This is a genomic window from Fundidesulfovibrio putealis DSM 16056 (genome assembly GCF_000429325.1).
Lineage (GTDB): Bacteria > Desulfobacterota > Desulfovibrionia > Desulfovibrionales > Desulfovibrionaceae > Fundidesulfovibrio > Fundidesulfovibrio putealis.
The window spans coordinates 114,700-172,370 of the sequence record NZ_AUBQ01000014.1 but is presented as its reverse complement, the minus strand read 5'-3'; the positions used below and the strand labels follow the sequence as shown (position 1 = coordinate 172,370).

50 protein-coding genes and 1 tRNA gene (2 of these 51 only partly in view) are annotated in these 57,671 nt (G+C 64.7%); 32 read left to right on the top strand and 19 right to left on the bottom strand.

Annotation, left to right across the window (positions count from 1 at the left end):
* From G453_RS0112165 to G453_RS0112145, 5 genes are all read left to right on the top strand, one after another.
* Positions 1 to 590, top strand: the end of a protein-coding gene (locus G453_RS0112165; protein WP_027191297.1) for a class II fumarate hydratase. It extends 814 nt beyond the left edge of the window; the window shows 590 of its 1,404 coding nt (coding positions 815–1,404); its start codon lies off the left edge, out of view; it ends in the stop codon at positions 588 to 590.
* A gap of 47 nt (positions 591 to 637) precedes the next feature.
* Entirely contained in the window at positions 638 to 2,266 is a 1,629-nt protein-coding gene (locus G453_RS0112160) for an NAD-dependent malic enzyme (protein WP_027191296.1), read from the top strand.
* A 308-nt stretch (positions 2,267 to 2,574) separates the two neighbouring features.
* A complete protein-coding gene (locus tag G453_RS0112155) occupies positions 2,575 to 4,263 on the top strand; it encodes a methyl-accepting chemotaxis protein (protein WP_051272364.1) in 1,689 nt (562 codons plus the stop codon).
* 162 nt (positions 4,264 to 4,425) lie between these two features.
* Positions 4,426 to 4,728, top strand: a complete 303-nt coding sequence (locus G453_RS0112150; RefSeq protein ID WP_051272363.1) for a BrnT family toxin — start codon at positions 4,426 to 4,428, stop codon at positions 4,726 to 4,728.
* Positions 4,706 to 4,987, top strand: coding sequence for a BrnA antitoxin family protein (locus G453_RS0112145; protein ID WP_027191293.1), 282 nt, complete (start codon positions 4,706 to 4,708; stop codon positions 4,985 to 4,987). Before G453_RS0112150 ends, G453_RS0112145 begins: the two co-directional genes overlap by 23 nt.
* Before the next feature lie 257 nt (positions 4,988 to 5,244).
* Here the strand turns inward: G453_RS0112145 and gcvPB are convergent, their stop codons facing one another.
* Genes gcvPB through gcvH form a run of 3 tightly spaced genes read right to left on the bottom strand, consistent with a single transcriptional unit; the run spans position 5,245 to position 8,409 of the window.
* Positions 5,245 to 6,690 (bottom strand): aminomethyl-transferring glycine dehydrogenase subunit GcvPB, encoded by a 1,446-nt coding sequence (gcvPB, locus tag G453_RS0112140; protein WP_027191292.1) that lies wholly within the window; start codon positions 6,688 to 6,690, stop codon positions 5,245 to 5,247.
* Entirely contained in the window at positions 6,687 to 8,018 is a 1,332-nt protein-coding gene (gene gcvPA, locus G453_RS0112135; RefSeq protein WP_027191291.1) for an aminomethyl-transferring glycine dehydrogenase subunit GcvPA, read from the bottom strand. Before gcvPA ends, gcvPB begins: the two co-directional genes overlap by 4 nt.
* A 13-nt stretch (positions 8,019 to 8,031) precedes the next feature.
* Positions 8,032 to 8,409: a glycine cleavage system protein GcvH gene (gcvH, locus tag G453_RS0112130; protein WP_027191290.1), complete on the bottom strand. Its 378-nt coding sequence runs from the start codon at positions 8,407 to 8,409 to the stop codon at positions 8,032 to 8,034.
* A gap of 151 nt (positions 8,410 to 8,560) precedes the next feature.
* Here gcvH and G453_RS0112125 point away from each other — a divergent pair, with 151 nt between their 5' ends.
* From G453_RS0112125 to folE2, 4 genes are all read left to right on the top strand, one after another.
* Positions 8,561 to 9,280 carry a class I SAM-dependent methyltransferase gene (locus G453_RS0112125; RefSeq protein WP_084502281.1) on the top strand — a complete coding sequence of 240 codons (720 nt, stop codon included), beginning with the start codon at positions 8,561 to 8,563 and terminating at the stop codon, positions 9,278 to 9,280.
* 75 nt (positions 9,281 to 9,355) lie between these two features.
* Complete coding sequence (gene nikR / locus G453_RS0112120; protein ID WP_027191288.1) at positions 9,356 to 9,775, top strand: nickel-responsive transcriptional regulator NikR; 420 nt, start codon at positions 9,356 to 9,358, stop codon at positions 9,773 to 9,775.
* A gap of 75 nt (positions 9,776 to 9,850) precedes the next feature.
* Complete coding sequence (locus G453_RS0112115) at positions 9,851 to 10,630, top strand: 4Fe-4S binding protein (protein ID WP_027191287.1); 780 nt, start codon at positions 9,851 to 9,853, stop codon at positions 10,628 to 10,630.
* Between the two features lie 30 nt (positions 10,631 to 10,660).
* Positions 10,661 to 11,434 carry a GTP cyclohydrolase FolE2 gene (gene folE2 / locus G453_RS0112110; RefSeq protein WP_027191286.1) on the top strand — a complete coding sequence of 258 codons (774 nt, stop codon included), beginning with the start codon at positions 10,661 to 10,663 and terminating at the stop codon, positions 11,432 to 11,434.
* Here the strand turns inward: folE2 and G453_RS26330 are convergent.
* A complete protein-coding gene (locus G453_RS26330) occupies positions 11,431 to 11,991 on the bottom strand; it encodes a hypothetical protein (RefSeq protein WP_051272362.1) in 561 nt (186 codons plus the stop codon). The two genes, folE2 and G453_RS26330, sit on opposite strands and share 4 nt — an antisense overlap.
* A gap of 100 nt (positions 11,992 to 12,091) precedes the next feature.
* On the opposite strand from G453_RS26330, the gene G453_RS0112100 reads away from it, so the two are divergent.
* From G453_RS0112100 to G453_RS0112070, 7 genes are all read left to right on the top strand, one after another.
* On the top strand, positions 12,092 to 12,472 hold the full coding sequence (locus G453_RS0112100) for a hypothetical protein (protein WP_027191285.1): 381 nt from the start codon (positions 12,092 to 12,094) through the stop codon (positions 12,470 to 12,472).
* A gap of 132 nt (positions 12,473 to 12,604) precedes the next feature.
* Positions 12,605 to 13,621, top strand: a complete 1,017-nt coding sequence (locus G453_RS0112095; RefSeq protein ID WP_027191284.1) for a sigma-54 interaction domain-containing protein — start codon at positions 12,605 to 12,607, stop codon at positions 13,619 to 13,621.
* 10 nt (positions 13,622 to 13,631) lie between these two features.
* Positions 13,632 to 16,979: a tetratricopeptide repeat protein gene (locus G453_RS23730; protein WP_051272361.1), complete on the top strand. Its 3,348-nt coding sequence runs from the start codon at positions 13,632 to 13,634 to the stop codon at positions 16,977 to 16,979.
* Between the two features lie 266 nt (positions 16,980 to 17,245).
* On the top strand, positions 17,246 to 18,055 hold the full coding sequence (gene amrB, locus G453_RS0112085; protein ID WP_027191283.1) for an AmmeMemoRadiSam system protein B: 810 nt from the start codon (positions 17,246 to 17,248) through the stop codon (positions 18,053 to 18,055).
* A 124-nt stretch (positions 18,056 to 18,179) separates the two neighbouring features.
* Positions 18,180 to 18,854, top strand: a complete 675-nt coding sequence (locus G453_RS0112080; protein ID WP_027191282.1) for a TVP38/TMEM64 family protein — start codon at positions 18,180 to 18,182, stop codon at positions 18,852 to 18,854.
* 61 nt (positions 18,855 to 18,915) lie between these two features.
* Positions 18,916 to 19,545, top strand: coding sequence for a hypothetical protein (locus G453_RS0112075; RefSeq protein ID WP_027191281.1), 630 nt, complete (start codon positions 18,916 to 18,918; stop codon positions 19,543 to 19,545).
* A 184-nt stretch (positions 19,546 to 19,729) separates the two neighbouring features.
* Positions 19,730 to 20,494 carry a hypothetical protein gene (locus tag G453_RS0112070; RefSeq protein WP_156920898.1) on the top strand — a complete coding sequence of 255 codons (765 nt, stop codon included), beginning with the start codon at positions 19,730 to 19,732 and terminating at the stop codon, positions 20,492 to 20,494.
* An 86-nt stretch (positions 20,495 to 20,580) separates the two neighbouring features.
* Here the strand turns inward: G453_RS0112070 and G453_RS0112065 are convergent, their stop codons facing one another.
* The 12 genes from G453_RS0112065 to G453_RS0112015 all read right to left on the bottom strand — a co-directional run bounded on the left by G453_RS0112065 (position 20,581) and on the right by G453_RS0112015 (position 32,443).
* Entirely contained in the window at positions 20,581 to 21,330 is a 750-nt protein-coding gene (locus G453_RS0112065) for an SDR family NAD(P)-dependent oxidoreductase (RefSeq protein ID WP_027191279.1), read from the bottom strand.
* Between the two features lie 70 nt (positions 21,331 to 21,400).
* Complete coding sequence (pnp, locus tag G453_RS0112060) at positions 21,401 to 23,641, bottom strand: polyribonucleotide nucleotidyltransferase (protein WP_027191278.1); 2,241 nt, start codon at positions 23,639 to 23,641, stop codon at positions 21,401 to 21,403.
* A gap of 215 nt (positions 23,642 to 23,856) precedes the next feature.
* Positions 23,857 to 24,126, bottom strand: coding sequence for a 30S ribosomal protein S15 (gene rpsO, locus G453_RS0112055; RefSeq protein ID WP_027191277.1), 270 nt, complete (start codon positions 24,124 to 24,126; stop codon positions 23,857 to 23,859).
* Positions 24,127 to 24,174: 48 nt separating this feature from the next.
* The gene (truB, locus tag G453_RS0112050) at positions 24,175 to 25,191 is read right to left on the bottom strand and encodes a tRNA pseudouridine(55) synthase TruB (protein WP_235731753.1); all 1,017 of its coding nucleotides are present in this window, start codon (positions 25,189 to 25,191) and stop codon (positions 24,175 to 24,177) included.
* Positions 25,181 to 26,149, bottom strand: coding sequence for a DHH family phosphoesterase (locus tag G453_RS0112045; protein WP_027191275.1), 969 nt, complete (start codon positions 26,147 to 26,149; stop codon positions 25,181 to 25,183). Before G453_RS0112045 ends, truB begins: the two co-directional genes overlap by 11 nt.
* Positions 26,130 to 26,474: a 30S ribosome-binding factor RbfA gene (rbfA, locus tag G453_RS0112040; protein ID WP_027191274.1), complete on the bottom strand. Its 345-nt coding sequence runs from the start codon at positions 26,472 to 26,474 to the stop codon at positions 26,130 to 26,132. The genes G453_RS0112045 and rbfA overlap by 20 nt, the downstream gene beginning before the upstream one ends.
* 209 nt (positions 26,475 to 26,683) lie before the next feature.
* Positions 26,684 to 26,971, bottom strand: coding sequence for a DUF503 domain-containing protein (locus tag G453_RS0112035; RefSeq protein WP_027191273.1), 288 nt, complete (start codon positions 26,969 to 26,971; stop codon positions 26,684 to 26,686).
* Between the two features lie 68 nt (positions 26,972 to 27,039).
* Entirely contained in the window at positions 27,040 to 30,093 is a 3,054-nt protein-coding gene (gene infB, locus G453_RS0112030; protein WP_027191272.1) for a translation initiation factor IF-2, read from the bottom strand.
* Positions 30,080 to 30,277 carry a DUF448 domain-containing protein gene (locus G453_RS27215; protein ID WP_235731757.1) on the bottom strand — a complete coding sequence of 66 codons (198 nt, stop codon included), beginning with the start codon at positions 30,275 to 30,277 and terminating at the stop codon, positions 30,080 to 30,082. The genes infB and G453_RS27215 overlap by 14 nt, the downstream gene beginning before the upstream one ends.
* Positions 30,278 to 30,305: 28 nt before the next feature.
* Positions 30,306 to 31,709: a transcription termination factor NusA gene (nusA, locus tag G453_RS0112025; protein WP_027191271.1), complete on the bottom strand. Its 1,404-nt coding sequence runs from the start codon at positions 31,707 to 31,709 to the stop codon at positions 30,306 to 30,308.
* A 22-nt stretch (positions 31,710 to 31,731) separates the two neighbouring features.
* Complete coding sequence (locus G453_RS23725) at positions 31,732 to 32,286, bottom strand: ribosome maturation factor RimP (RefSeq protein ID WP_084502277.1); 555 nt, start codon at positions 32,284 to 32,286, stop codon at positions 31,732 to 31,734.
* Between the two features lie 81 nt (positions 32,287 to 32,367).
* A tRNA-Gly gene (locus tag G453_RS0112015) sits at positions 32,368 to 32,443 on the bottom strand.
* Positions 32,444 to 32,544: 101 nt separating this feature from the next.
* On the opposite strand from G453_RS0112015, the gene G453_RS0112010 reads away from it, so the two are divergent.
* From G453_RS0112010 to G453_RS0111935, 16 genes are all read left to right on the top strand, one after another.
* Positions 32,545 to 34,947, top strand: coding sequence for a glycosyltransferase family 39 protein (locus G453_RS0112010; RefSeq protein WP_027191270.1), 2,403 nt, complete (start codon positions 32,545 to 32,547; stop codon positions 34,945 to 34,947).
* A 149-nt stretch (positions 34,948 to 35,096) separates the two neighbouring features.
* Complete coding sequence (flgF, locus tag G453_RS0112005; RefSeq protein WP_027191269.1) at positions 35,097 to 35,882, top strand: flagellar basal-body rod protein FlgF; 786 nt, start codon at positions 35,097 to 35,099, stop codon at positions 35,880 to 35,882.
* Positions 35,883 to 35,901: 19 nt separating this feature from the next.
* The gene (gene flgG, locus G453_RS0112000; protein WP_027191268.1) at positions 35,902 to 36,687 is read left to right on the top strand and encodes a flagellar basal-body rod protein FlgG; all 786 of its coding nucleotides are present in this window, start codon (positions 35,902 to 35,904) and stop codon (positions 36,685 to 36,687) included.
* Positions 36,688 to 36,702: 15 nt separating this feature from the next.
* Positions 36,703 to 37,707 (top strand): flagellar basal body P-ring formation chaperone FlgA, encoded by a 1,005-nt coding sequence (flgA, locus tag G453_RS0111995; protein WP_169725328.1) that lies wholly within the window; start codon positions 36,703 to 36,705, stop codon positions 37,705 to 37,707.
* A gap of 12 nt (positions 37,708 to 37,719) precedes the next feature.
* A complete protein-coding gene (locus tag G453_RS0111990) occupies positions 37,720 to 38,484 on the top strand; it encodes a flagellar basal body L-ring protein FlgH (RefSeq protein ID WP_027191266.1) in 765 nt (254 codons plus the stop codon).
* Between the two features lie 110 nt (positions 38,485 to 38,594).
* Positions 38,595 to 39,707, top strand: a complete 1,113-nt coding sequence (locus G453_RS0111985) for a flagellar basal body P-ring protein FlgI (RefSeq protein ID WP_027191265.1) — start codon at positions 38,595 to 38,597, stop codon at positions 39,705 to 39,707.
* 3 nt (positions 39,708 to 39,710) lie between these two features.
* Positions 39,711 to 40,991: a peptidoglycan DD-metalloendopeptidase family protein gene (locus G453_RS23720; protein ID WP_051272359.1), complete on the top strand. Its 1,281-nt coding sequence runs from the start codon at positions 39,711 to 39,713 to the stop codon at positions 40,989 to 40,991.
* Between the two features lie 12 nt (positions 40,992 to 41,003).
* Positions 41,004 to 41,477 carry a flagellar export chaperone FlgN gene (flgN, locus tag G453_RS0111975; protein WP_027191264.1) on the top strand — a complete coding sequence of 158 codons (474 nt, stop codon included), beginning with the start codon at positions 41,004 to 41,006 and terminating at the stop codon, positions 41,475 to 41,477.
* Positions 41,478 to 43,601 carry a flagellar hook-associated protein FlgK gene (gene flgK / locus G453_RS0111970; protein WP_027191263.1) on the top strand — a complete coding sequence of 708 codons (2,124 nt, stop codon included), beginning with the start codon at positions 41,478 to 41,480 and terminating at the stop codon, positions 43,599 to 43,601.
* 10 nt (positions 43,602 to 43,611) lie between these two features.
* Positions 43,612 to 45,162 (top strand): flagellar hook-associated protein FlgL, encoded by a 1,551-nt coding sequence (flgL, locus tag G453_RS0111965; protein WP_027191262.1) that lies wholly within the window; start codon positions 43,612 to 43,614, stop codon positions 45,160 to 45,162.
* A gap of 79 nt (positions 45,163 to 45,241) precedes the next feature.
* Entirely contained in the window at positions 45,242 to 45,481 is a 240-nt protein-coding gene (gene csrA / locus G453_RS0111960; RefSeq protein ID WP_027191261.1) for a carbon storage regulator CsrA, read from the top strand.
* Complete coding sequence (gene fliW, locus G453_RS0111955) at positions 45,457 to 45,939, top strand: flagellar assembly protein FliW (RefSeq protein ID WP_027191260.1); 483 nt, start codon at positions 45,457 to 45,459, stop codon at positions 45,937 to 45,939. Before csrA ends, fliW begins: the two co-directional genes overlap by 25 nt.
* A 623-nt stretch (positions 45,940 to 46,562) precedes the next feature.
* Entirely contained in the window at positions 46,563 to 47,945 is a 1,383-nt protein-coding gene (locus G453_RS0111950) for an FAD-binding oxidoreductase (RefSeq protein ID WP_027191259.1), read from the top strand.
* Positions 47,946 to 47,949: 4 nt separating this feature from the next.
* Positions 47,950 to 49,239 (top strand): (Fe-S)-binding protein, encoded by a 1,290-nt coding sequence (locus G453_RS0111945; protein ID WP_027191258.1) that lies wholly within the window; start codon positions 47,950 to 47,952, stop codon positions 49,237 to 49,239.
* Between the two features lie 32 nt (positions 49,240 to 49,271).
* Positions 49,272 to 50,909, top strand: a complete 1,638-nt coding sequence (locus G453_RS0111940; protein WP_043645564.1) for an L-lactate permease — start codon at positions 49,272 to 49,274, stop codon at positions 50,907 to 50,909.
* Between the two features lie 136 nt (positions 50,910 to 51,045).
* Positions 51,046 to 52,920, top strand: a complete 1,875-nt coding sequence (locus G453_RS0111935; protein WP_051272358.1) for a methyl-accepting chemotaxis protein — start codon at positions 51,046 to 51,048, stop codon at positions 52,918 to 52,920.
* Positions 52,921 to 53,033: 113 nt separating this feature from the next.
* Here G453_RS0111935 and G453_RS0111930 read toward each other — a convergent pair whose 3' ends face one another.
* The 3 genes from G453_RS0111930 to G453_RS0111920 all read right to left on the bottom strand — a co-directional run.
* Entirely contained in the window at positions 53,034 to 54,440 is a 1,407-nt protein-coding gene (locus tag G453_RS0111930; protein ID WP_027191255.1) for a sigma-54-dependent transcriptional regulator, read from the bottom strand.
* Complete coding sequence (locus tag G453_RS0111925; protein ID WP_027191254.1) at positions 54,422 to 57,448, bottom strand: hybrid sensor histidine kinase/response regulator; 3,027 nt, start codon at positions 57,446 to 57,448, stop codon at positions 54,422 to 54,424. The genes G453_RS0111930 and G453_RS0111925 overlap by 19 nt, the downstream gene beginning before the upstream one ends.
* Before the next feature lie 101 nt (positions 57,449 to 57,549).
* Positions 57,550 to 57,671 carry the final stretch of an esterase/lipase family protein gene (locus G453_RS0111920; RefSeq protein ID WP_027191253.1) on the bottom strand. Its footprint extends 799 nt past the window's final position, so 122 of the gene's 921 nt are visible here — the last part of the coding sequence; the start codon falls outside the window, past its right edge — the gene reads right to left on this strand; it ends in the stop codon at positions 57,550 to 57,552.

The following is a 57,671-nucleotide window of genomic DNA, read 5'->3' as shown; positions in this document are numbered from 1 at the left end:
CGCTGGTGCACCTCTCGGGTGCGCTCAAGACCCTGGCCGTGTCGCTCTACAAGATCGCCAACGACATCCGCCTGCTCTCCTGCGGGCCGCGCGCCGGATTTTACGAGCTCATCATCCCCTCCAACGAGCCCGGCTCCTCCATCATGCCCGGCAAGGTGAACCCCACCCAGTGCGAGGCCATGGCCATGGCCGCCGCGCAGGTGATGGCCGCCGACGTGGCCGTGGGCCTGGGCGGGGCGGGCGGCTACCTGGAGATGAACGTGTACAAGCCGCTCATCATCTTCAACGTGATGAAGTCCATCCGGGTGATGTCGGACTGCATGAACAACTTCAGGAAGTATCTGGTGGACGGCATGCAGCCCAACGTGAAGCGCATAAGCGAGTTCGTGGGCCGTTCTCTCATGCTGGTCACGGCGCTTTCACCGGTGATCGGCTACGACAAGGCCTCCAGGATAGCGCATCACGCCCTGGAGCACGACCTGACACTGCGCGAGGCGGCGCTGGAACTGAAATTCGTCACCGCCGAAGAGTTCGACAGGATCGTGGTGCCCTCCAAGATGACGCACCCCTACGTGGCGCAGGAGAGTTAGCCTCGCCAAATCACAAGAATGCAACGTACACAAGCCGGAGAGAATACATGCCCATGATCACGAAGCGCGGCAAGGAACTGCTGGGCGATCCCGCACTGAACAAGTCCACGGCCTTCAGCGAACAGGAGAAGCAGACCTACGGCCTGACCGGCCTGGTGCCCGACGTGGTGGAATCCATCGACACGCAGCTTCAGCGCGTTATCATGCAGTTGGGGCACAAGGCCACCGACCTGGACCGCTACATCTACCTGATGAACCTGCTCGACCACAACGAGACGCTCTTCTACAAGACCATCATGTCCGACCCGGCCCGCTTCCTGCCCATCGTGTACGACCCCACCATCGGCGAAGCCTGCCTGAAGTTCGGGCACATCTACCGCCAGCCGCGCGGCATGTACCTGTCCATGGACCGGCGCGGCCACGTGCGCGAGGTGCTGCGCAACTGGCCCGTGAAGGACGTGCGCTTCATCTGCGTCACCGACGGCGGGCGCATCCTGGGGCTTGGCGACCTGGGGGCCAACGGCATGGGCATCCCCATCGGCAAGTTGCAGCTCTACACCGCCGCCGCAGGCGTGCCGCCCGGCGGCATGCTGCCCATGTACCTGGACGCCGGGACCAACAACGAGTCGCTCCTGAACGACCCGCTCTATCTGGGCATGCGCCGCCCCCGCCCCAAAACCGAAGAGCTCTTCTCCTTCGTGGACGAGTTCGTGGAGGCCGTGCAGGAGGTCTTCCCGGACTGCTGCATCCACTTCGAGGACTGGACCGGCGTGGACGCCATGCATCTGCTGGCGCGCTACCGCGAGAAGTGCTGCTGCTACAATGACGACGTGCAGGGCACGGCGGGCATCACCCTGGCGGGCATGATAAACGTCTGCAAGGTCAAGGGAACGAAGCTCAAGGACGAGTCCTATCTGTTCCTGGGGGCTGGCTCTGCCGGAATAGGCCTCAGCAACCTGCTGTGCTCGGCCCTGGTGGAAGAGGGGCTGACGCTCAAGGAAGCCCAGGCGCGCATCCACATGTTCGACGTGAATGGCCTGCTGGAGCCGTCGCGCACCGATCTGGCGGATTTCCAGCTGCCCTACGCGCACCCTCACGCGCCCATGAAGCTCAGCGACTTCGCCAAGGCCGTGGACGACTTCAAGCCCACCACCATCATCGGCGTCAGCACCACGGGCGGGGCCTTCAACAAGCAGGTGGTGGAGGCCATGAGCCGCGTGAACGAGCGGCCCGTGATCCTGGCGCTCTCCAACCCCACCGACAAGGCCGAGTGCACCGCCGAGCAGGCCTACACCTGGAGCGGCGGCAAGGCCCTGTACGCCGCCGGGGTGCAGTTCGCGCCGGTGTCCTACTGCGGCAAGACCCTCCTGCCCGGCCAGGCCAACAACTTCTACATCTTTCCGGCAGTGGGCATGGCCATCTACGCCACCCGGGCCAAACGCGTGACCGACCAGATGTTCATCGAAGCGGCGCGCGGCGTGGCCGATCAGGTGTCGGGGGAGCAACTGGAGCAGGGACTCTTGTACCCGCTCCAGTCCAACATCCTGGAGACGGAACTCAAGACGGCGGCGCGCGTGGCGACCCTGGTGTTCGACTCCGGCCTGGCAGGGGTGGAACGCCCAAAGGACGTGGAAGCGTTTGTGCGCTCGCACGTGTACGTACCGCAGTACGAGTAAGGGGCGTCTGTCCAGACCTTCAGAAAAGAGAGCCCTGCGGTAACCGGGGCGTGTTCTTGCCGTGTGTTCAACGTTCAACTGTATAGAGAGCTCTCGCCTGGTTGTTTGGGAATGATATTCGTCGTTGTTTGCATATGAGATACGTCACACCATGCTCTGGAGGGTTTTGCATGCTTCGCAGGTTGTCCATTTCCACGCGTATTTATCTGTCACTCCTTGGGTTGGCGATCTTTCTGATGGCGACAGTGGGAGGCTTTCTCTTTGGAGCTGACCGCATACGCAGCCTGATATTGTCTGAAGTTGGCGTGATGATGCTTGACGCCCAGAAATCCAAGATCGATGTCGCCACGAGAGCTGCGGCAGAAACATTGGGGCAGCTGTTGCAGGACGTCCCCAAGGACAAGCAACTTGATTTCCTGCGCAAGGCCATCTCGTCATTCCGGTACGAACAGGACCAATCCGGCTATTTCTTGGTGATCGAGGGAACCACGGTCAAGGCGCACCCGATAAACGCAGCTCTGATCGGCAAGGATATGGGCGAAGTGAAAGACAAGCAGGGCGTGTACTTCACCAGGGAGATGGAGCAGAAAGCCAAGCAGGGCGGAGGGTTCATCCAGTACGTCTTCGCCAAGCCGGGGAAAGGGGACCAGCCCAAGCTGTCCTTCGCAGCATATATTCCCGGAACGCCATACTGGATCGCGTCCGGGGTATACATAGACAACATCGACGAGGAAAAAGCCCGTATCGGCGGCATCATAACCAGCGTGATACGCAGCAACACGACAACCGTTCTCGTCAGCGTCGTTGCCGCGCTGCTGCTGATCGTGCTGCCCGCGACGGTGCTGGTGGTGCGCAGCATCACCCGGCCATTCGCCCAGGCCACGGCGGCAGCCGAGCAGGTGGCAGGCGGCGATTACGCCGTGAAGCTTGATGAGTCCGGCCGGGACGAAGCGTCGAAACTCTCCAAGGCCCTGAACAAAATGGCCGCGACCCTGAGCGGCAACATCGAGAAGATCAACGCCAAGACCGATGAGGCGCACCAGAAGGCCGCAGCCGCCGAAGCGGCCAGGCAGGAGGCCGAGGCGGCGATCAGGCTGGCGGAGAAAGCCAAAAGCGAGGGGATGCTGCAAGCATCGGGGCGCCTGGAGAGCATCGTGGAGGTCGTGGGGGCTGCATCGGATCACCTGTCGGGGCAGATAGACCAGTCCAGCCGGGGAGCGGAGGCCCAGGCGCACAGAGTGGCCGAGACAGCCACCGCCATGGAGGAGATGAACGCGACGGTTCTCGAAGTGGCCAGAAGCGCCTCCCACGCGGCCGAGACTGCGGACAAGGCCAGGCGCAAGGCCCAGGACGGGTCCCAGGTCGTCACTCAGGCAGTGAAGGGGATCGGGGAGGTTCAGTCTTCCGCCCTTGAACTCAGGAGCGACATGGCCTCGCTTGGCAAGCAGGCGGAGGGCATCGGGAATGTCCTGAACGTCATTTCCGACATAGCCGACCAGACGAACCTTCTGGCGCTGAACGCCGCCATCGAGGCGGCCCGCGCCGGGGATGCCGGACGCGGCTTTGCCGTTGTTGCGGACGAGGTGCGCAAGCTGGCCGAGAAGACCATGATAGCCACCAAGGAAGTGGGGGACTCCATCGAGGCCATCCAGGCCGGGACACGCAAAAGCATGGAAGGGGTCGACCGGGCGGTGGCCCGTATCGACCAGGCCAACGAGTTGGTCATCAAATCGGGCGACGCGCTTGTTGAAATCGTGTCCCTGGTGGACCTCTCCTCGGACCAGGTCCGGTCCATCGCCACCGCGTCGGAAGAACAGTCCGCAGCGACCGAGGAGATCAGCCGCTCCATCGAACAGGTCAGCGCCATCTCCGCCGAGACGTCGCAGGTCATGAACGAGGCGTCCAAGGCGGTGTCGGAACTAGTCGGACAGGCCCACAGTCTTCAAAACCTCATCGTTGATCTGCAAACGGAAGCAGGAGGCGGCTATCTGCGCTGAGCCGCTTCGTCCACATCCGGCGCGAAGCTGATTGAGGGTCCAGGGGGATCATCCCCCTGGACCCCTGACAGGTTAAGGCACAGCCCTGCCGGTTCCGGGCAGAATCCGGCGGGGCTTGAGCGGAGCCCCCGTCTGCCAGCCTCTTCGCGTGCATTTGACAGTATGGACATTCGTATATACGTCTGCTCCATGCGCATCGACTGGGACGAGGCGCAGAACCGGGCGAATCATGGCAAGCACGGGCTGTGGCTGGATGACGCCTGGGCGGTGTTCGAGCAGCCCATGGTGATAGCCGTGGACGACCGCAGGGACTACGGCGAGACGCGTTACGCCGCCCTCGGCTGCCTGGCGGACACCATCGTATTTCTCGTCTACGTGATGCGAGGCGACGTCATCCGGGTTATCTCGCTTCGGCGGGCGAACCTGAAGGAGCGGAGAGTGTATGAAGCGGAAGCTAAAATCTGACCTGGAGCGCGTGAAGCGCATGAGCGAGGAGGAAGTCCAGCGCAACTTCCTGGACGACCCCGACGCTTTGCCCACGGACGAGGCGTTCTGGCTTCACGCCACCAGGGTCGAACATCCCATGCAAAAGCAGTCCATCAGCATCCGCCTGAACCAGCGGGTCGTCGATTATTTCAAGAAGCAAGGCCCTGGCTACCAGACCCGTATCAACAACGTGCTGGAGCGCTACGTGGAACTTCAGGAACACCGCAACCAGCAGTGATCCTCCTCCTGCCTCGCTCATAGGTGCACGATAAGTCCATATTCGGGCGCAGCTACTTATTTCCCCATACCCCGCGAAGCCCACTGAGGGTCCAGGGGGATCATCCCCCTGGCGGGTCCAGGGCGGAGCCCTGGTGGGGTCTGGGGCGAAGCCCCACTTGCCCTCTCTGCAATTCCCAACAAAAACCGCCGCCCTGCGTCTCTCACGCGGGGCGGCGGCTTTGCGGGGGGCTGGCAGGCCCGTATCCAATCTATCCGTTACATGTCTTCGGTGATGTGCATGTTGCGCGCGGCGGCGGTCTCGTCCAGGCGGGTGACGGGCAGCGTCACCGGCGCGGCCTGCACTGCCGCCGGGTCGGTTTCGGCCAGGGCCAGGATGTCGCGCAGGTCGTCCACGAACTGGTCCAGGGTCTCCTTGGATTCGGTCTCCGTGGGCTCGAACATCAGGCATTCCTTGACGATGAGCGGGAAGTAGACCGTGGGGGCGTGGTAGCCCTTGTCCAGGAGCGCCTTGGCGATGTCCAGGGCGCGCACGCCCTTGTGCGACTGCTTCTCGGCGGAGGCCACGAACTCGTGCATGCAGACGCGGTCGTAGGGGACCTCCAGCACGTCGTCCAGGCGCTTGCGCATGTAGTTGGCGGCGAGCACGGCGTTCTCGCTGACCTTTATAAGGCCCTCGCGGCCCAGGCGCAGCATGTAGGCGTAGGCTTTGAGCACCACGCCGAAGTTGCCGTAGAAGGGGGCCACGTAGCCGATGGACTTGGGGTAGTCGTAGCGCAGGTGGAAGCGCCCCGAGGGGTCCTTCACCACGCGCGAGATGGGCAGGTAGGGCGCGAGTTTCTCGCACACGCCCACGGGGCCGGAGCCGGGACCGCCGCCGCCGTGGGGCGTGGCGAAGGTCTTGTGCAGGTTCAGGTGCACCACGTCGAACCCGGCGTCGCCCACGCGCATCTTGCCCATGACCGCGTTCAGGTTCGCGCCGTCGTAGTAGAGCAGGGCGTCCACGGAGCGCAGCATCTCGACGATTTTTGGCAGGTTCTTCTCGAACAGGCCAAGGGTGTTGGGGCAGGTCATCATCATGCCCGCGACCTCGTCGTCCAGCACTTCGGCCAGGGCGTCGGGGTCCACGATGCCGTCCTTGGAGGCGATGGACACCACCTCGTATCCGGCGATGGCGGCGGAGGCGGGGTTGGTGCCGTGGGCGGAGTCGGGGCAGATGATCTTGGTCTTCTTGTTGCCCTTGTCCGCGTGGTAGGCCGCCATGATGAGAACGCCGGTCAGTTCGCCGTGCGCCCCGGCCATGGGGTGCAGGGTGAAGTCGTGCATGCCGGTGATCTCGGCCAGCCAGCGCTCGGACTCGTACATCACCTCGAGCGCGCCCTGGGTCAGCTCGTCGCCGCGCGGCAACTGGGGCAGCAGGGGGTGCAGGCGGGCAAATCCCGGCAGTCCGGCGATGTCTTCGCAGAACTTGGGGTTGTATTTCATGGTGCAGGAACCCAGCGGGTAGAAGTTGGAGTCCACCCCGAAGTTCTTGCGCGAGAGCAGGCTGAAGTGGCGCACCACGTCCAACTCCGAGAGAGAGGGCAGTCCGGCGGGGACCTCGCGGGTCAGCCCTGCGGGCAGCAGGTCGGAGAGGTCGTGTTCCGGCTGCTTGGGCCAGACGCCCTCGCGGCCGGGCGCGGATTTGGTGAACACGGTGCTCATAGTTCGTCCTCCAGCCATGCGGCCAGTATGTCGATGTCGCGGCGGGAGTGCTTCTCGGTGCAGGTCACCAGCAGGCAGTCCTCCAGGCCGGGGTAGTAGCGTCCCAGCGGGAAGCCCGGCACGTAGCCGCGGCCGATCATGGCCAGGCAGACGTCCTGGGCGGGGCGGGGCAGGCGGATGGCGAACTCGTTGCCCACGGGGCCGTTGTTCAAAACGGTGACGCCAGGGATCTTGGCGAGCTTTCCGGCGGCGTAACGCGCGTTGCCGATGGAGGCGCTGGCCGTGCGGCGAAGCCCTTCCTCGCCCAAAAGGCACAGGTGCGCCAGGCAGCGCAGGGCGCACAGGGCCTGGTTGGAGCAGATGTTGGAGGTGGCCTTCTGGCGGCGGATGTGCTGTTCGCGGGCTTGCAGTGTGAGCACGTAGCCGGTGCGGCCCTGCGAGTCGGTGGTGCGGCCCACGATGCGCCCCGGCATCTGGCGGACCAGGGCCTTGGTGCAGGTCATGATGCCCAGGTACGGCCCGCCGAAGCTCATGGGCAGGCCCAGGCTCTGGCCCTCGGCCACGGCGATGTCCGCGCCCATGGCGCCGGGGGTCTTGATGACGCTGGCCATCACCGGGTAGGCGCTGATGATGTTCACAGCGCCCTGGGCCTTGGCGGCGGCGAACAGCGCGGAGGCGTCCTCCACGCAGCCGAAGAAGTTGGGGCTCTGCACCACCACGCAGGCGGTGTCCTTGTCCACGGCCTTTTCCATGGCCGCGAAGTCGGTCGCGCCGTCCACATGGGGCACGGTGACTAGCTCAAGCTTCAGGTTCACCGTGTAGGTGCCGAGCAGGATGCGGTAGATGGGGTTCACCGTCTCGGAGATGACAACCCTCACGCGCTTGGTCTGGCGAACGGCCATCATGACCGCTTCATAGATGGCGGTGCCGCCGTCGTAGACCGACGCGTTGGAGCAGTCCATGCCCAGAAGGCGCGTGACTGCGGTCTGGTACTCGTAGATGGCCTGGAGCGTGCCCTGGCTGGCCTCGGGCTGGTAGGGCGTGTAGGCGGTGTAGAACTCGCCGCGCATGGTGAGCGCGTCCACCGCCGAGGGCACGTAGTGGTCGTAGAAGCCCGCGCCGAGGAAACTCACCAGGTTGGTGGAGTTGCGCGAGGCCAGGTCCTCGAGCTTGGCGCGGGTGGCCATCTCGGACATGCCGGCGGGCAGGTCGAAGCTCTTGGGACGCAGGCTCTGGGGGATCTCGGCGAACAACTCCTCCACGGAGTCCACGCCGACGACCTCCAGCATGGCCCGCGTGTCCGCCGTGGTGTGGGGAACGTAGGGCATCGGTTCTCCTCGCCTAGTGGCAGGATACGGCGGTTTTTTCGTAGGCGGCGGCGTCCAGCAGGCCCTGGGGCTCGGCGGAGAGCTTCACCTTCATCATCCAGCCACCCTCGAAGGCTTCCTGGTTGACCAGCTCCGGGTTGGCTTCCAGCGCGTCGTTCACCTCGATGACCTCGCCGGTCACGGGGGAGTAGAGCTCGCTTGCGGCCTTGACGGACTCGATGGAGCCGAATTCGCTGCCCTGGGTCACCTGGGAGCCCACGGCGGGCAGGTCCACGAAGGTGATGTCGCCCAGTTGCTCCTGGGCGAAGCTGGTGATGCCCACGGTGGCGGTGTCGCCCTCGATTTTGGCCCATTCGTGGGAGGGGGTGTACTTCAGATCGGTGGGAAACATGTATGGCTCCTTGTCTTGCGCTCGAGTTGTCTGCCTGAAAACGCGGGCACTTTACCCGCCAGGACCGCACGGGGCAAGGCTTTCCTTCATGCGCGAGCTTGCATGCGGGCACGCTTGCGCGTATCAGGAGCGCCTTCGGAGGATATGCCCCATGCGAACCCTGGCGACCGCCCCCCACCAGACATCCCAACAATCCAAGCCCGCAAGCCCGGACTACACCCAGGGACCCAGGCAGTGCCTGCATGTCGAGGAGCTTGGCCGCACCTGGCTTCTGAACCGCACCGGCGACCTGGAAACCATCTGGGAGAACATGAGCCGCGAGGAGTTCGGCGAGGACGAGCGCATGCCCTATTGGGCGGAACTGTGGCCCGCGAGCCTTTTGCTGTGCCGCTGGCTCTCGCGCAATCAGGAGCTGGTGCGCGGGCGCTTCTGCCTGGACGTGGGCTGCGGGCTTGGGCTCACGGGCATCGTGGGCCAGTCGCTGGGGGCGAAGGTGGTGGGCATGGACCATCAGTGGCCTGCCGTGTATTTTTCGCGCGAGAACGCTGCGCTGAACGGTGTTGCGCAGCCCCTGTGGACCCAGATGGACTGGTGCGCCCCGGCCTTCAAGCCGAAGAGCTTCGATTTCATGTGGGGCGGCGACATCGTGTACGAAACGCGCTTCTATCATCCGCTGACGAAATTGTTTAAGGAGTATCTGGCTCCGGGCGGACGCATCTGGCTGGCCGAACCCCGTCGCAGCGTGTCGCGCCCGGTCTGGGAGCGCCTGGCCGAGGACGGCTTCGGGGTGCAAAAGCTCTTCACCGAGCCCGTGCCCGTGGAAGGCTACCACGTCACGGTCAACTTGTGGGAACTCTCGCTGGGCGAGTAAACACTTCAGGCAACGCGCGACGATCCGGCCGCGCAGGGGACGCCGTTTCCTGGCGCTGCAAAAGGGGATAAACGCATGGGCAAGACCATCCGATTCGGCGTGTCGCTCAATTCCGACCTTTTGGACAAGTTCGACGCCCTGTGCGAGGAGCGCAGCTACCCCAACCGCTCCGAGGCCATCCGCGACCTGATCCGGGGCGTGCTGGTGGAGAAGGAGCAGCAGGTCGGCGGGGCGGAGATCGCCGCCGTGCTGACCCTGGTGTACGACCATCACTTTTCCGACCTGTCTCAGCGGCTGGTGGAAATCCAGCACGACGAGCACGACGTGATCCTGACCACGGTCCACGTGCACCTGGACCACCACAACTGCCTGGAAGTGCTGATTCTGAAGGGCGCTGGCGACGCCATCAAGCGCCTGGCCGACCGGCTTATCGCCACCAAGGGCGTGAAGCACGGCAAGCTCACGTTGACCACCACCGGACAGGGACTGGTATAAGGAAGGCCTTGCGGCAATGACCGACGCAGTGCTCATTTCTTTCGGTGTTGCCGATTGCAGGCGCGGACCCCGCGCATGAAACCCCTGCGCATCGCCATGTCTCCACGCCAGCGGCTCAGGCGGGCGATCATATTCGCCTCGTTCCTGCTGTTTCCGCTCACACTCACCTATTTCTCCCCGGTGGTCATCCTTCAGGGAGCCATCAAGGGCGCGGTGACGGCAAGCGCCATCACCTTCGTGGCGCTTTTCCTCTCGGGGCTGTTGTTCGGGCGTGGCTTCTGCGGCTGGGTCTGCCCCGGCGCGGGGCTTCAGGAGCCACTGGCGGCGGTGAACCCCGACGCCGTGACCAGCCAGGTGGCGGGCAAGGTCAAGTGGGTCCTCTGGATTCCCTGGCTCATGGCCATCCTGACCTGCTACGGACTGGCCGTGGCCACCAATCCGGCAGGCCTCCGCCTGGAGCCGGACTTCATGATGAAGGCCTGGGTCGGCATCGACCGGCCCATGATGTTCATCCCGTATTTCACTGTGCTGGCGCTCATCGTCTGGCAGGCGCTGGCCCTTGGCAGGCGCGGCTTCTGCCACAGCCTGTGTTGGATGGCCCCGTTTCTCATTCTGGGGACGCGCGCGGGCGAGCGCCTGGGGCTGCCCCAGCTGCGCCTTGCCGCCGAGAGCGCCTCTTGCGACGCCTGTGCATCCTGCACTCGGGCCTGCCCCATGAGCCTGCCCGTTGCGGACATGGCCGCGCGCGGCGACATGCGCCACCCTGAGTGCGTGCTGTGCGGCGAGTGCGCGGACGTCTGCCCCAAACGCGCCATCTTCCTGGGCTTTCGCGCAAGCAACGCCAACAAACCATAACGCCCGGCCCCACGCCGTGAGCACGAGATCATGAAAGACATCCAATCATCGCCTTCCGACGTTTCCATCGCCATCGACCGCGTGGGCATCAAGTCCCTGCGCCTGCCCCTGACCGTGCGCGACCGCGAGCGGGGCCGCCAGAACACCGTGGCCGAGGTCGATCTGGCCGTGGACCTGCCCGCCGAGTTCAAGGGCACGCACATGTCGCGCTTCGTGGAGGCTTTGGAGAGCTGGAACGGCGAGCTGGATTATCACGGCTTCCGCGAGCTGGTGGCCGGGGTGCGCACGCGCCTGGAGGCCCAGAACGCCCACGTCACGGTGCGGTTCCCCTATTTCGTGCGCCGGGCCTCGCCCGCCAGCGGGGCCATGTCCCAGATGGACTACGCCTGCACCGTGCAGGGCGACCTCACCGGGGACAAGTTCCGCATCACCCTGGGCGTGGAAGTGCCGGTGATGACCGTGTGCCCGTGCTCGCTGGCCATCAGCGACCAGGGCGCGCACAGCCAGCGCACGGTGGTGCGCGCGCGTTGCCGCTTCAAGGGCTTCGTGTGGCTGGAGGAGCTCATCACCATGGCCGAGGGGGCTGGATCGTCGCCGGTGTATGCGCTTTTGAAGCGCGAGGACGAGAAGTTCGTCACCGAGGCGGCCTTCGCCAACCCCTGCTTCGTGGAGGACGTGGTGCGGGGCATGGCCAAGTCGCTTGAGGAACACGCCGGAGTGGTCTGGTACTCCGTGGAGGCCGAGAGCTTCGAGTCCATCCACAACCACTGCGCCTTCGCCGGGATCGAGCGGACCAAAGCCTAACGTATCCTCACGCTCGACATCATGGCGAACAATGCGCCCCGGTTCTGCTCGAACAGGGCCTGGGCGTGCTTGTCGTCGTCGCCGATGGCGCTGGCCGTCACCTGCACCAGCTTCCCTTTGGCCGGAACGAACAGGTGGTTCACGAACTGCACGCGCACCTTGCCGTGCTCGTCCTTGAGGCGTCTGGCGTAGAGGGCGTCGTAGGCGAAGAGGTCCCCGGCCTTGCCGGGGTTGCAGGTGGGGCGGATGCCCTTGAGCGCCTGCTCTATGTACAGCTTCACGTTCTCGCAGGCCACGAAGTCGTTCTGGGTGAGCAGGATCTCCGGGCGCGGCGGGCTGACGCAGATGCGAAAGCGCAGGTCCGACCCCTTGGAGGCCTCCACAGCGAACTGGCAGCCCTCTTCGGTGGTCTCGCGGACCTCGAACCCCACGGCAACGTAAAAGCGGATGCCCGCCTGGGCGTTCTCCCAGGGCTGCGGCCTGGGCGGCGGCTCCTGGGCGCAGGCCGCCAGCAGGCAGGCCGCCAGGGTCAGCAGGATGGCGTTTCGTCCGGACATCGCCGGGAGCTTAGCCTGAAGCACAGGGGCACGGCAACTGCCACGAACGTTGACAGCATGCCCCGAAATGCTCACAGTATGAGGTGAGGAGAGCCAAGCCATGACCGACATCGTGGACGCCAACGTTCAGGCCCTCGGGCTCTACGCCAACACCGGGAACAACCTGGCGGCGGAGCGGCGCGTGGTGGACGGCGTGACCCAGGCCCCGGCGAGCGCTGCCGAGGCCGGGCCTTTCCGGGTGCAGGCCGTGGTGGAGCACACCTACACCTTCGGGCAGAACATGCCCCCCATCCACTACGACATCGCCAACGACCAGAAAGTGCAGGAACGCGCCTGGCAGTACCCCTACCAGGGGGGCAACCTGGAGATCGCCCGCGAGATGCACGGCGTCCAGGCTTTCGAGCGCAACTTCCAGCTGAACCAGCAGCCCGTGCGCACCATCGAGCAGACCACCGGGGCGATCCTCAGCCTGACCACCTGATCCCCCCTGTTCTCAGGCACGTTTTCCCCGGCCCGAAACCGCGCCGATCATCACTATTTGCGCCTCTCCTCTTGACTTCGCGTCATTTCATTGACACCTTCGGTCCAAGCAAGAGGCTACCCCGGAGGCCGAATGGTATTGAACACAGTGGGCATCATCGGCAAAAGCCCAGCCCTGACCAGCGTCTTTTCCGTGCTGTCCAAGGTGGCCCCCACCGATTCCACGGTGTTGGTTACGGGCGAATCGGGAACGGGCAAGGAACTGCTCGTGCGGGCCTTGCACGCCAACAGCCGCCGCCACTCCAAGCCTTTCGTGCCCGTGAACTGCGGGGCCATCCCCCGTGAACTGCTGGAATCGGAGCTGTTCGGGCACGAGAAGGGCGCGTTCACCCACGCCATCCGCAGCCGCGCAGGCCGCTTCGAACTGGCCGACGGCGGCACCATCTTTCTTGACGAAATAGGCGAGATGGACCTGTCCTTACAGGTCAAGATTCTGCGCGTGCTCCAGGAAAAGGAGTTCGAGCGGGTGGGCGGCTCGCGCACCATGAAGGTGGACGTGCGCATCGTGGCCGCCACCAACCGCGACCTGGAGGCCGAAGTGGCCGCCGGCCGCTTCCGCGAAGACCTGTTCTACCGCCTGAACGTCATCCCCATGCATCTGCCGCCGCTGCGCGAACGCGGCGACGACATCCTCATCCTGGCCGACACCTTCCTGCACCGCTTCTGCGAGCACAAGGAACGCCCCGTGCTGGTGGTTCCGCCCTCCACGCGCGACATGTTCCTGCGCTACGGCTGGCCCGGCAACGTGCGTGAGCTGGAAAACCTCATGGAGCGCCTGTCCATCCTGTGCGACCACGACGAGGTGCGCCCGGAGGACCTGCCCAAGAAGGTCTGGGAAGGAGTGGGGCAGGCCCCGCCGCAGCCGGAGATCACCCAGGCGCGCCCGGCCGGGTTCGTGTGGCCTGTGGTCGCCGACCTCAAGGAGCGCAACATGGGCCTCAAGGAATTCCTGGACGAGATCGAGGAGCGCCTGCTCACCGAGGCGCTGGGCATGGCCGACGGGGTGAAGAACCAGGCCGCCGAGATATTGGGTATCAAGCGCACCACGCTCATCGAGAAGCTCAAAAAAAAGAACATGCTGGGAGCCTAAGGCCCGCGTCGTGTGGCCTGGCACGCTTCTTGCTTTCCTCACCGCCGTGAAGCCGCGTCCACCGGCCAAGACGGCTTGGCTCCTTTGCCTGTGCATCCTCCTCGCGCCCCTGGCTCCGGCCTGGGCGCAGACCTATGCCCTGTCCAGCGACTCCTCCGCCGATCTTTTGACCATCACTTTCCCTAAGAACGCTCCGGTTCCCGTGGTGCTGCGCACCGGGGCCAAGCGGGTGGAGGTGCTCTTTCCGGCAGGGACCAACCTGAAGGGCGTGTCCGGCGGCACGGTTCGCGGCAGGCATATTTCAGGCCTGAGCGTGGCGGACAACGTGCTGGTGGTGGACACGGAGTCCGACGCCTTCGGCTTCGTCAGCTCTCCCAAGGGCGGCAAGGCGGTGCAGCTCCAGGTGTTTTACGATCCCTCCGGGACGCGCTGGAAGCCCGCGCCGGGCAAACCGGACGCCTCGGCGTCTGCATCCGCACAGCCGGAACAGGCCCCGATCCAGACTCCCGCGCCCCAGGCCCCGGCTGCACAGTCGGAATCTCTTCCCGGCGGCGGAGTGAAGGTCCGCATGGACCTCTCCGGCACAGCGCCGCAGCAGGCCCCGGCTTCGGGGACCGCTCCCGCGCCAGCTCCCGTCGCATCCCAGCCTTCGGGGGCGGCTTCGGCCTCGTCACCGGTCCAGGCTCCTGCCGGTGGTCCTGTTTCCGATACTGTCACGGCACCGGCACCCGTGACGGGCCAGGTCGCCGGGCAGGCCCTGCCCGTCGCGCAGCCGCAGGCCCCGGAAGCCAAGCCGCAGCCCGCGCCCGCCCAGGGCGTGACCGCGAAAATCGACTTTTCCGCCACCCCGCCGTCCGGCGCGCAGGGAGCAGGGCAGCCTCCCGCCCCAGCAACCGCTCCCGCTCCGGCGCAGCAGGGCGTCACTGGTTCCCCGGTACAGCCTCAGGCGTCACCGCCTACAGGAGCGCAGGCAACCGGAACCATCGGACCCCAGCCCGCCAAGCCTTCCGAGAGCGCGCAACCGGCCCTGGCTTCTCCGGCCCCGGTGAGCCAGCAGATCGCCCAGGCTCCGGCCTCTGCGGCTGCTCCGGCGGCAGGGGCGCAAGCTGTGACGCAACAACCGCCTGCTTCCGCGACTCCGGCATCCCCGGCAACGCCAGCGCCTCCAGCTCCAGCGCAGCCCGCTCCCGGCGAGGTCCGCGCTCCCATCTCCTTCGAGACGGTTCCCGATCCGGCCAAGCCCGCCGCGCAGGGCAAGATCGAAACGCCCCCGGAGGCTCCTGCCGCCGCGCCAGCCCAGACTCCAGCAGCGCCTGGCGAGCAGCCGCCTCCGCCCGCTCCGGAGGCCCCCCTCGCGCCCGGCCAGGAAAAACCGGACACCTTGGAGGACAAGGCATTCCTGATCTCCGGCGAACAGTCCCTGGCGCACGGCGACAACGAAAAGGCCCTGAGCATCGCCAGGACTTTGCTGGAAAAGCAGGGGCTCTCCAAGGAACTCACCGAAGGGGCTCTCTATCTTCAGGCCGAGGCCATGTTCGTCCTCGACAAGGACAAGCTGGCCGAAACCTACCCGGAACTGAGCGGGGCCATCCAGCAGGCGCTCAACTACAACACCACGTCCATGCGGGTGCCGCGTGCGCTCATCAAGCTGGGCTACATCCACCTGCGCCAGGGCAACCTCCCTGAGGCCAGGGCCTATTTCAACCTGCTGCGAAACAAGTACCCCCTGGACCAGGAGGTGCCGCTCATCGACGTGTACTGGGGCGAGTACTACCTGGACCAGGCAAAGCAGCGCGACGCTAAGGGCAACTACGAACGCGCCGCCCAGGCCTTCCGCGAGGTGCTCCAGAAGCATCCCGAGAGCCGCTTCGCCCGCGATGCGGCCCTGGGCCTCTCCAAGGCGCTGCTTGAACTCCAGCAGTACGGAGAGGCCGCCAAAGTGGTGGAGTACGTGGACAAGCGCTGGCCGCGCTACTACGTGGAAAACCCGAGCCTGCGCCGGGTGGCGGCGGACATCGCCTACAAGCTGGGGGACTTCGCCAGGGCCAAGGACGATTATCTCTGGTTCTACAACCTGGTCCCCAAGGACTCGGCCAACGACCTTGTGCTGGCGCGTCTGGGCGACGTGAGCGTGAAGCTCGGAAAGCGCGACGCGGCCCGCGAATTCTACGACATGGCCATCCGCCTGTATCCCGGGCAGGAGGGCGCGCTCATGGCCATGATGCGCATGGCCGAGCAGGGCATCCACGACGCGCCCACTCTCCAGGAGATGTACAAGGCCTTCGCCGATCCCAAGGACATAAAGCCCGAGAAGATTTACGAGATTATCGTCAACGAATATCCCAAGAGCGCCCTGGCCCCGCTGGCGCTCCTCAAGCTGACCATGTGGCGCATGTTCAAGCAGGAGTACCCGGAAACCCTCGAGCTGGCGAACCGCTTCGTCAAGGACTACCACGGCAACGACCTGGAAAAGTCCGCCGTGGAGGTGGGCGCGCAGGCTTTCGGCAAGATGGTCGGGCCGCTCCTGGAGGAGATGAACTACAAGCGCATCCTGGAGCTGTGGCGCAAGTACCCGTTCCTGGCCGAGCGCGGCGACGTCCTCTCCGACCGGGAGCGCCTGGGAGTTGCCCTGGCCCTGTATTACCAGGGCGCGCCCAAGGACGCGCTGGCCATGGCCGAACCCTATCTGGAAAAAGGTCCCACGCCCGACGCCCAGAAGGCCCTGGCCCTGATGCTGACCATCTACCGCGAGAATCAGGACTGGCAGTCCATCCTGGAAACCCTGCGCAAGGTCGCCTCCTGGAAAATGGGCGACAACCCCCGGCGCACCCTGGAGTTCGCCCAGGCCATGGCCCTGGAGCACACCGGCGAGTTCGCCCGCTCGCGCCTGTTGTGGGCGCGGCTTGCCGCAGACAGCCAGCTCGAACCGGGCAAGCGGGCCTACGCCGTGTATTATCAGGCCCGAACCGCCCTGGAGCGCAAGGATTACGACAAGGCCCTGGTCTGGGCCTTGGACTCGCGCACCCTGTTCAAGGAAGCGGCCAAGGACGACGGCAAGGCCCGGGACGCCCTGCAACTCATGGTGGAGGCCAACCAGGGGGCCGGACGCTACCGCGAGGCCCTGGCTCTGTGCGCCCAGCTCGACGCCGAGGCCCCGCCGGACAGCGCGGAGTGGGCCGCCAATCGCCTGCGCATGGCAGGCCTGCACCGGTCGCTGGGCGACATGGCCTCATGGCGCAAGGTCCTGGAGGACATGCGCGACAGTCAGAAAGACTCGCTCTACGGCAAGCTGGCCGCCTCGGAGCTGGCCACGCGCGGGATCGAGGAGCGGGCGGGGCGTCTGTCCGGGCCTCCCTGATCCGGCCTTGCTGACAGTGTTGCGTCCTCAATAGCCGTCCACACGGATTTTCAAGGCAAACAGTCAAAACCATTTATTTAAATTTTGATAAACGTATTCATCTTTTTCATGATCGCGGCACCATGTCTGTCCGGGCGTGCCGTCGGGTCAGTCTGAGCCGGGCATGATCCTTCCGGCGTCTTTGCACCGTGATCCCCTTGCCTGAGTCTTACCGCCGGGTTAGAAGATCAACTGGCACATCATCCTCGTGCCGGGAGGTCAGCGTCATGATCCGCAAACCTGTCGTTGCAGGCCAGTTCTATCCCGGCTCAGCCGCAGCCCTGGACCGCGAGGTCAGGTCCATGCTGGCCAAGGCCGCCCCGCCAGACGCGCAGCCCACCATCCTGGCCATGGTCCCCCACGCCGGATACGTCTATTCCGGCGAAGTTGCGGGCCGCACCCTGGGCCAGGCCAACCTGGCAGGCGACTTCCTGCTGCTCGGCCCCAACCATACCGGCCTGGGGGCTCCCCTGTCGGTCTGGAACAGGGGGCAGTGGCTCACGCCGCTGTGCAGCCTGGAGATCGACGAGGCGCTGGCCGACGCCCTCATCGGGGCCGACGCGCGTCTCGCCGCCGACCAGGACGCCCACCTTCAGGAGCATTCCCTGGAAGTGGTGCTGCCTTTCCTGTGCGCTCTGAAACCGCATCCGCGCGGTGTGCCCATGGCGGTGTCTGCGCAGCGGCTCTCGGATCTGGCTGGGGTGGCGCGCAACATGGCCTCGGTCATCAGGGCGTGGCCGGAACCGGTCAGCATCGTGGTCAGCTCGGACATGAGCCACTACGTCCCAGCTGACCGGGCCAGGGACCTCGACTCCCTGGCGCTCTCGGCCATCCGGGAGATGGACCCCGTGGGCCTGTACTCCACGGTGCGCGAGATGGGCATCAGCATGTGCGGCGTGCTGCCCATGACCCTGGGGCTGATGATCGCCCTGGAGCTTGGCGCGACCAAGGCCGAAGTGGCAGCCTATGCCAACTCTGGCGACGCTTCCGGCGATTTCGACCGGGTGGTGGGCTACGCGGGCGTGCTGGTGAGCTGACGCCAGCGAAGCGGACACGGAAAGCGTCACGCGGACGTCATCCGCGCGGGCTACTTCCTTGCGGCGCAGGCCGGGATGATCTCCCGGCAGATTCAAACCGCCGCGCGCAAAGGAAAATCAACGCATGAAAGCCAAAACGGCCTGGATTCTGGCCCTTGTCGGGCTCGGGGCCGTGTTGTGGCAGTGGGCGGCCCACGCCCAGGAGATACTGGCCTTCGCCCAGGCCTGGGCCGGGGCCTCCAAGGGATTCGTCAGGGAGAACCAGATCGCCTGCTGGCTGGGAATCCTGGCCCTGGGGGCGGTGGCCATCAACTGCCCGCTGCCGCTGGCCGCCCTGGTCAAGGTGCTCTCGGGGTATTTCTTCGGCACGCCCTGGGGCTTCGCGCTTAACGTCGCCTTGTCCTGCGCCGGAGGGCTCATCGGCTTCGTCGCCGTGCGCCACCTCTTCTACCATGCCCTCTATTCCCGCTTCAGCCGCCAGTTGGCCAGGGCCAACCTGGAGATCGCCCGCAACGGCTTCTGGTTCGTGCTCTCGGCCCGGCTCATCATGGCCACGCCCTTCTTCATGGTGAACGTGCTGGCCGGGCTCTCCTGCATCCGCAAGCGCAAGTTCCTGCTGGGCACCTTCCTCGGGGTGCTGCCCAGCTCAGCGATCTACGCCGTGTCCGGCAGCAGGCTGGAGACCTTCCGGTCGCTCTCGGACCTGGCCGACCCGCAGTTCGCCCTGGCTTTGGCTCTTCTTGGCGCAGCGGCCACGCTTCCCGCGCTTGTGCGGCGCACAAAAGCAAAGCGACCCTAGCAATTGTCCTCCCGCGGTGGTAGGTTGGGGCTGCTCCCACAATCCCATCCAGGAGGAATCCATGAGACGCATCCCCATTCTTGCGGCTTTCCTGACGCTGTTTACGTTGGCGTCCGTGCCAGCCTTTGCCCAGTTCGGCCTCATCCAGCAGGGTGTCGACGCGGCCAAGGGCAAGAAGTCAGACGCCCACAACGTGGCCGACGAGAAGACCGCCGGGAAGGGCTACGCCACTGCCCAGACCTTCACCAACGCCGAGCGCAAGTTCTCCTACACCATCCCGGCAGGGTGGCGGCTGGAGAGGGGAGACCCCGCCGGCAAGGACCCCGTTTTCATGAAGCCCGGCACCACCTGGAGCTTCCAGTTCCACTACACGCCCATGAACGCCGACTTCCCGGCGGCTGCGTCCGTGGCCGCGTCGCTCAAGCAGTCCCAGGGCGAGGTCAAGACCGGCAGGCTGATCGAGGCCAAACGCCGCGACATCGGCGATTACAAGAAAAAGTGCGGGGCCATCGGCTGGGAGATCACCGAGAGCCGCACCGGGGGCGGCGGGTCGCACCAGCGGTTGATCTGGCAGGGGTATGACGGCCAGAACTTCTATTACAACTTCAACACGACTGCCCACCCGGACCAGTTCGAGGCAGCGAAATCCGAGTTGCGCTCCATACAGGATTCGATTAAGTTCTGCCCATAGAAAAATCGAATGAGGTGTACGCATGGTACATGTGTGTGGGCGTGTCTGGCGTGTTCGTGGTCGGATGTTCGTTCTAGTACACATGCTGCTGTGCGTATGTCTTGCGCTGGGGGCATGCTCAACCAAACCATACGCGGTAGGGCACGCCAAGCGTGCCCTTGATCCGGGAGGGTTCCCGCAGAGCGTGTCCGGGAAAAACTGGATGGTCGCGGCGGTGCGCACCGGCGAGGGGGCGGGTGGGGTGGATTACTCCTCGACCAGGCTGCTGCCGGTGCTGCTGGTGCTGAAGAACACCGGCCAGACCCAGCCGCAGGTGATTCTGGAGGATGTTCGCGGCCTTGCTGACGGAGCGGAGTATCTGGTGTACACGCCCGAGGAGGGCGTCCGGCTGGCCACGGCCAAGCCGTTCGCCAAGAAGGCCGCCAGCGCCGCGTCGTCCGGGGCCTGGGGCGCTGGCATCGGCGCTGCGCTGGGCGCGGGAGCAGCGACGCTGGTGTACTTCCTGGGCGGCAGCAAGGACCCGAACCTGATCTGGCAGGCTTCCGCCGTGGGAGGCGGGGCAGGGGCCGTCCTGGGCGTGGCCGCCAGCAACGGCGCGATGCCCAGGGAGACTGTGGACGCCGTGCGTGCGGACCTGGACGGCAACGTCTGGAAAGAGGACCCCATCACCCCCGGCACCACCCGCATGGGGTATCTGCTGCTGCCTGAGCGGCAGGGCATCCGGGCGGTGCGCGTGACAGTTCGCGATGAATCCGGCAGCGAGACCCATACGCTCGCCATCGCCCAGGCCTCGGAGTACAGCGCGGAGTTGGCCAAAGCCAAGGCCGCGCAGGCGACACAAGCCGCGTCCAGCGAACCGAAGGCCCCCAAAGTCCCAAGCGCCCCCGTGAAGGATACGGAGCCGGAATTGCCCGAACCCAAACGCGTGCCGCCCACGTTGGAAATCTGAGGCCTGACTGCCTAGGGCCGTCACGAAAAGCCCCCGCCTGGAGATTCCAGGCGGGGGCTTTCTTGTCGGTTCAGAAGGGGAGGAAGTTAGAACTTGTCGCGCACGTCGAAGGTCTTGCCGGAGAGCCCCTCCCCATCCTGCATCAGCAGGCGGATGAGCCCCATGGCGGACTGTTCGGGCATGATGAGGTGGCCGCGCTCCTTCCAGGGGCGAAACAGCGCGCGCAGCGATTCGGCCCCGCCGCCTTCGGCCTTGCGGGCTTCGTCCTGCATGCGGGTATCCACCAGTCCAGGGCGGTAGACGAAAGTGGTCAGCCAGGGCTCCTCGGCGGCAAGCTGGCGGCAGAGGTGCTCCTCGGCGGCCTTGGCCGCGCAGTACGAGCCGATGCCCGGCTGGGCGACCGACGCGGCGGCGGAGCCGATGAACACGGCCAGACCGGAGCCGCGCGGCACGAGGGCGGGGACGCAGTGGCGGATCATCTGCCACGCGCCTTTCAGGTTGGAGGACACGACCTCCTGGAAATCGTGTTCGCTGATTTCTCGCACCAGCGGACCAGGACGAAGCACACCGGCGCAGTGGACGAACCCCGCAAAGTCGCCCAGGTGCAGGGCCTGCTCCACGAGCCTGCCAGCCGTGGCGGTCAGGGAGACGTCCCCGGGAACGGCCACGGCTTGTGCTCCCACCATGTCGCAGGACTGCCAGGCGGCCTCCAGTTCATCCGCGCCGCGCGCGTTCAGAACCAGTCTGGCGCCAAGCACGGCCAGGGCCTCAGCCAGGGCGCGCCCAAGGCCCATGGATGCGCCGGTGATGATGAAGGTCTTGTCTTTAATTTGCATGAACGCTCCCGTAACAGAAAAGGGGGGCGATTGCCCCCCTTTTTCATGTCGATCTCAAACCGGATGCGACCTAGCGGCGTCCGCCGCGATCGCCGCCGCGTCCGCCACGGTCGCCGCCGCGACCACGGTCACGGTCTCCGCCGGGACGGTCGCCGCGCGGGCGCGAGGGGGCCGCGAAGTCGTTCAGGTCGATGGTCTCGCCCTGCTCCTCGAGCAGCACGGCCTTGCGCGACAGGCGCACGCGGCCGTTGGGCTCAACGGCGATGACCTTCACTTCCAGGTCCTGGCCCATGGCCACGGCGTCGGTGACGTTCTCCACGCGGGCGATGTCCAGCTGGGAGACGTGCACCAGGCCTTCCAGGCCGGGCAGAATTTCAACGACCGCGCCGCAGTCGATGATCTTCTTGACCTTGCCCTGGTAGTTGCGGCCCACGTCGGCCTTCTGGTCGTAGAACAGGACCATCTCCTTGGCGCGCTCCATGGCGTCCTGGGTGGGCGCGAAGATGGAGATCTTGCCGGAGTCGTCGATGTCGATGGAGGCTCCGGTGGCGGCGGTGATGGCCTTGATGGTCTTGCCTCCGGGTCCGATCACTTCGCGGATCTTTTCCGGGTTGATTTCCACCACGGTCAGCTGGGGCGCGTAGGGCGACAGCTCGGTGCGGGGGGAGGAGATCACGTCGTTCATCTTGGCCAGGATGCCAAGGCGGGCGTCGCGGGCCTGATGCAGGGCGCGGCGCATGACTTCCTGGGGGATGCCGGTGATCTTGATGTCCATCTGGATGCCGGTGATGCCTTCGGCGGTGCCGGCGACCTTGAAGTCCATGTCGCCCATGGCGTCTTCGTCACCCAGGATGTCGGTGAGCACCAGGTACTCGTCGTTCTCCTTGATGAGGCCCATGGCGATGCCCGCCACGGCGGCCTTGATGGGCGCGCCCGCGTCCATCAGCGCAAGGGAAGCGCCGCAGACCGAGGCCATGGAGGACGAACCGTTGGACTCCATCACTTCCGACACCACGCGCAGGGTGAAGGGGAACTCGCCCGGCTGGGGCAGGACCGGCAGGATGGAGCGCTCGGCCAGCGCGCCGTGGCCGATGTCGCGACGCGACGGGCCGCGCACGGGCTTGACTTCGCCCACGCAGTAGGGGGGGAAGTTGTAGTGCAGCATGAAGCGCTTGGAGGTCTCGCCAGCCAGGGTCTCGATGCGCTGCTCGTCACCGGTGGAGCCCAGGGTGGCCACGCACAGGGCCTTGGTCTCGCCGCGCGCGAACAGGCAGGAGCCGTGGGTGCGGGGCAGCACGCCCACTTCGATCTCGATGGGGCGCACGGTCTTGGTGTCGCGGCAGTCGATGCGGGTGCCGGTTTCCTTGATGTAGGCGCGCATGGTCTTCTTTTCCAGGGCCTCGAAGATCTCGGCGGCCTTGGCGCCGATGGTGGGCTCGTCGGGGTAGGCGGCCTTGGCGGCCTCGACGGCGCGCAGCTTCAGGGCCTTGCGGGCGTCGCGGCGGGGCATCTTCTCGACGATGCACATGGCGCCCTTGATGTCGGCCTCAACGGTGGTCTGAACCAGGGCCTTGAGTTCCACGTTCTCCACGGGCGGGGTGAACACGGACTTGGGCTTGCCGGCCTTCTCGCGCAGCTCTTCCTGCATGTCGATGAGGCCGGAGATCTGCTTGTGGCCCCAATCCAGGGCGTCGGCCAGCATGTCCTCGGAGACGAAGAGGCCGCCGCCTTCAACCATGACCACGGCGTCGCGCGTGGCGGCGAAGGCCAGGTTCAGGGTGGAGACGTCCTTCAGCTCGGTGATGGACGGGTTCAGCACGAACTGTCCGCCGATGTAGCCCACGCGCGCACCGGCGATGGGGCCCATGAAGGGGATGCTGGAAATGTGCAGCGCGGCGGACGCGCCGGTGACGGCCAGGATGTCGGCGTCGTTCACTCCGTCGGAGGAGAGCACGGTGGCGATGATCTGCACCTCGTCGCGGTAGCCCTTGGGGAAGAGCGGGCGGTGGGGGCGGTCGATCAGGCGGCAGGTGAGCACCTCGCGTTCGGAGGGGCGGCCGATTTCGCGGCGGAAGTAGCTGCCGGGGATGCGGCCAGCGGCGTAGGACATCTCACGGTATTCGACGGTGAGGGGGAAGAATCCCTTGTCGAATTCCAGGGCCTGGGAGCAGACGGTGACCAGAACGACGGTGCCGCCGCTCTGTACCCAGACCGCGCCGTCGGCCTGGTTGGCCAGACGTCCGGTCTCCATGATGATGGGATTTGTTCCGATGGTGCGTTCCACGCGGATGGTTTTGTCGAGAAGACCCATGTAGTAACCTCTTTGTTGAATGTGTCGAAGAGGCCTACCCGGAACGTGATGAGCGCGGCGGAGGCCGGGAACCATTGCTCCCGGGCGCTGGCGCGCGGATAACGTTCGGGGTTGGCCGGTTATGGGCCGTGCGGAATATGCGCGACGGCCCGATGAAAGGCGGAATCGACCTGTCCGGCAACGCCAGGCGTTGCCGGACAGGCCGGGGAAGCACGTTACTTGCGGATGCCGAGACGCGCAATCAGCGTGCGGTAACGGTTGACGTCCTTGCCCTTCAAGTAGTTCAGGAGCTTCCTGCGCTGGCCGACCAGCTTGAGCAGGCCGGTGCGGGAGTGGTAGTCCTTCGCGTGGGTCTTGAAGTGTTCGGTCAGGTAGATGATGCGGCTGGTCAGCAGCGCCACCTGGACCTCAGGGGAGCCGGTGTCTCCCTCGTGGGTCTTGTACTCGTCAATCACTTTGAGCTTGTCGCTAGCCATCATGACCACAGCGGTATCCTCCGTTTAAGCTTGTTCAGGCACGATTGCCGGGGGGAGTCATCCGGCGGGGTTCAAGCCGCGCAGAATCACCCAGCGCCTCGCGCCATCCCGGTCCTGGGGTTCGGCCAGGGCCACGGGCAGGCCGTCCGCATTGGCGAGAATGGCTCGCGTCTGCGGTCCGGGGATCTCCGACACGGGAAGGGCCTTTCCGTCCCTGACCATCTTTGCCTGCTCCGGTGTCAGAACAAGCGTGGGCCAATGAGGCAGGGCCTTTTCCAGCGGGATCACTCGTTGGGCCAGCCGTTCGGGTTCTGCCAGAAGCTGATCCAGGGGGATGGCATCGGCGAGTCCGAAGGGATGGCTGTACTCCCGGATGAGTTCAGTCAGGTGAGCCCCGCACCCAAGTCGCGTCCCCAGGCTGTGGACCAGGGAGCGTACATAGGAGCCGGGACTCACTCTCACCCGGAAATGCATGTGCGGCAGCTCCATGGAGAGCACTTCCGCATCGAAAACCGTGAGCGGTTTGGTGATGACCGGGACTTCCTCGCCCCGGCGCGCCTTCTTGTACAGAGGCTGCCCGTTCACCTTCACCGCCGAATAGGGCGGGATGTCCTGGGTGGTCATTTCCGTCCAGGCCATCGCCGCTTCGCGGACCGTCTCGGGAGCCAGATGCTCCCAGGGGGCCTCGGACGTCACCGTGCCTTCGGCGTCGAAGGTGTCGGTGTTCTGTCCCAGGCGCAGGCGGCCCGAATAAATCTTCTGCCCTTCCGTCAGGAACCCGGCCAGCTTGGTGGCTTCGCCCAGGAGCACCACCAGCACGCCGGTGGCCATTGGGTCGAGGGTCCCTGCGTGGCCGATCTTCTTCTGCCCCAGCTGGTACTTTATGTCACGCAGGCAATCGGCGGACGTAGGCCCGTTGGGCTTGTCAAGCACCAGGACGCCATGCATCTGCGGCGGCCGGGCAGGCCTGTCTGCCCTGTCTGCTTTGGCAGGCCGGGCAGGGCGGGAGCCAGCCGGGGTCTCAGCCTGGATTTCCGGAGCCTGCGGCGCGTCGCCGTCGGGATCAGAAACCAAGGATCTTCCCCAAAGCCTCGATCAGGCGCGGCTCGACTTCGTCGAACGTTCCCTGAAGGTTGGCGCCAGCCGCGCACTTGTGCCCGCCGCCGCCGAACGCGGCAGCCACGGGCTGGATGTTCACATCCGAAACGGAGCGCAGGCTGAGCTTCAGCGAACCATCGGCATCCTCGCGCAGGGACTGGGCCATCTTGCAGCCCTTGATGCGCAGCACGAAGTTGGTCAGGCCCTCGCTGTCGGCACTGGTGGCCCCCAGACGGGAGAGCTGTTCGGTGGTTATGCGAATCACACCCAGCTGTCCATCGAAATGAAGGGTCAGGCCGCCAAGAACTTCACCCCAGAGCTTGAAGCGCGCCAGCGACCACTGGTTCTGGATCAGCTCGTTGATCCTGGCCAGGTTGATCCCCTGGCGGATGATGGTCGCAGCCATCTCCATGCAGCGGGGGCTGGTGTTCTCGAAGGAGAAGTGGCCGGTGTCGGTCACCAGGCACAGGTAGATGGCCTCGCCGAGCGGCCCGGACAGGGGCAGGCCCAGCTCCAGGGCCATGGTGGCAATCATCTCGCCCGTGGAGGAGCGGTCCACTTCCACCCAGTTGAGCTCGCCCCATTTAGGGTTGGAGAGGTGGTGGTCGATGACGAAGGTGCGGTGCGCGGCCATGGCGTCCTGCAGGGCCTTGCCGCCGCGCCGGTCATCCCCGCAGTCCAGGGCGATGATGGCGTCGAAGCCGGAAAGCGACGGCAGTTCCGTGAGGACGGGCGCGGGCATGTTCACCCAGGAGAAATGCTCGGGCAGGCCGGAGGCGTTGTACAGCACGACGTCCTTGCCCAGGCTTTGCAGCATGTGCCCCATGGCCGCGATGGAGCCGATGGCGTCGCCGTCAGGGCTGACGTGCGTGGCCACCAGGAAGCGCGAACCGGCCTGGATGGCGCGCAGGATATCATGCATGGGGCTGGCCATAAACCATGGTCTCCAGAAATTCGTCATGCTCGAAACGCAGGTCGGGCACAAACTTGGACTTGACCCGGCGGCCCAGGTTGGAGCGCAGGAAACCCTTGGCTTGATACAGCGCGTCCTTGGCGGCCTTGATGCGGTCGGCATCGCCGTGCATGGTGAACAGCACCGTGGCCACGGACATGTCGGAATTGAGGCGGACGCCGCTGATGGTCACAAGGTCCAGACGCGGGTCCTGCATTTCCTCAATGAGCATAAGAGCCAGTTCGCGCATGATCTGGTCGGACATGCGGATGGAGCGGCGGCTGGGGCCTTCTTTTGTAGTCTTCATAGGGAGCGTCGGCCTTGTATGGGCGGTTTCGCTGGAGGAAAATAATCTCCGGCGGGTAATATGGTCGAGAGTGCTGTACTCTTTCCTGGAAAGATTGTGCGCAGGGGGAAAAGCCTCCGCAGGCCTTAGGGCCCGCCCTTGTGGAATCCCATACTTGGGCCACAGTGTCGCGCTTGGTTTCGGGCTGCCGGGAGCATTCCGTGAGCGGCTTACTGTCCGATCAACTCGATGTCGTCGTATATAAGTTCCGCTTCGTCCGCCGCAACCACCATGTTCAGGGCTTTCTGCAAGAGGCCCTGCGCGTGCTTGCCGTCGGGGTTGACCGTAACGGCCGCCAGCACAAGCGTATCGTGCGAATCATGGTGGGCTACTTCGCTTACGGCCACATTGAATTTATTGCGCAACTTGGCCTTGAGGCGCTGTGCCACCGAGCGCTTCCCCTTGAGGGAGTCGTTTCCGTGCAGACGGAACTCCAAGGTGAGCACGCCGATGATCATGCTTGTGACGGGATGAAAAAACGCCTGGGAATCTCCCCGGAGGGAGACTCCCAGGCGCTTGTATGCGTTTAGTCCAGCGTGTCCTTCTCTTCCACGGTCTCGAAGGCTTCGATCACGTCGCCGACCTTGATGTCGTTGAAGTTCTCAAGGTTCATGCCGCACTCGTAGCCCTTGGTCACTTCCTTCACGTCGTCCTTGAAGCGCTTGAGGCTTGCGAGCTTGCCGGTGTAGACCACCACGCCGTCGCGCAGCAGGCGGATCTGGGCGTTGCGGGTGATCTTGCCGTCCAGCACGCCGCAGCCGCCGATGAGGCCGATCTTGGGCACGCTGAAGGTCTGACGGACCTCGGCCTGGCCCAGGTACTGCTCCCGGAACACCGGGGCGAGCATGCCGGTCATGGCCGCCTTGATCTCGTCCACCACCTTGTAGATGATGTCGTAGTAGCGCAGGTCCACGTTCTCGCGTTCTGCGGTTTCCTTGACCTTCACCGAGGGGCGCACGTTGAAGCCGATGATGACCGCGCCCGAAGCGGCGGCCAGGAGCACGTCCGATTCGGTAATCGCGCCGGTTCCGGAGTGGATCAGGCGGATCTTGACCTTCTCGCCGGAGAGCTTGTTGAGCGCGTCGGCGATGGCTTCCTGCGAACCCTGCACGTCGGACTTGAGCACCAGCTTGAGTTCCTGGGCCTCGGCTTCGCCGCGCGAAGCCAGGAAGGTTTCCAGGGTGAGCTTGGTGGCCTTGCCCAGTTCGCGTTCGCGCTGCTTGTGCAGGCGGGTTTCCGCGATGCGGCGGGCGACCTTGTCGTCCTCGACGCAGCTGAACACCTCGCCGGCCTCAGGCACGCCCTCGAAGCCCTGCACCTCGACGGGCATGGCCGGTCCGGCGTCCTTGATCTTGCGGCCCTGGTCGTCGAACATGGCGCGCACCCGGCCCGAGAACAGGCCGCACACGAAGGCGTCGCCCTGGTGCAGGGTGCCTTCCTCGATCAGCACGGTGGCCACGGGACCACGGCCCTTGTCCAGCTTGGCCTCGATGATGTGGCCCTTGGCGCGCTTGTCCGGGTTGGCCTTGAGGTCCAGCACTTCGGCTTGCAGGAGGATCATCTCCAGCAGTCCGTCCAGGCCCTCGCGCTGCTTGGCGGAAACGTACGCGAAGATGGTCTCTCCGCCCCATTCCTCGGGGACGAGCCCGAGTTCGGCCAGCTCGCGCTTCACGCGGTCCGGCTCGGCGCCGGGCTTGTCGATCTTGTTGACCGCAACCACCATGGGCACGCCAGCGGCCTTGGAGTGGTTGATGGCCTCGCGGGTCTGGTCCATCACGCCGTCGTCGGCGGCAACCACCAGGACGACGATGTCCGTCACCTTTGCGCCGCGGGCGCGCATGGCGGTGAAGGCTTCGTGGCCGGGGGTGTCCAGGAAGACCACGTCGCCGCGCGGGGTGGTGACGTGATACGCGCCGATGTGCTGGGTGATGCCGCCGGCCTCGCCCATGACCACGTTGGTGGAGCGGATGGCGTCCAGCAGCGAGGTCTTGCCGTGGTCGACGTGGCCCATGATGGTCACGACGGGCGGGCGGGACTGCAGGGACTCGGGCACATCGGCCTCTTCCACGTCGATGAACAGGTCTTCGTCGAAGCCGATCTTCTCGACTTCGTACCCGAACTCGGCAGCGACGAGGACGGCGGTCTCGTAATCCAGGGACTGGTTGATGGTGGCCATCATGCCCATGGACAGGAGCACCTTCATGAGGTCCTGCGCCTTAAGGCCCATCTGGCGCGCCATCTCGGCGACGCGGATGGCGTCTTCCATCTTGATCTTGCGCTTGATGGCCTTCTGGGGCTGGGACTGAGCCTGCGCGGCCATGATCTGGGCAACCTGGTCGCCGCCCTTCTTCTTGGTCTTCTTGCCGCCGCGTCCGGTGCGGTCCTGAATGTCGCCGCCACGACGCTTGCCGCCGGGGCCGCCGCGTCCGGAACGGTTGCCGTCGTCAGCTGCGGCCTTGCCGCCGAACTCCACGACGCGCTTGTCCTTGCGGCGCTTGCGGTCGTCGGATTCGGGCGCGGGAGCAGCAGGCTGCGGACGGTCGAAACCGCCGGGGCCGCCGGGACGGGGACCGCCAGGTCCGCCGGGACGGGGACCACCGGGGCCGCTGGGGCGATAGCCGCCGGGACCGCCAGGTCCGCCGGGACGCTGTCCGCCGGGGCCGCCAGGACCGCCGGGTCCGCTGGGACGATAGCCGCCGGGACCGCCAGGTCCGCCGGGGCGCTGTCCGCCGGGACCACCAGGGCCGCTGGGACGGGGAGCTCCCGGTGCGGGACGGGGTTCCGGCGCACGGGGTTCGGGCATGGAAATGATGCGCACCTGGGGACCGATGGGGACCTCGCGCTTGGGCTTCTTCACCCGCTTTTCGGGCTCAGCGCCTTCACCCTGGGGAGCCTGGGAGGCCTGGGGCGCCTGGGCATCCGCCTCGGAGGCGGGCGCTTCGGATTCCCCGGACGCTTCAGCCACGGGAGCGTGCTCCGGGGCTTCGGCCTGGACGCTCTCCACCTGGGCGGCCTGGACGGGCTCGCTGTCGGCGGACGCCGCAGCCTGCCCGGCCTGTTCGTCCTGAACGGGCTGGGGCGCCTGCTCGGGTTGAGGCGCGGGCTGCTCTTCGGCCTGCGCGAACTCGTGCTCGTGCACCACCGGAAGGTCCTGCTCCTCGGCCTGGGGCTCCGGCTCGGGCTCAGGCTGGGAGATGATCCTGGCAGGAGGGGTCTCGATCATTCTGCGGCGCGGCTTGGGCTGCGCGGTCTGCCTGGCGGGCGCGTCCTGATCCTGCTCCTTTTCCTCGGGGGCGGAGGACGGAGCGGAATCGGGCGCATCGGCCAGGGCCTCAGGCTCGGCGTGGGACGCGCTGGCTCGACGCCGTCTGACCACCACTCCCGGCTGGGACTGGCTCTGGACGACTTCGGACTTGGCAAGCCCCGACTTCAGTTTGGCGCGAACCTGGGTGATCTGATCGTCCTCCAGGGTGGCCATCTCGCTGGACACACGGATATCCAGCTCCCGCAGGGCCTGGTAGATGTCCTTGTTGCTGACCCTCAGCTCCTTAGCGAGGTCTCGGACTCTAAGCTTCGTCACGTTTGCCTTCCCCCTTGCCTTTCCTCACGGCGGCAGCGCGTTTGGGGAATTTAGCCTTGCAGGCTTCCCCAGCGCAACAGTAGTAGCCCCTTCCGGGCAGGATATACGCCTCGTCGGGCGTCCATTCACCCCGCCACACGTGGCGGGTCAAGTCATGTTTCTGGAACCGGACTCTGCAGACCATACAGGTCCGCACCGGTCCCTGGAGATCGTTATTTACCGGCTTCTTCATCGGCCTCGCCGACCTGGTCGGCGCTGACCGCCGGGTTCACTTCAGCCGTGGCGGGAGCCGCTTCCTGGGCATCGTCCATGTCGTCGGGAGAGAGGTCGTCCTTCTCCTCGCCCGGCTCGGCCTCGTCGTCGTCCCCTTCCTCGGGCTTGGGCTGCGCGGGCAGCAGAAGCCTGATGGCGGCGCGCAGGTGGTCGCGCTTGGTCGGGGTCATGCCCGTGATGCGGTCCAGGTCCTCGTCGGAGGCCTCGGCGAGCATGGCCACGGTGTCGAATCCGGCGGAGAGGAAGTTCTCCATGTTCATTTCGGCCACGCTGGCCAGCTGCTCCATGCCAGCGCGCGCGGCGTTCAACTCGGAGTAGCGCGAATCGGTGAAAATATCGATCTTCCAGCCGAGCAGCTTGGCGGCAAGCTTCACGTTCTGGCCCTTGCGGCCGATGGCCAGGGTGAGCTGGTCGTCGGGCACCACCACTTCCAGGGTCTTGTCGTCCTCATCCACCATGATGCGGGTGATGCGGGCGGGGGAGAGGGCGTTGGCCGCGTAGGTGGCGATCTCGGGATGCCAGACCACGATGTCGATGCGCTCGCCGTGCAGTTCCTGGACGATGTTCTGGATGCGCGAGCCGCGAACGCCCACGCATGCGCCCACCGGATCGACGTCGCGGTCCTTGGAGGACACGGCGACCTTGGCCCGGGAGCCCGGATCGCGCGAGACGCCGAGAATGCGCACGGTGCCGTCGGAGACTTCGGGCACTTCGCGCTTGAACAGGGCGGCCATGTAGTCGGGGTGGGTGCGCGAGACGACGATCTGGGGTCCGCGTCCGCTGGGCAGCACTTCGATGATGAAGGCCTGCACGCGGTCGCCGCGCTTGTAGCGCTCGCGGGGGATCTGCTCTTCCTTGGGCAGCATGGCCTCGGTGCGTCCCAGGTTGATGATCCAGCCGCCACGGTCGCGGCGCTGGATGATGCCGGAGACGATCTCGCCCTTGCGGTCCTTGTATTCCTCGTAGATGATCTCCTGCTCGGCGTCGCGCATGCGCTGGATGATCACCTGTTTGGCAGACTGGGCAGCGATGCGGCCCAGGTCTTCAACCTTGAGCTTGAAGCCAAGTTCGTCGTCCATCTGGACGTTGGGATCGACCTGCCTGGCGTCTTCCAGGTTGATCTCGGACAGGGGATCTTCCACCTCGTCCACAACGATCTTGAACTGGAAAACCTCGATTTCGCCGGCCTCGTCGTTGTAGCTGACTTCGATGTCCATGTGCTCGCCGAATTTGCGGGCAACCGAGGAACGGACAGCTTCCTCGAGAGTGTCGATTAGCAGGTCGCGGTCGATGCCGCGGTCCTTGCTGATCTGGTCGATGGCCTTGCGAAGCTCCATACCCATACGGGGTCCTCCGAATGCAGCCTTACGCCTTGTCGCGCGCGGCTGCTTTGTCTGCCTTGGAAGTCTTTCTGGCCCTGGCCTTGCTGGCTTCGGGCGTATCGAACTCGTGGACCAGCCTGGCCCTGGTCACGTCGCTCCAGGGGAAGCTCACGGGCTCTCCCTCGAACATGATCGTGACGGTCTCGCCATCGATGGACACAAAGGCCCCCTTGAGGCGCTTGCGTCCCTCCAGGGGCTTGCCCAGCGGCTCGGCCAGGGTGATGTCCAGATCGCGGCCCACATAGGGGGCGAGCTGGGAAATTTCGAAAAACCGCCTCTCCAGTCCGGGAGAGGAGACCTCCAGCTGATAGGCCCCGTGGATCACGTCTTCCATGTCCAGGGCCAGCCCCAGCTGGCGGCTGACCTTGGCGCACTGCTCAACGTCCACGCCCTCGGCGGATTCAATGAAGAGACGCACGGTGGGACGTCCGTCCCCGCCCGCGATCTCAAGGCCCCACACGGAAAGGCCGAGGCTCTCCACGAAGGGGGCGGCCAATTCCCGGATTCTGGCTAGTTCTTTTATTTTATCTTGGCTCATAGCAAAAAAAAAGTGGACCGAACCGAATGGCCCACCCCTGTAATCGTCTGGGATTTCGCCCAGACGTCATGAGGATTTTTTTGGAGCGGGCGACGAGATTCGAACTCGCGACACCAAGCTTGGGAAGCTTGTACTCTACCAACTGAGCTACACCCGCTCGCAAAGTACGTCATATTATGCGGATTGGGGGGAGTGTCAAGCTTTTTGCTGCGATTGCGCCCTTGCCCCAACCCCGCCCGATTTGATACTGACGGGGCGATGCAGCAGCAGCCAATCATTCTGGGTCGTTACGACAAGGGAACTGGCGAAACCGGCGATTACGGCCTGGCCGCATTCCTGTTGCTTGCCCTCGGAGCCGCGCTCAGGTTTTACCAACTGGGCGTCCCGTCCATGTGGACGGACGAGATGCTGGTGGCCTTGAACGCCTCCAAGTCCGTTCCTTATATAATCAGCCTTGCGGAAAATGTGGAGGTTCATCCTCCTTTTTTTTATTTTTTCACAAAAGCCATGCTCGCGGCAGGGGCGTCGGATTTCTGGCTGAGGCTTCCCTCCGCGGTGTTCGGGACGCTCTCGCTGCTGGTTCTCTGGCGAGTGGGGGAGCGACACCTGGGCAGCCGGTTCGCCGCCCTGGCCGCGCTGGGCTTTCTGGCGACGCATCCCCTGCACATCTGGATTTCGCGCCAGCTGCGCCCGTACGCGCTCATCTCGCTCTGCGCGGTCCTGGCGCTGGGATTTCTGCTGCGCTACCTTGAAGAAGGAAAGGGGAGCTCCGCCAGGCGCACGCTCTATGCCTGCCTGCCTCTGGCGCTCAGCCACTACCTGGGCTTTCTGGTGCTGGGGACGCAGTGGCTGGTGAGCTTCGCCGCCTCGCTGGTACGCGGCGTGCCGGGAGTCGCTTCCACCCTGTGGTTCGGACTGGGCACGGCCCTGTGCGCCGCGCCTGCCGCCTGGTTCTTCTGGGACGCCAAGGTCCGTCGCCAGGAGGCGGTCATCGCGGCGGGCAAGGGCTACGGACCTGCCCTCGATAAAGTGCTGGACGCGCTCCAGGGCGTGCTGGCCTTCGGGATGGACCTCCCCTTCGCCTGGGTCGCGCTGGCCGCGCTGATGGTCGCCGGGACCTTGGCGCTCCTGTTTCGGCGAAGCGCCGCCGTGGCCCTGGCCGCCCTGTTCGTCCTGCCCCCGCTGGCCCTGGTGCTGGCCCAGTACGCCAGCCACCTCTACGCGGTGCACCTGAGCTTCCTGCTGCCCGTGGCCGTGTTGCTGGCCGGGGCCGGGGCCGAGGGCCTCGCGCCCGGGGCCTGGCGCCGTCCCTTCACCGTGGTGCTCCTCAGCCTGTGCCTGGCCGGGGCCTTCGTCGGACTCAAGGGCAAGGCCTTCTACGACTCCAAGGGCGTCGTGGCCACCTGGTGGCACATGGGCTTCTATAAGGATATCGCGAGTACCCTGCGCGCCAACTTCAAGCCCACGGACATGATCTCGTTTCACGACCTGGGACTTTTCGAGTCCGTGAACTGGTACGCGTCGCAACTGGACGGAGCCGGAGCGCCAGCGAGCCAGACGCTCGGGCCGGACAAACCCTCCGTGATGGCGGTGTTCGTCACCAACTACGGAGAATTCGGCCATTTCTTCCAGTCCGAGGCCCAGTTCCGGGAAATGTTCGGCGATGCCGGGGCAGTGGCCCAGCGCGACAACATCCGCCTGTATCAGGCGGCCATCGCCCGCCAGCCGGACATGGCGCTCTCCGGTCCGGGGTTCGTGGCCGAGCTCACCGGCAAGCCCACGGACGTCTACGCCCGCGCCTGGACCCTCCGGGACCTCTCGGTCTGGCCCTACTTCGGCTGCGCCCTGTTCCCCACCAAGCCCCGCCAGCCCGGAGAGGTGGTCTACCGCTTCACCAGGGCGGAAGCGGAAGGGGAGAACGCCGGGGAAGCCCTGTCGCGCTTTGCGCTGCTGGCCGATTTTGAGCTGGACGCGTCCGGCAACCTGCTCAAGGTGGAGTACCGTTTCGACGACGAGCCCTGGTCCGCCCTGATTGAAGAGACAGGGGCCAGCAAGGGAACCTGCCGCCTTGCGAGGTTTACGCGCAACGCGCCGTACACGCATCTGTGGCTGCGGGCCACGCTCATGGCCGGGGAGAAGACCGCCACGTCCGAGATGAGCGCGCTGGGGCAGGCGAAGCTCTCCAGGCTGCTGCTGTGCGCGGACCAGGACGGCGCGCGCTTCGGCAGCTCCACCCTGGCCTTGGCCGAGTCGGGTCTGGGGACGCTGGAGCGCCTGCCGGGCGATGTGCTGATGCGCTGGGGCCTGGGCCAGGGGAGCAGCCTGGAGTATCGCCTGGACGAGGCGCGGCCCCTGGCGCTCAGCTACCGCTTCACCAGCCGCCTGCCCGGCCAGAGCGTGGAAGTGCTGGCGGACGGCGAACGCGTGGCCCTGCACGAGAACCTGGAGCAAGGCCAGGAGGTGGACCAGCGGCTGGAGATTCCCGGCAAGGCCGGGGCAGGGCGCATCGAACTGCGCTACACCCGCTGGAACCACAAGGACGCCGGGTCGACATTCGCCCCCGGCGACCCCCGCCAGATAGCCGTCTCCTTCATGGACCTCACCCTGGAAGCTCCGGGGCTGGCCGGTGCGGCGGTTCCTCCGCAGGTGCTGCCCAAGTAGGGGCGGGCATCGCAACCGCTGAATGTCTGGGGCATCGCGCATGAGCGCGGTGCCCTTTTTGTTGATCCTCCCTGGTCACGAAAGCCGAAACCTACCCAAATCCCCCTGGCACGCTTCCTGCTCATTCCGGCCCGAGGAGGAGCGCCGCCATGCAACAAAGCTCAATCAGCGCGCTTTTCGGGGCGTTAAGCAACGAAACGCGGCTTAATATCATCGCCAATAATTTGGCGAACGTGAACACTGCCGGGTACAAGGCCGACAAGGTCTCGTTCCAGGACGTGTTCCAGCGGATGGCCTCCGACTACAGCCCGGACGCGCGTAACGACCTCCAGCAAAAGCAGCTTCTGCCGCGTCCGCTGATCGTGGCCAAGCCCAGGCTGGCCGAGCAGACCCTGGACATGACCCAGGGCAGCCTCCAGCCCACGGAAAATCCGCTGGACATGGCCATCTCCGGTCCCGGCTTCTTCCGGGTTCAGACCCCGGACGGCCAGTTCCTCACCCGAAACGGCCAGTTCTACCGCAACAACCAGGGCATGCTGGTCACCAACCAGGGCTACCCGGTCATGGGGCAGTCGGGGAACATCACCATCCCGGACGGGAAGGTGGTTTCCGTCTCTCCCGGCGGGCAGGTGCTGGTGGACAACGTGATCGTGGGCGCCATCGACATCGTGGACGTGGCCGACCCGAAGCTCCTCAAGAAGTACGGCCAGAGCCTCTACACCGGGGCGGACGGGGCCCAGCCGGTCACGCGGCCCATCGATTCCAGCAGGACCTCCGTGAACCAGGGGTATCTGGAGAAGCCGAACGTGGAAGTTGTCTCGGAGATGGTGGGCATGATCGAGGCCCAGCGCTCCTTCGAGGCGTACACCAAGATAATCACAAGCACTCAGGAAATGGACCGGGACGCCGTGACGAAAGTCGGCGAGACCCGGTAGTTAAGGAGGATACGCCGCCATGATGCGTTCACTCTACACGGCGACCACCGGCATGGTGGCGATGCAGCTCCAGATAGACACGATGTCCAACAACCTGGCCAACGTGAACACCCTGGGCTTCAAGAAGAGCCGCGCCGAGTTCGAGGACCTGATGTACCAGACCTTGAACGTGGCGGGCACCCAGAACGAGGGCGGCTCGCGCATTCCCACCGGCCTTCAGGTGGGCATGGGCGTTCGTCCCACCACGGTGCACAAGTTCTTCCAGCAGGGCGATTTCCAGAACACGGGCAACCAGTTGGACATCGCCATCTCCGGCCAGGGCTTCTTCAGGCTCCAGGACCCGGAAGGCAACGACGTCTACACCCGCTCCGGCGCGTTCAAGCTGAACCAGGACGGCACCGTGGTGAACGCGAACGGCTACACGCTCCAGCCCACGTTCACCATCCCGCAGACCGCCACCAACGTGGTCATCACGGAGAACGGGGTGATAAACGCCACCGACTCCAACGGCAACGTCCTGGCGACCACCACCATCCCGCTCTACACCTTCATCAACCCCGCCGGGCTCACGGCCCAGGGGCGAAACGTCTACAAGATCACCGACGCCTCGGGCGCCGCCCAGGAGCTCACCCCCGGCAACCAGAACGCCGGAACCCTGGTGCAGGGATTTTTGGAGATGTCCAACGTGCAGATGGTGGACGAGATGGTGGGCCTGATCGTGGGCCAGCGCGCCTACGAGGCCAACTCCAAGTCCATCTCCACGGCCGACGCCATGTTGCAGACGGCTGTGAACCTCAAACGCTAACGGCGGTACATGATCATGTCACAATCCGCACTCCCCATTCGCCGCGTCGGCTACATCCTGGCCGCAGTGTGCGCCATGGTTGCCTTCCTGGCCGCGAGCTCGTCTTTCGGAGCTGGCGTCATGGACTGGAAACTCAAGATCGCCCCGGCGGCGGCCATCACGGGCGAGCGGGTGATGCTTGGCGAAATCGCCGAGCCCGTGGGCCAGATCGACGCCGAAACCTGGCGCATCCTGGCCTCCACGCCCCTGTGGTCGTTCCCGGGCCGCGAAGGCCAGCTGACCTTCACCCGCAAGAAGATCCTTGACGACCTGGACCGCCTGTTCCCCGGCGCGGAGCAGAACTTCGCCGTGCCCGAGCAGGTGGTGCTCAAGAAGGGCGGGGGCAAGCCCGTGACCGTGTCCGAGGTGGACAGGATGATTGTCGACTATTTGACGGCCAACATGACCGGCCTGGACGGCGAGCTCGAGGTCAAGGAGATCACCCTGCCGGGCCAGCTGTTCATCGACAAGGACCTGGAACGCTTAAGCGTCGAAGGCGTGGGCGCAATGACCCCCGGCCGCGTGAACCTGCGCCTGACCGTAACCGCCCTGGACGGGCGCGTGCTGCGACAGATCGCGGCCAACGCCTTCGTCAACGTGTGGAAGGTCATCCCGGTGGCCGGGCGTCCGCTCAACCTGAAAGAGGGCGTGCTGACCCCGGAGAAGATCACCTACGAGCGGCGAAACCTCGCCCTGGTGCGCGGCGTCCCCTGGGAGCCCAAGGACCCGACCCCCGTGCGCGTCAAATCATCGCTCAACCAGGGCACGCCCCTGACCTCGGAGACCGTGGAACCCATGCCCGCCATCCTCAAGGGAACGCAGGTGTACTGCCTGTGGCGCGGCCCCAGCATTCAGCTCGTGATGCCTGTGACCGCCATGACCGACGGAGCCAAGGGCTCACAAATAACGGTACGCAATGTGCAAAGCGGCAGGGAACTGGCCGCCGTGGTCCAGGACGCCAAGACCGTCGTGGCCAGATAGGGAGAGAAAGCCATGAAGACCAAGACACTAGCCCTGTGGGCCGCCTGCGCCCTGGCCGCAGTCGGATCAGCCTGCGCCCCTCCGGCCCAGAAGCAGCCAAGCCCCATGACCTCGCTCACCCCGCCGGTGATCCAGGCTCCGTCACCCGCCAACAATCCGGGGTCGCTCTATTCCCAGGCGGCCCAGCCCAACTACCTCTATGAGGACAACCGGGCCAGGCGCATCGGCGACATCGTCATGGTCAACGTGGTGGAGAAGTCCAACGCCAAGAACAAGTCCAAGACCAAGTCCAACGGCAAGAACTCCATGGACATGGGCGTGGACAACTATTTCACCCAGCACTCCATCACGCCTTTCCCCGGCAACGGCATGATCAAGGGCGCGACCGGGCTGGACATCGCGGCGGCTGCCGGGATGCAGGGCTACGTGGGGACCGGTTCGCCCATCGTGAAGACCGACCGCAACAACCAGTTCGACTCCGACGGCGAAACCAGCCGCGAATCCACCGTGACCTACACCATCGGCTGCCGCGTGGTGAACATCCTGCCCGGCGGCGTGATGCAGGTGGAGGGCGCGCGCCAGGTGCGCGTCAACGACGACACCCAGATCATGGTGGTGCGTGGCCTCCTGCGCCCCATGGACGTGGGTCCGGACAACATGGTCTCCTCCTCGGCCCTGGCCGAGGCCCAGGTGGACATGTTCGGCACCGGCGTTCTGGCGGACCGTCAGAAACCCGGCTGGCTCTCGCGGGTGCTGGACAACATCTGGCCGTTCTAGGCGGTCCGGAGCAACTTTTAGCGATGCAGTCGAACCACGCGGCGCGGCGAAACCCACACGCACCGCACGTCCACTCGGGGGAGGGGGCGAAGGTTCCAGGAGCACTCGACATGAACAGGCACCCACTCGCAATCCTGCTGCTGACGGCACTCGTCCTGGCCGGGCTGGCCTCTTCGGAGGCACAGGCGGCGCGCCTCAAGGACGTGGCCTCCTTCTCGGGCGTGCGCACCAACCAGCTGGTCGGCTACGGCCTGGTGGTCGGCCTTGGCGGCACGGGCGACAAGCGCGGCTCGGACTTCACCATCCAGTCCATCTGGAACATGCTCGACAAGATGGGCGTGCGCGTGGACAAGAAGACCCTGCGGCCCGCCAACGTGGCCGCCGTCATGGTCACTGCCCAGATGCCCGCCACGGCGCATCCCGGCACCAAGCTCGACGTGACCGTGTCCTCCCTGGGTGACGCGTCCAGCCTTTTGGGCGGCGTGCTCCTCATGACGCCCATGAAGGGCGTGGACGGCGAGATCTACGGCCTGGCCCAGGGCCCCGTGGCCGTGGGCGGCTTTTCGGCCTCTGGCGCTGCGGCCTCCGCCACCAAGAACGTCACCACCGTGGCCACCATCCCCGGCGGGGCCAACGTGGAGCGCTCCGTCCCCTTCGATTTCAACGGCCAGCGCGACCTGACCATCAATCTCGGCTACCCGGACTTCACCACCGCCATGGCCATCGTGAAGAAGATCAATCAGGCCCTGGGCGGGGGCTTTGCCCGCGCATCGGACGCCTCCACCATCAAGCTGGAGATCCCCGAGCAGCACAAGGGCAACATGGTTCCCCTGATGGCTACCGTGGAGAACCTCGAAATCACCCCGGACAACAAGGCCCGCGTGGTGGTGGACGAGAAGACCGGCACCGTGGTTGTGGGCCTCAACGTGAAGCTGACCCGCTCCGCAGTGACCCACGGCAACCTCCAGATCACCATCCAGGAGTCCGCCGAAGTGTCGCAGCCCCTGCCGTTCGCGCCCATCGGGGCCGAGACCGTGGCCGTTCCCGAGACCACCATCGGCGCCACCGAGGAGAACCGCAAGCTGCGCATGGTGGAAGGCGCGACCCTGCAGGAGCTGGTGGAAGGCCTCAACGTGCTCAAGGCAACCCCGCGCGACCTCATCAGCATCCTGAAGACGCTCAGGTCCGCCGGCGCGCTGCACGCCGACCTCGAGGTAATCTAAGCCATGAGCCTGACCCCCGACGTTGCCGCCCAGACATCGGCTGCCCTTTCCGCGCGCGGCGCGGCACAGGCGCAGGCCATGTCCCAGCCCCTGAACCATGCCAGGATTCAGGCGAACGGTCAGGCTGGAAGCGCGGCGGGGGGGCAGGCTCCCAAAATGCCCGAGAAGTCCTTCGGCAAGATCCTCGAATCGCTTACGCCCGAAAAGGCCGCCGCTGCGGGGATGTCCCCCGAGGCCCAGAAGACCCTGACGGCCCAGGCCATGAACAAGCGCTTCGCCCCCGGCCCGAGCGAGGAAAAGAAGCTGCGCGAGGCCTGCGAAGGCTTCGAGTCCGTGTTCATCGGCCAGATGCTCAAGGAGATGCGCAAGACCGTCCAGAAGGACGGGCTGCTCCACCGCAAGGAAGAGGACCAGTACGTTGCCATGTTCGACGAGGAGCTGTCCAAGACCCTCACCAAGCAGGGCGGTATCGGCCTCGCGGACTTCATGCAGCAGCAGCTTGCCACCAGGGCCGGCGCCAATACGGCAATGCCAGTTCCGCCCGCCGAGGGAGGGCTTCGCAGGTCCGCTTCGGAAACCATGGCCCTGGCGGCTCCGGGCAAACCCATGCAGAGAAGCTTCAGAGACAAGGGCTTAAGGCCCTTGCAGGCAGCCGGATCGCTCCAGGGCCACGCTGTGGTGCTGGCCTCGGACGCGGTGCGCCCCGGCATGCGCGCCGCTGCGAATGCTTCAGCTGGCGCCGATGCCCAGGTCATGCAGCGTCCCGGATCGCTCGCCGGAACGCCCTCGCAGCATCTGGGCCAGCCCGGATCGCAGTATTTGCAGGGACAGGACGCCCAGCTTGCAGCCGCAGGGCAGTTCATCTCTCCCGTCTCCGGCGAGCTCACCTCGGAGTACGGCTGGCGGCGCGACCCCTTCACCGGCCAGCGGGCCTGGCACGCAGGCATCGACATCGCCGCTCCCGAAGGCACGCCGGTGCGCGCGGCCCGGGACGGCACGGTGGTGTTCTCCGGGCGCGAGCGCGGCTACGGCAATCTGGTGGTGGTGGAACACGAGGGCGGAGTGCGCACCTACTACGGCCACAACAAGGCCAACGAAGTGGCTGAGGGCCAGAGCGTGAAAGCTGGTCAGGTCCTTGCACAGGTAGGGCAGACGGGCAGAGCCACCGGGCCGCATCTGCACTTCGAGGTGCGGGTGGACGGAAGGTCGGTGGACCCGGCGAGTCAAGGCGGAACAAGGGTTGCGGCCGCCACGGCGCCTGAAATCCAGGTTCCGGTTCTCTAAAGGGAGATCGCCATGAACAAGCGCATTCTGGAAAATCTTACCCGGCAGCATAAGGCCCTCCACGTCCTTAAGCACATACAAGAGGAAGAGTTTTCCTACCTCCGGGAGTTCAAGCCCCAGTCCGTAGGGGCGTTGGAGTTCTCCATCCAGGAGCTCATGCGCCAGCTCATGGTTGAGCGCAAATGCGTGCGCCGCATGATAGGCGAAGTTGTGCCCGGTGCGACCCGCCTGACGCAGCTTACGGAATATTTCGGCGAGGAGTGGGCGCAGGTGGAGGACCTTCTGTCCAAGATCGACGCCCTGGAGCAGACCTGCGCCAAGCAGGCAGAGAAGAGCTACGCCCTGGCCCTGGCCCTTTTCGACCAGTCCAGCGGCTACGTGGACTTCTTCAAGCAGAAGCTGACACCCACCAAGCAGTCCTACGGCCCGCGCGGCGTGTTCGCCAAGACCAAGCCTGCACCGGCCATGTTGAGGGGGGCCCTGTAAATGCCCGGCATCGCGTCGCTCCTGAATATCGGCCAGAAAGCCCTCAATGCCTCCCAGGTGGGCATCGAGGTTACGGGCCAGAACATCGCCAACGTGAATACCGAGGGGTATTCGCGCCAGCGGGTGATGTTCCAGGACGACCTGTACATCGATTTCAAGCCCGGCCAGATAGGCACCGGCGTCCAGGCCGCTGAAATCCAGCGGATGTTCGACAAGTTCATCGAGAGCTCCTACAACAGCAAGGCCTCGTCCGCCGAGCGTTACAACGCGCTGTACCAGTCCATGCGCTCCGTGGAGGCCATCTTCAACGAGGCCAACTCCACAGGCGTGTCGGAGTCGCTCACCAAGTTCTTCCAGGACTGGCAGAACCTGAGCCTGGACCCCTCAAGCTATCCCCAGCGCCAGAACGTGCTGAGCGACACCCAGACCCTGATGTCCATCCTGCGCCAGGCCGACTCCGACCTGGACGCAATCCAGCAGCAGGCCAACTCCTACATTTCCCAGGATGTGAGCAACTTAAACCAGCTGCTCAAAGACATCACCGACATCAACAGGCAGCTGGCCGTCCATGACAACCCGACCCAGAACAACGCCAACGGCCTCTACGACGAGCGGGCCAGGAAGGTGCGCGCGCTGGCCGAGATCATAGACATCTCCATGATCGACAACGGCGGGTCCAACGTCACCATCATGGACAAGGCCGGGCACACCCTGCTGGACGGAGTGAACTACTACGAGGTGAAGCTCGAGACCAACAAGGTCATCAAGAACCTGATCCCGGGATCGAACTTCGACGGAACGGTCAACTTCTCCGGCTCAGACGATTTCGAGTACACCATCAAGGTGGTGAACGGCGGCGACGTGTCCTCCGGTTCCTCCGCCGCGCAGTTCCAGGTGTCCCTGGACGGCGGCACCACCTGGCTGCGCGACGACTCCGGCGCGATCAAGACCTTCTATGCCCGCCCCGACGAGCTGTCGGTCACGGCAGGCAACCTGAAGCTCTCCTTCGGCCAGCTCTCCAACAGCGGGCTGACCCCCACCGGGCAGCTCCAGGCGGGCGACACCTTCACCATCGTGCCCAAGTCGGGCCTGTTCTGGTACCAGTCGGCGGCGACCCCGATCAACATCACGCCGCAGATCTACTTCAACGGCCAGGACAACACCACGCGCGTCACCGGCGGCAGCCTCGCCGGTAACTTCCAGCTGCGCGACTACAACGTGGGCCGCTACAAGGAGCGCTTGGACGCCCTGGTCAAGACCATCGTCTGGGAGACCAACCGCATCCACAGCCAGGGTTCGGGCCTCAAGATGTTCACCGACGTCACCGGCACCTACGCTGCCAGGGGCTCGGACATCGCCCTGGGCTCGGACTCTTCCGGGCTTACGTTCTCCTCGAAGCTCTCTTCGGGCGCGTCCATGATGTACGTGTTCAACTCCGCCACCGGAGAGCCCGTCTCCAACGGCTTCCTGGATTTCGACGCCAGCACGCCGGGGCTGCAGCTCTTCGACCCGAGCCAGCACACCCTCGAGGACGTGGCCGGGGCCATCAATGGCACCTTCGGCAACTTCCTGACGGCCACCGTGGTCAACAACCAGCTCCAGGTGAACGCCAAGAGCGGCTACAATTTCGGTTTCGGCACCGACGCAACCGGCCTGTGGGCGGCGCTTGGCGTCAACACGTTCTTCGCGGGCGACACCGCCCGCACCATGACCCTCAACCCCATGTGCGGGTCTGACTCGGGCTTCCTCAACGCCGGGCACATAAACGGCGCGAACGAGTCCAACCCGGGCGACAACAGCACGGCCCTGGCCATCTCCGGGCTGCGAAACAAGTCCGTGAGCATCCGCACCACCTTCGACGCGCCCACGTCCCAGTCGCTCCAGTCCTATTACAACAGCCTGGTGGGCGTGGTGGGCGTGGACACCGAGAACGCGAAATTCAACTACGACTTTGAAAATACCTTGGCCAAGGACCTGAACAGCCGCCAGCTGGAAGTTTCAGGTGTGAACCTGGACGAGGAAATGTCCAACCTGGTGAAGTTCCAGCACTCTTACCAGGCTGCGGCCAAGATGATCTCAACCGCCGACCAGATGTGGCAGACCGTGCTGGGTCTGAAGCAGTAAGGAGGGCGTCATGGCACTTCGCGTCGCCCAACAGATGATTTACACTTCGAGTGTAAATTACATGAACACCACCCTGACGCAGCTTATGGAGTCCAACCTCCAGGCGTCCAGTCAGAAGAAGATCAACCGCCCCTCAGACGACCCGGTCGGCATGACCCGCGTCCTGGGCTACCGCGACAACATCGCGGCCATCGACCAGTACGAGACCAACATCTCCATGGCCGAGGGCTGGCTGAACCTCGCCGACGCCACCATGGTACAGGTGAATACGGTCATCACCCGCGTGAAGGAACTGGCCGAACAGGCCGCCACTGGAACGCTCTCGGCGGCCAACCGCTCGCAGATCGCCTCCGAGGCGCGCCAGCTGTTCAAGCAGCTTATCGCCATGGGCAACACCGAGTTCGACGGCAAGGCCATCTTTGCCGGCCACAAGACCAACACCCAGCCTTTCACCGAGAGCCTGTGGCTGACCACCAACCAGCCGGGCGTGGTCTCCAACGCCGGATTCACCATCAACGGCTTCAACGAGACCACCACCGTGGTGCAGTACCTCCAGAGCGGCACCCTGACGGGCGGCAGCGAGTATAGGTACTCCACGGACGGCGGCACCACCTGGACCAGCGGGGCCGTCAGCGATCCGGGCGCGCCGAACAAACTTCAGCTTTCGCTGGGCGGGGTCTCCCTGGAGCTTGACCGGGGCACCAGCGTGGTGGCCACCAGCCGCACCAATTATAACGATTCCAACGGCACCTGGATGTGGATCCGTCCCACCGCCGTGTACAAGGGCGACGACGAGGACCGCATCGCCGTGGACCCCCTCCAGGGCATCGGCTCCACCGTGACCGGGTCCGCGCAGGGCGTGTTCCCCAACAACGTCATCGTGCGCATCGACCAGACCGGAACCCTGGCCTCCAACGTCAGCTACTCCTACAGCCTGGACGGCGGCATAACCTGGAATCTCTCCAACAGCTCCACCCCGGACGCCAACCCCGGCATGGCCAGCCTGAACATCCCCGGCGGCGTGCTGACCCTGAACTCCAACGGGGGCAACCAGTTGGCGGCGGGCAACATGTTCGTGGTGCGCCCGCGCAAGGCGCTCATCAACTTCGACATTTCGCCCACCGAACGCATTGTGGTGAACGGCATCGGCAAGAACATCTTCGGCGGCGTCTACAAGGACCCGGCCAGCAACTCCGCCCGCCCCGTGGTGATCGCGGGGAGCTCCGGGGCCACCAACCTGTTCGAGACCGTGGGCAAGCTGGTGGGGTTCCTTGAAACCAACAACCAGGCCGGCGTGCAGCAGGCCCTGGCGGACCTGCGTTCCTCCAGCCAGGTGATCCTGAACTACGCGGCAGACGTGGGCGCGCGCGAGAACAGGATGATCGTCGCCTCCGGAGTGCTGGACAACCTGAAGGCCAACCAGTTCGAGCAACTCTCCGTCACCGAGGACGTGGACATCTCCGAACTGATGACCAGGCTTGCTCAACAGCAACTGGCATATCAGTCTGTGCTGAAGTCGTCCTCCATGATCATGAACCTCAGCCTGATGAATTATCTGTAGCGGAAGCGGGAAGGATGCGTTGACAAGCACACGGGGCCGCACTAGGGTGCCCCAGCATCGTGAAGGATAAGAGGCGGGAATGCTCATACTGACGCGTCGACCAGGGGAGTCCATCCATCTGGGCGACAAAATAAAAGTGACCGTACTTGGTGTGCAAGGCAAGCAGATCAAGATCGGCCTGGAAGTACCCCAGGATATGCCGGTATACAGGGAAGAAGTATACCTGCGGGTGCTGGAGCAGAACCGCATGGCACTTGAAGCGGATCAACAAGACGTTCTGGCGGCGGCGGCATTATGGCAAAAAAGCAAGAACGAGTGATCCACAGCCGTATCGGCAAGCTGAGCATCCCCCCCGAGCGGGTGCTGCATTTCCCGCGGGGAATCATCGGCTTTGAACAGGAACGCGAATTCACCCTGGTGCAGATCAGGGACGACTCGCCTTTCGTGATCCTGCAATCCATGAACGACCCGCGCCTGGGCCTCATGGTGGCTGACCCCTACAGCTTCATCCAGGACTACGACGTGGTGGTGGGCGAGGCCGAACGCAAGCTCCTGCAGATCGACAACATCCGCCAGGTGCTGGTGCTGGTCACCGTGACCATTCCCCCCGGCAAGCCCGAGAACACGACGCTGAACCTCACCGGTCCCGTGGTGGTCAACCTCCAGGCCAGGATTGGCGTGCAGGTTCCCCAGACCGACGTGAAATATCCGACCCATTACCAGCCCGGCGAAAATCTGCCGAAGCAATCCTCGCCCGCCGAGGACAGCAAAAGCTGACGCTGCGGCGCACGAGACGCTTCAAGAACACCCAAAACCGGATGCCCGCGCATCCGGTTTTTTCGTGTCCGCAGGCAGGCGGACCGGCGAGACGATTGCCGCTCGCCCGGAAAGGGGAGTGGCGTTTCTGTTGCGAAATGAAGAGTGATTCCCATGGGTCCACACGCTGGAAGGTTGTGGTCCATGATATTATTGGCCGGAAGGAGCGCTGCCCGGCTGCCCGACGAATATGAATAATCGTGCGTGGTTGTCGGACTGAAAGGTACGTGTCGGCAGTCGTCGGGTTGCGTGCCCCGGCTTGTCCGATAATTCGGAAGAGGGTGTTTCATCCGGAAAAGTGGACTCGGCCCGCACGGCGCACGAATGTTACATGATTGTCGCTAAAGGCATGATATAGTGCGGTATTAGCAAAATTCCGGCATTGCGGACGAAACCAGAGCGCCCCGAACCTCATTTTTATAACATGCTGTTTTAACACGCATATTTGAGTCTGAGTGTCTTGGCACGGTTGTTGTTAAGGCCGAAGCAGATCGAATCCCTCCTTGACCGGGGAGGGCTGACGGTCTCCCTCCTTGACCGGGGAGGGCCGCCGTAAACCTCAGCTTACCGGGAGATAAATCAGAATGGTCAGCCAATCGCTCAAGCAGGCCTTCGCGACCGTTGTCGGCAGCGATAATATCATGGACGCCGAGGCAGATAAGCACTCCTATTCGTACGACGCCGCAGTCCTCGATCCCGTGCTTCCTTCCTTGGTCGTTCGCCCCACCACCATGGAAGCCATGGGCAAGGTGGTGAAGCTGTGCAACGACAACGGCCTGCCCATCACCGTGCGCGGCGCAGGGTCCAACCTTTCCGGCGGCACCATCCCGTCCAAGGGCGGCGTGGTCCTTCTGACCAACGCCCTGGATAAGATCATCGAGATCAACGAAGAGGACATGTACGCCGTGGTCCAGACCGGCGCCATCACCGCCAAGTTCGCCAACGCCGTGGCCGCCAAGGGCCTCTTCTACCCCCCCGATCCAGGTTCCCAGGCCGTCTCCACCTTGGGCGGCAACGTGGCCGAGAACGCTGGCGGCCTGCGCGGCCTGAAGTACGGCGTCACCAAGGACTACGTCATGGGCGTCAACTTCTTCGACGTCGACGGCAACTGGTGCAAGTCCGGCTCCAAGACCGTGAAGTGCGTCACCGGCCTGAACATTCCCCAGCTGATGGTCGGTTCCGAGGGAACCCTGGCCGTCATGAGCGAGTTCATCCTGAAGCTCGTTCCCCCGCCGCAGACCTCCAAGGCGATGATGGCCATCTTCCCCGACATCATGACCGCCTCGCGCACCGTGTCGGCTATCATCGCCGCCAAGGTCGTCCCCTGCACCCTGGAGTTCATGGACAACTTCACCATCGGCGCGGTGGAAGGCTACGCCAAGGTCGGCCTGCCCCTGGACGCCGGATCGCTCCTCCTGATCGAAGTGGACGGACACCCCGGACAGGTCGCCGACGACGCCGAGAAGGTCGAGAAGATCTGCAAGGACAACGGCTGCATCCGCATCCAGGTGGCCAAGGACGCCGTGGAGCGCAACAAGGTGTGGGAAGCCCGCCGCGCCGCCTTGTCGTCGCTTGCGCGCCTGCGCCCCACCACCGTGCTGGAAGACGCCACCGTGCCCCGCTCCAAGATTCCCGCCATGATGGAAGCCCTGGACAAGATCGCCAAGGACTACAAGCTGACCATCGGCACCTTCGGCCACGCGGGCGACGGCAACCTGCACCCCACCATCCTGTGCGACCGCCGCGACAAGGAAGAGTTCCACCGCGTGGAGCAGGGCGTCGACGCCATCTTCGCCGCTGCCCTGGCCCTGGACGGCACCCTCTCCGGCGAGCACGGCATCGGCCTGGCCAAGTCGCGCTACATGGAACTTGAGACCAACAAGGCCAGCGTGATGTACTCCAAGCGCATCAAGGCCGCCGTGGACCCCAAGAACATCCTGAATCCTGGAAAGATCCTGGGGGAGTAAGAACATGGCCGACCTGAATCAAATGCTCAAAATGCTGGGCGAGCTCGACGACCAGCTGGTCAACTGCATGCGCTGCGGCATGTGCCAGAGCGTATGCCCCGTGTTCGCCGAAACAGGCCGTGAGGCCGACGTGGCACGCGGCAAGATCGCCCTGCTGGAGTTCCTCGGCCACGAGATGATCTCCGACACCAAGGGCGTCAAGGATCGCCTGGACAAGTGCCTGCTGTGCGGCTCCTGTGCGGCGGCCTGTCCCTCCGGCGTCAAGGCCGTGGACATCTTCCTGAAGGCCCGCGCCATCGTCACCGCGTTCATCGGCCTGTCCCCCGTGAAGAAAGCCATCTTCCGGGGCATGCTGAGCAAGCCCAAACTGTTCAACAACCTGCTGGCCATCGGAACCAAGTTCCAGGGCCTTTTCACCAGCCCGGTGAACGACATCATCGGGTCTTCCTGTTCCAAGCTGCTGTCGCCGGTTCTTGGAGACCGCCATCTGCTCTCCCTGGCCGACAAGCCTCTTCGCAGCGCCGGCAACCTGAACACCGCTCCGGGCAAGAGCGGCCTGAAGGTGGCCTTCTTCTACGGGTGCGTCGTGGACAAGATGTTCACCACCGTGGGTGAGGCCATGCTGAAGGTGTTCAAGCATCACGGAGTGGGCGTTTACATGCCCATCGATCAGGTCTGCTGCGGGGTTCCCTCCCTGGCCTCGGGCGATATGAAAAGCTTCGAGGACCTCGTGAGGATGAACCTGAAGCTCTTCGGAAAGGGTGATTTCGATTACATCATCACCCCCTGCGGAACCTGCACCTCGGCCTTCCACCACGTGTGGCCGCTGATGTGCAGTGATTTCAGCCAGGAAGAGCGCGCACAGATCGAGATGCTCGCCAGCAAGGCCATGGATATCAACGCCTTTATCGCTGACAAGTTGGGCGTTTCCGTGGTCGAGTCGGCGGTCGGCGCCAAGAAGGTCACCATCCACGATCCCTGCCACCTCAAGAAAAGCTTGGGGGTGTCCGGGCAGGTGAGGACGGTGCTGAAGGCCAATCCGAACTTGGATGTTGTGGAGATGAGCGGGTCGGACGTCTGCTGCGGTTGCGGCGGTTCGTTCAACCTGCAGCATTACTCCGTGTCGACCAAGATCGGAAAGAAGAAGCGCGACAGCATCGCGGCCACCGGGGCGGACATTGTCGCTGCCGGTTGCCCGGCCTGCATGATGCAAATTGCGGACATGATGTCCCAGGCCGGAGACCGCATCGCCGTCAAGCACCCTGTGGAGCTGTACGCCCAAACCCTTGGGTAAACCGATCAACCGTTTCGTAAGGAGGATGAGTGATGGAACCCTGGATTCAAATTTATGACCCCATCAGCAAGAGCATCGGGCTGTCCGCGCTAGTTGCGGGCCTTCCGATCTACGCTCTGTTCTACCTGCTGGCCGTGAAGCGCATGAAGGGCCACGTGGCGGGCGGCATCGCCTCTTTGCTCGCCCTTGTGACCGGCATCGCGCTCTGGGGCATCCCGGCGTCCACCGCCATCGGCTCCTACACCTACGGCTTCGTGTTCGGCCTGTTCCCCATCGTCTGGATCGTCATCACCGCGATCTGGGTCTACAACATGACCGTCGAGTCCGGCGAGTTCGAGATCATCAAGAACTCCCTGGCTTGCATCACCGATGACCGCCGCCTCCAGGCCGTGTTCATCGGCTTCGCCTTCGGCTCCTTCATCGAGGGCACCGCCGGCTTCGGAACCCCCGTCGCCATCACCGCCGCCATGCTGGCCGGTCTGGGCTTCAACCCGCTGTACGCAGCCGGTCTGTGCCTGATCGCCAACACCGCCCCCGTGGCCTTCGGCGCGGTCGGTATCCCCATCACCGCCCTGGCCAAGGCCACCAGCCTGAACGAAATGGCGATCTCGCAGATCGTCGGTCGTCAGCTGCCCTTCCTGGCCGTGATCGTGCCTGTCTGGTTGTCCGTCACCATGTGCGGATTCAAGCGTTCCATGGAAGTCATGCCCGCCCTGCTGGTCGCTGGCGTGGCCTTCGCCGGAACCCAGTTCCTGATGTCCAACTTCCACGGTCCGGCTCTGCCCGACATCCTGTCGGCCATCGTGACCATCGTCGCCCTGTGGGCCTTCCTGCGCGTCTGGAAGCCCAAGACCGTGTTCCACTTCCCCGATGAGCCCGCGCCCACCGGCCCGGCCGTCTGCAACTACTCCTCCGGCGAGATCATCCGCGCCTGGATGCCCTACATCATCCTGGCCGTGCTGGTGCTCATTCAGGGCTGGCCCTCCATCAAGCCCGAACTCGCCAAGATGATCAACATCCCCATCGAGTGGCCCATGTACCACAAGATGGTTGCCAAGATGGCCGGCGACAAGGCTACCGCCCTGCCCGCCATCTACTCCTTCCAGCCCCTGGCCGCTGCCGGCACCGCCATCCTGCTCTCCGGCATCCTGGCCCTGTTCGTCATCCCGAACTACGGCGCCGGTCGCGCGATCAAGTGCTTCGGCACCACCATCGTCCAGCTGCGTTGGCCCATCGTGTCCATCGGCAACATCGTGGGCCTGGCCTACGTGATGAACGCCAACGGCATGTCCACCACCCTGGGCCTCGCCCTGGCCGGCACCGGCGTCATGTTCCCGTTCTTCGCCCCGATCCTCGGCTGGCTGGGCGTGTTCCTGACCGGTTCCGACACCTCGTCCAACCTGCTCTTCGGCAACCTGCAGAAGGTCACCGCCCAGGCCATCGGCGTCAGCCCCGAGCTGTGCGCTGCGGCCAACACCTCCGGTGGTGTTACCGGTAAGATGATCTCGCCCCAGTCCATCTCCGTGGCCGTGGCCGCCACCGGCCTGCACGGCAAGGACGGCGACATCTTCCGCTTCACGCTGTGGCACTCCGTTGCCATGCTGATGTTCATCTCCTGCCTGACCATGCTCATGGCTTACCCGCTGAAGTGGATGCTGCCCGTCCACTAAGCTAGCTTCCGCCCGACCAACCCGCCCGGGGGGGCCAATCGGCCCCCCCTCTTTTTTTTGTTGCCATGATTGCCGATTCGGCAGACAGAATGTAAAGCTCTACTTACACTCCTCAATCATGCAAAGAGGTCCACTCATGTCCACTCAACCAACCCGGAACAGCGGATTCAGCCTCTTCTTCCGCCGTTTTTCGATCACCTGGCGCTTTGTGCTGCTCCTCATGTTGTTCTCCATATTCGTGGGGGGCGTTGTCACGGTGTTCTACCTGGGCATGAAGCAGGTGCTGGACCACAATATTCAAGCCGCGCAAAACATCATGCTCGACGGTGAGAAGCAGAAGCTCGCCGTGGCGTCTGATACACTGGCGTTGTCCATCGGCGAAGCATTGAAGACTGAATTGGACTCCGCCAAGCGCATTGAACTGATCCGCAAGATGGTGGACCCGATCCGTTTCGAGAAGGACCAGTCCGGATATTATTTCGTCTACGAGAACACGGTGAACGTCGCACTGCCGCCCAACAAGGCCAACCAGGGCAAGGACCTCGGGGAAGCCAAGGACAAGAACGGCGTCTTCTTCGTGCGCGAGCTGATGAACAAGGCCAAGGCGGGCGGCGGATTCGTGGAATACGTGTTCCCCAAGCCCAATATGGGCGACCAGCCCAAGCTGGCCTACGCGGTGATGATACCAGGCACCAGCATGTGGCTGGGCACGGGCGTCTACATCGACAACGTGGACAAGGCCAAGGCCACCATCCGCGCCGAAAGCGAGGACCGCATCCGGACCATATTGAACAGGATCTTCCTGGGGATCGGGATAAGTCTGGTCTTCCTCATCGGACTGTGCGGGCTCATCATCTCCACCATCACTCGCCCCATCAGGGAAGCCACCGACGCTGCCCAGCGCTGCGCCAAAGGCGACCTGGACATATCCCTGGATGCGGCAGGAAACGACGAAGCCGCACGGATGCAGACAGCCCTCAACTCCATGGTGGCCACTCTGCGCCAGAACATCCAGGACATAGGCGCCAGGACCCGAGAGGCCCAGGAGAAGGCCGCCGCAGCCGACGAAGCACGCCAGATGGCCGAGCAGGCCATGGAAAAGGCCGAGCAGGCCCGCTGCGACGGCATGGCCATGGCGGCCAACCGCCTGGAGGCCGTGGCCGAGCATATCGCCCAGGCAACCGAGGCCATCTCCCACCAGGCCGACGAGATAAGCTCGCGCGCTGACGAACAGAGCGACCGCATCCGCGTCACCGCCACCAACATGGACCAGATGGCCGACGCGGTCATGGACGTGGCCCGCAACGCCTCCTCCGCCTCCATGCAGGCCGACCACGCCAAGAACAAGGCCCAGGAAGGCCGCAAGGTCGTGGCTGACTCCATCGAGGCCATGCGCCAGGTGGGCGGACAGGCCCAGGCCCTCAAGGTGAACATGGACGAGCTGGGCACCCGTTCGCAGGACATCAACCGCGTCCTGACCGTGATCTCCGACATCGCGGACCAGACCAACCTGCTGGCCCTGAACGCCGCCATCGAGGCGGCGCGTGCTGGCGACGCCGGACGCGGCTTCGCCGTGGTGGCCGACGAGGTCCGAAAGCTCGCCGAAAAAACCATGACCGCAACCCAGGAAGTCGCAGGCAGCATCTCGGCCATCCAGAACTCCGCCAAGGACAGCATTTCCAATACCGAGCGCGCCCTGGAGACCATTGAACTGGCCGGAAAGCTGGCCGATCAGTCCGGGGCAGTGCTCACGGAGCTGGTGAGCGGCGCGCAGACCTCCGCCGAGCAGGTGCAGAGCATCGCGGCTGCGGCGGAGGAACAGTCCAGCGCGTCCGAAGAGATCAATAGCTCCCTGGAATCAGTGAGCACCCTGACCGCAAAGACCCTGACCAGCGTGGAGAACGCCACCGGGGCCATCAAGGGGCTTCTGGCGCAGGCCAACGAGCTTCGCCGCATCATCGAGGAACTCAAATCCGAAGCCGGATGCACCACGACCGCCATCGGGCGGTAGTCATCTCTTTCGCCGAAGCGCGATTGCGTCGATTCTACGCAAATAAGGGGAGCAGGCTGACGGGCCTGCTCCCCTTTTTGCTTTCCCGCTTCGCGAGATTCAAAGCCCCAAAACTACAGGACCATGTTGTGCTTCTTCAAAAGCGCGTACAGGTGCGAGCGCGACAGCCCAGAGGTGTCCAGCATGGCCTGCAAATCCTTGCCGGTCTGGAAGGCCAGGGCGTCCAGGTATTCGCGTTCCTTGGATTCCTTGAAGGCCTTGAGCGTGGGCAGGGAGGCGTCGGCCTGGAACATGGGGCGGTAGGGCGCTGCTATGGGCGTGGCGTCGTCGCGGCGGCCGCGCTCGATGTTGGCCTTCATCACCTGGATGCGCACCTCCACGGGCAGGTGCTTGGCGTAAAGCGTCGGCTCCATGCCCGCCGCAGCCAGGGACCGTTCCAGCACGCCGAACAGTTCGCGAACGTTGCCTGGCCAGGAGTAGGCCATGAGCATGTCCGAGTAGTCGCTGCCCACGCCTTTCGTAGGCAGGCCGTAGCGCTGGCAGAGGGTGTCCAGGTGGGACAGGGTCAAAAGCTTGATGTCCTCCCGGCGTTCGCGCAGCGCAGGCAGGGAGATCACGAAGGTCTTCAGGCGGAACAGCAGGTCCTGGCGGAATTCCCCCTTGGCAGCCATGGCCTCCAGGTCGCGGTTGGTGGCGGCGATGAGACGGAAATCGCTCTGCACCTCCACGCTCGACCCCACCGGACGGAAGCGCTTCTCCTGCAGCACCCGCAGGAAGGCCTTCTGGATGCCCATGGGCATCTCGCCCACTTCGTCCAGCAGCAGCGTGCCGCCGTCGGCCAGCTTGACCAGGCCCGGTCTGTCCTGGTCGGCCCCGGTGAAGGAACCCTTGCGGTGGCCGAAGAGGGTGCTCTCCAGAAGAGTCTCGGTGAGCGAGGCGCAGTCCACTGCCACGAATTCGCCGTCGGCGCGGGTGGAGTTCTGGTGGATGGTGCGCGCAAGCAACTCCTTGCCGGTGCCGGTCTCTCCGGTGATGAGCACCGGGCCGGTCAGGCGCGAAGCCTGGGCCACCAGGTCAAGGCAGGCTTCCATCCTGGGGCTCGACCCGATGATGGATTCCCGGCGCAGCGAAACGGTGGAGACCTTCTGCCCCTTCTCCTTGTGGTACTTGAGCGCGCGGGTCAGCGAGAGCATGGTCTGCTTGATAGGCGCGGGCTTGACCAGATAGTCCCACGCGCCTCCTGATACGGCCATCTCCGCGCCGTCCGGGTCGCCAAGGCCCGTGAGGATGATAACTTCCGGGGGGCTGTCGCCGCGTCTGATCTCGGGCAGGGCCTCCAGGCCGTTGCCGTCGGGGAGACGGATGTCCAGAAGCACCACGTCCACCTCCTCGCGGCGCACGAGGGCCAGGCCCTCCGCCAGAGTGCCCGCGCCCAGGAAGGTGAAGTGCATTCGGCGCGAAAGGCTTTGGAAGGTGTCGCGGATTTCCGGGTCGTCGTCGATTACGAGGATTGTGGACATGAGGCGGGTCCGGTCTCCAGGACCTGGCCGATGGCGCGCGCCAGATCCTCTCCGTTATAGGGTTTGAGCAGAACGGTCTTGATGTTGCCCGCGCGTTCGGCCTCCGTCAAGGAGCTGCGCCTGCCGGACACCAGGATGACGGGAATGTCGGGCGCGGCCACGTGCATGCGTTCGGCCAGCTCCACGCCGGACATGCCGGGCATGTCGAAGTCGGTGACCACGATCTCCACCTCGCCGGGGGCCATTTTCAGATATTCCAGGGCCTGGGCCGCGCCGCTCTTGGCGGTCACGCGGTAGCCCATGAGCTCGAGCACCCGGGGGATGACCCGGAGCTGATCCTCGTCGTCCTCCACGAAGAGCACGTGCTCGCAGCCCTTGCGCACCGGGCCCTCGGGCAGTGCGGCAGGGGTGGTGGGGTCGAAGTCGTCGTGCTTGGGCAGGTATATCTCGAAGCTGGCTCCCTGGCCGGGCTGGCTGGCCACGCGAAGCCCTCCGTGGTGGGAGGTGACGATGCCGTGCACCACGGCGAGGCCCAGGCCCGTGCCTTCGCCCTTGGCCTTGGTGGTGAAGAAGGGGTCGAAGATGCGGTCCATGATCTCCGGCGGGATGCCGGGGCCGGAGTCGGTTACGGACAGGCGCAGGTAGCGGCCCGGCGCAATGTTCAGCATCTCCGCCTGGAGGTCGTCCAGGTCCACCTTGGAGAGCTCGATGGCCATGTGCCCGCCGGTTGCCCGCATGGCCTGGAATGCGTTGGCGCACAGGTTCATGACGATCTGGTGGATCTGGGTGGGGTTGGCGAAGGCGATGGCCGGGTGCACCTCGATGCGCCTGCTGAGCGTTATGTTGCGGGGCAGGGTGGCCGCGAAGATCGCCAGCGCGTCCTGCGCCACCTCGGCCATGTCGGTCGGGCTGAAGCCTTCCTGGGAGGGGCGGCTGAAGGTCAGGATCTGCTGCACCAGCTGCGCGCCGCGCCGGGCGGCCTTCAGGGTCCGCTCCAGGTCCAGGGCTGTGTCCGAGCCTTCGGGGATGTCCATGAGGGCAAGCTCGGTGGAGTTTATGATGGAGGTGAGGATGTTGTTGAAGTCGTGGGCGATGCCTCCGGCCAGCGCGCCGATGGCCTCCATCTTCTGCGACTGGAGGAGCTGGCGCTCCAGGCTGATCTTGGCGGTGACGTCCTCGGCCGTTCCCAGCACGCCCACCACCTCGCCCGCCTCGTCGTGCAGAGGGACGATGGTCATCTCCAGGCTCACGCGGGGGCGGCCCGGAAAAGCCAGGGACCACTCGCGCCGGTGTACGGAGTGCCCGGAGGTCAGCACGCGCCGGTTGACCTCCTCCGCGGAGGCGACTGCCTCGGGCGGCAGGATGGCCGACACCCGCTGGCCCACGATCTGCTCCGGGCGTTCAAGCCCGAAGAAATCCAGGAAGGAGCGGTTCACGCCGAGATAGTTGAGGTTCTTGTCCTTCCAGTAGACCAGCTGCGGGATGTTGTTCAGCACCAGCTGGAGCATGGCCTCGGAGCGGCGCAGGGCGCGCTCTGCCTCGCGGCGCAGGGTGATGTCCTGGATGGCTTCCACCACGCCGGCCACCTCGCCCTTGGCGTCCTTGTAGGTGGCCTTGCTGACGATCACGCCGTGGGTGTTGCCCAGGGCGTCCAGCATGTCGGTCTCGAAGCTCAGGATGCCCGGCTTGGAGAGCAGGTGCCGCTCGGCGGAATCGAAGCGCCTGGCCAGGGGGTGGTCCGGGTTTTCCAGCAGGTCGTGGCGGGCCACGCCGAACCATTGCTCGAAGGCCAGGTTGCATCCCAGGTAACGCCCGTCCACGCCCTTGTAGGAGAGCGGCAGGGGGATGGTGTCCATGAGGATGCGCAGGAAGGACAGCTGGTTCTTGATCTGCATCTCGACCGAACGCTTCTGCACGATGGACGTGGCCAGGAGCACCAGCACGAACACCAGCAGGAAGAAGCCGGACAGGCTTATCCACACGATCTGCTTGTTGATGGTGTAGAACGACAGGGGCTCGTTGATGAGCGTGGAGCCCAGCGGCAGCTTGTTTTCGGGAATCTTGAACCGCTTGAGAACAGGATAGTCGAACAGGTAGGGGTCGTTGAATTTGTTCACCACGGGGATATTGGCGGGCGTCTCCCCTGCCATCACCTGGAGGGCCATCTTGGCCGCCAGCGCGCCTTCCTCCTGGCCGGAGTGCAGCTTTCCGCCGACGATGCCGTGCCCCAGCATGAACTGCCAGGCGCTGTAGATAGGCACGGGCGAGGACTTGGACAGTATCTCGCAGACCTCTTCCACCGAATAGACCTGCTTCTCCGTGCCCAGGTAGATGGGGATGAGGAAGATCATGTCGCTGGCCGTGAGGGTCTCCGTGCGCTGCAACAGCTCCGGCAGGGTGTGCACGTCCCAGTATTCGAAGATCAGCTGGTTGCGGAACTTGGCTGCGGCGTGGCGCACCTGCTTCTTGATGGACTGGCTGGTCAGGGAATAGTCGCCCACTACAACCACGCGCTTCACTTCCGGGCTCAGCTCGTGCGCCAGCTTGAGGTTGGCCTCCAGGTCGGGGTGTTCCACCACGCCGGTGATGTTCCTGCGCCCCTTGAGCTTTTCCGGGTCGAAGTCGTTGACGCCGCAGAATATGGTCGGCACGTCGGGAAACAGCTGGTCCTGGTGCTCCAGGAAGAACTGGAAGGCGTTGTCGTCGGACACGATGATGACGTCGAAGGACGTGGTGCGGTATTTCTCCGAGTACAGCCGCTTCAGGGTGGTCACCATGTTGTCGTCGGCGAAGCGCTTGGAGTCCATGTATTCTATCTGGAGATCGTAGGGCACCGTGGATTTGTCCAGGGTGCTCCGCAGGCCTTCGAGAATCTGGTCGGACCAGGCGTAGCCGTTATGGTAGGAGTTGAGGTAGAGGATCTTCTTCTTGTTGGTCGCCACCTGGGCGTGGCCCAGGCTGGAGGCGAGGAAGATGAGGATGCAGGCCGCGAAAGAGAGGATTTTCATATGTGAGCCGCCGCGCCGGACGCGGAGTATGACGGTTTAAGCCGCGCGGCCCGGGAAGCGGCGCGCGGCGGACCGAGCCTAGAACAGGAGTGGGGCGCTTTTCAAGCGCTTACGGCCTGGCGTTTGAATCCCGCGCCGCCGCCGGGACGGGCGGGGGAGTCCTCGCAATCTGTTTGCGGCACAGCCTCGTCCAGAAATTCCATCACCAAGCGGACCGTGGGCA

Bases quoted from the DNA above. Each gene is read 5' to 3' on its own strand.
- flgN (WP_027191264.1), top strand. From the start codon at position 41,004: ATGAACAAGCGCATTCTGGAAAATCTTACCCGGCAGCATAAGGCCCTC.
- G453_RS0111990 (WP_027191266.1), top strand. From the start codon at position 37,720: ATGAAGACCAAGACACTAGCCCTGTGGGCCGCCTGCGCCCTGGCCGCA.
- G453_RS0112155 (WP_051272364.1), top strand. From the start codon at position 2,575: ATGATGCTTGACGCCCAGAAATCCAAGATCGATGTCGCCACGAGAGCT.
- G453_RS0112080 (WP_027191282.1), top strand. From the start codon at position 18,180: ATGAAAGCCAAAACGGCCTGGATTCTGGCCCTTGTCGGGCTCGGGGCC.
- G453_RS0112115 (WP_027191287.1), top strand. From the start codon at position 9,851: ATGAAACCCCTGCGCATCGCCATGTCTCCACGCCAGCGGCTCAGGCGG.
- nikR (WP_027191288.1), top strand. From the start codon at position 9,356: ATGGGCAAGACCATCCGATTCGGCGTGTCGCTCAATTCCGACCTTTTG.
- G453_RS23725 (WP_084502277.1), bottom strand. From the start codon at position 32,286: ATGAGCCAAGATAAAATAAAAGAACTAGCCAGAATCCGGGAATTGGCC.
- G453_RS0111950 (WP_027191259.1), top strand. From the start codon at position 46,563: ATGGTCAGCCAATCGCTCAAGCAGGCCTTCGCGACCGTTGTCGGCAGC.
- folE2 (WP_027191286.1), top strand. From the start codon at position 10,661: ATGAAAGACATCCAATCATCGCCTTCCGACGTTTCCATCGCCATCGAC.
- G453_RS0111945 (WP_027191258.1), top strand. From the start codon at position 47,950: ATGGCCGACCTGAATCAAATGCTCAAAATGCTGGGCGAGCTCGACGAC.
- G453_RS0112065 (WP_027191279.1), bottom strand. From the start codon at position 21,330: ATGCAAATTAAAGACAAGACCTTCATCATCACCGGCGCATCCATGGGC.
- amrB (WP_027191283.1), top strand. From the start codon at position 17,246: ATGATCCGCAAACCTGTCGTTGCAGGCCAGTTCTATCCCGGCTCAGCC.
- gcvPB (WP_027191292.1), bottom strand. From the start codon at position 6,690: ATGAGCACCGTGTTCACCAAATCCGCGCCCGGCCGCGAGGGCGTCTGG.
- G453_RS0111930 (WP_027191255.1), bottom strand. From the start codon at position 54,440: ATGTCCACAATCCTCGTAATCGACGACGACCCGGAAATCCGCGACACC.
- G453_RS0112150 (WP_051272363.1), top strand. From the start codon at position 4,426: ATGGACATTCGTATATACGTCTGCTCCATGCGCATCGACTGGGACGAG.
- G453_RS0112045 (WP_027191275.1), bottom strand. From the start codon at position 26,149: ATGGCCAGCCCCATGCATGATATCCTGCGCGCCATCCAGGCCGGTTCG.
- flgK (WP_027191263.1), top strand. From the start codon at position 41,478: ATGCCCGGCATCGCGTCGCTCCTGAATATCGGCCAGAAAGCCCTCAAT.
- nusA (WP_027191271.1), bottom strand. From the start codon at position 31,709: ATGGGTATGGAGCTTCGCAAGGCCATCGACCAGATCAGCAAGGACCGC.
- flgF (WP_027191269.1), top strand. From the start codon at position 35,097: ATGCAACAAAGCTCAATCAGCGCGCTTTTCGGGGCGTTAAGCAACGAA.
- flgA (WP_169725328.1), top strand. From the start codon at position 36,703: ATGTCACAATCCGCACTCCCCATTCGCCGCGTCGGCTACATCCTGGCC.
- G453_RS0112125 (WP_084502281.1), top strand. From the start codon at position 8,561: ATGCGAACCCTGGCGACCGCCCCCCACCAGACATCCCAACAATCCAAG.
- G453_RS26330 (WP_051272362.1), bottom strand. From the start codon at position 11,991: ATGTCCGGACGAAACGCCATCCTGCTGACCCTGGCGGCCTGCCTGCTG.
- G453_RS0112100 (WP_027191285.1), top strand. From the start codon at position 12,092: ATGACCGACATCGTGGACGCCAACGTTCAGGCCCTCGGGCTCTACGCC.
- gcvPA (WP_027191291.1), bottom strand. From the start codon at position 8,018: ATGCCCTACGTTCCCCACACCACGGCGGACACGCGGGCCATGCTGGAG.
- G453_RS0112160 (WP_027191296.1), top strand. From the start codon at position 638: ATGCCCATGATCACGAAGCGCGGCAAGGAACTGCTGGGCGATCCCGCA.
- pnp (WP_027191278.1), bottom strand. From the start codon at position 23,641: ATGGGTCTTCTCGACAAAACCATCCGCGTGGAACGCACCATCGGAACA.
- G453_RS0112075 (WP_027191281.1), top strand. From the start codon at position 18,916: ATGAGACGCATCCCCATTCTTGCGGCTTTCCTGACGCTGTTTACGTTG.
- gcvH (WP_027191290.1), bottom strand. From the start codon at position 8,409: ATGTTTCCCACCGATCTGAAGTACACCCCCTCCCACGAATGGGCCAAA.
- G453_RS0112010 (WP_027191270.1), top strand. From the start codon at position 32,545: ATGCAGCAGCAGCCAATCATTCTGGGTCGTTACGACAAGGGAACTGGC.
- G453_RS27215 (WP_235731757.1), bottom strand. From the start codon at position 30,277: ATGGTCTGCAGAGTCCGGTTCCAGAAACATGACTTGACCCGCCACGTG.
- G453_RS23720 (WP_051272359.1), top strand. From the start codon at position 39,711: ATGAGCCTGACCCCCGACGTTGCCGCCCAGACATCGGCTGCCCTTTCC.
- G453_RS0112035 (WP_027191273.1), bottom strand. From the start codon at position 26,971: ATGATCATCGGCGTGCTCACCTTGGAGTTCCGTCTGCACGGAAACGAC.
- G453_RS0112145 (WP_027191293.1), top strand. From the start codon at position 4,706: ATGAAGCGGAAGCTAAAATCTGACCTGGAGCGCGTGAAGCGCATGAGC.
- flgL (WP_027191262.1), top strand. From the start codon at position 43,612: ATGGCACTTCGCGTCGCCCAACAGATGATTTACACTTCGAGTGTAAAT.
- G453_RS0111925 (WP_027191254.1), bottom strand. From the start codon at position 57,448: ATGAAAATCCTCTCTTTCGCGGCCTGCATCCTCATCTTCCTCGCCTCC.
- rbfA (WP_027191274.1), bottom strand. From the start codon at position 26,474: ATGAAGACTACAAAAGAAGGCCCCAGCCGCCGCTCCATCCGCATGTCC.
- G453_RS0111985 (WP_027191265.1), top strand. From the start codon at position 38,595: ATGAACAGGCACCCACTCGCAATCCTGCTGCTGACGGCACTCGTCCTG.
- csrA (WP_027191261.1), top strand. From the start codon at position 45,242: ATGCTCATACTGACGCGTCGACCAGGGGAGTCCATCCATCTGGGCGAC.
- G453_RS0111940 (WP_043645564.1), top strand. From the start codon at position 49,272: ATGGAACCCTGGATTCAAATTTATGACCCCATCAGCAAGAGCATCGGG.
- G453_RS0111935 (WP_051272358.1), top strand. From the start codon at position 51,046: ATGTCCACTCAACCAACCCGGAACAGCGGATTCAGCCTCTTCTTCCGC.
- flgG (WP_027191268.1), top strand. From the start codon at position 35,902: ATGATGCGTTCACTCTACACGGCGACCACCGGCATGGTGGCGATGCAG.
- fliW (WP_027191260.1), top strand. From the start codon at position 45,457: ATGGCAAAAAAGCAAGAACGAGTGATCCACAGCCGTATCGGCAAGCTG.
- G453_RS0112095 (WP_027191284.1), top strand. From the start codon at position 12,605: ATGGTATTGAACACAGTGGGCATCATCGGCAAAAGCCCAGCCCTGACC.